Here is a 57,671-nt window from a genome sequence, read left to right as displayed (position 1 = left end):
CTTTCTTTGTGCCAGTGACGCGAACAGATCCAATGATACAAAAAACTGAACGTGAAAAACCGGTGCTTCAAAAGCCACCACTTGCTTCCAAAAAAGATTCTGCGCGCCCACCCGAGACTACAGCGAGTCCGGCAGCAATCGAGAAATTGCCTGCGCCAGTGGCAACAGTAAAATCAATTACCGATATAAGCACAGGCGTTGAAGTCGATGCACCCAGCAAAGCCACAATTAATCTTGCCCAACTTCGCTCACAGGGTGCATCACTAGCCCGGGAATTAGAACAAAGCGACGCCAGTGAATCTGGCAATACGGGTATTCTTGGTGATTATTACGGCAGTTATAACGGTGCCGATACAGGTACGTTTTATATCCATGTTGATCGCATCGGTAACATCTTTGGTTCTGCCGATTCAAGCACAGCCCATAGCAGTTTCACGATTACCGGTAAAGTATCGACCGATGGTGTCGTACAAATGACAGGAAAGGGTTTGGCCGGTTCAGCCAGTTTCGATGGAAAAATCAATCTCAAGACTGGTGCCGTGTCCGGTCACTGGAATTTGACGGGTTTTGGAAGAGGACAATTTGGCGGTCAGCGCGCCAAAGCTTTCGGTGCCAAGGGGTATTGATGCAATAGTACGGAGATGTCTCCACTATTTAAACAGTTCGCCTGATACAGGACGGACAATCGATAAAAAGCGGAACAGCGCAACCATTCTCGACACTAGCGGATCAATGCAGGTCTTCCACTTGCTGTGCCGGTGCATGCTGGCGTCATTACACAATAGCGCTCATAGCCAATAACAATAACTCAGATTGGCATAATCAATTTCGCAGTTGGGGCAAGCCATGCTTTAATGGCTTGCCTGGTTGCTATAGGTTAGTATTAAAGGCAATAACCATGCACCCCAAGGCAGCTTACAGAAAAAAGAAGGGCTACCAGGAATGTCTTGGAGGCTGTGACCTGAACTATGACCATCGCAGAGACAACATCATGAAATTACAATTCAAAAAACCTCATGCACTTCGTGTCAGCTACCTGGCAGCATTGCTATTAACTCTGCCTTGCCTGACCTATTCCGCAAGTAACAAAAAGCCCGTAGCTGTCGTCAACACACCAGACTCCACCATCTGTAGCACCAGTGCGATAGAACGCACGCTGCCTTTTCCGGTGGGGGACAAGGCACTGTATTTCCTCAATCTGCGCGACGGTGACAAAGTGCATTCACCATTCAGGGCTGTGTTTTCCGTCTCTGGCATGGGGGTAGCGCCGGTGGAGGCTGGCAAGATCGAGGGTACTGGCCATCACCACATTCTGATCGACCTTGACCTACCGCAAGACATCAAAAAAGCCATCCCTTTTGACCGTGCGGATGAATACCAGCACCAGCATTACAAGCACTTTGGCAATGGTGAAACCGAAACTGTCCTCAACCTGCCACCCGGTAAACACAAGCTGCGCCTGATGTTCGCCAACCACCAGCACGTTCCTTACTACATCGCCAGCAAGGAAATCACGATCGAAGTCTTGCCGAGCAAGGGGTAGAGGCTAATTGAAATGTGCGTGTCGCCCCTTAGGGGGCGCCGCGCGCACCGTTGAACGGAAAAATACTACGCCGTACCTACTCACCAAACCCCTGCCGCACATCCATCACGACTCCAACACCCCAGTCCGGCAAAAGCATCCCCTTTTCCACATAGCGATGAAATGTCGAATACGGCCAATCACCCGCACGGGTGACCAAGCCATGTTTGACCGGATTCCAATGGATGTAATCGACATGCCTTGCAAAGTCTTCATCATCACGGATTTGATGCTCCCAAAACCGACGCTGCCATAGTCCTGCTTCCCTTCTTGCAATGCCAGAGGTAGAAGTAATTTGCATCCCCAGTTCAGTCGAACAGGCCTGCGACACCAGACGTTTGATCATGGACCAGCGCAAAGAAAAATTCGCGTCATCGGGTGGCAATGTCCAGATGCAATGCAAATGATCTGGTAACAATACCCAGGCGTCAATGTCAAAGGGGTGTGAAATTCGGGTTTGCTGTATCGCTACCCGCAGTGCTTGTCGTAATGCAGCTTGCGTCAATATTGGCCGACGTCGAAAACTGGTGACAGTAAAAAAATAGCTGCCACCGCTGATGCGTGAACGTCGATAATTGGGCATGATGAAATCGCCTGCTATCTTGTGGTGCACCATGTGCACTGCGGGTTAAGGTAAAGACAGCTAGATGATAAAGCGGTGATACGGTTCAATACAATTATCAATGTACCGTATACGCAAGCGGCTGTTTCATGCAAGCCTTCACAGATAAACCATATGATATGTAGGGTGCGCCGCGCGCACCGTCGTCAAACATTTCACACCCTTTTACGGAGACGGTGCGCATGGCGCACCCTACTAAAATGCGAATATCGGTCTTATGACCAGGATTTGCTTGACGGGAGAAAACCCAGACGCTGTGCTTTATCGACGGTTTCTTTGACGGCTTGCTGCACGACTTTGGTCAGGGTTTCAGTATCGCGCAACTTTTCCGCAATAGGGTCATGCTCCTGCGTCAGATCGACAGTATTTTGTTCCATGATGTTTCCTCAAAAACAGCGGTATGATTTTTATTTGTGCCGGCAGCGATCAAGTTTGTTGATGGCGTTGATATAAAAAATAGAACAGCAAAAGCAGTACTATTTTTTATTCAATTATTTTCCCCAACTATCCTTCAACGTCGTCACCCGGTTAAACACCGGTTTCCCAACTGCTGAATCCACACGATCAGTCACAAAATAACCATGGCGTTCAAACTGCAAGCGTGTATCTGGCGTAATGGTCGCCAGGCCGGGTTCTACGTAGGCGCGTACTACTTCCAGTGCATTTGGGTTCAGCAAGGCCATGAAGTCTTTGCCGCCGGCGTCTGGGTTAGCGTCGGTGAACAGGCGGTCGTACAGGCGGACTTCGGCTTCCAGCGCGTCGGCGGCGTTGACCCAGTGCAGGTTGCCTTTGACTTTGTAGTTGGCGCTGCCTTCGGTGCCGGATTTGCTGTCGGCGAAGTAGTTGCAATGTACAGCGATGACGTTGCCGTTTTCATCTTTGTCGCAGCCTGTGCATTCGACCACATAGCCATAACGCAGGCGTACTTTATTGCCGGGGAATAGGCGGAAGTAACCTTTGACGGGTACTTCCATGAAGTCTTCCTGTTCTATCCACAGTTCTTTGCCGATGGTGAATTCGCGGTTGCCTTGTTCCGGGTGGTGCGGGTGTATCGGTGCCGTGCAGGCGATGTTCTCGCCTTCGGGGAAGTTGTCGATGACCAGTTTCAGCGGTCGCAGTACGGCGGTAGCGCGGGGTGCTTTGGGGTCGAGGTCTTCGCGCAAACAGCCTTCCAGCGTGCTGTAATCGATCCACCCGTCAGAACGGGTTACGCCTATGCGCTCGCAAAACAGTTGCACTGACTCTGGCGTATAGCCACGACGGCGTATGCCGACGATGGTAGGCATGCGCGGGTCGTCCCAGCCGTTGACGATGTTTTGTTCTACCAGTTGGCGCAGCTTGCGTTTGCTGGTGACGACGTAGGTCAGGTTCAGGCGGGCGAATTCATATTGTTGTGGTACTGGTTTTTTGAAGAATCCACCTTCGGCAGCGCGTTCTATGATCCAGTCATAGAAAGGGCGGTGATCCTGGAATTCCAGCGTGCAGATCGAATGCGTGATGTTTTCTATCGCGTCAGACAGCGGATGCGTGTAGTCATACATAGGGTAAATGCACCAGTTGTCACCCGTGCGGTGGTGGTGGGCATGGCGTATGCGGTAGATGGCCGGGTCACGCAAATTCATGTTGGGTGACGCCATGTCTATCTTGGCGCGCAGGATGTGTTCACCGTCCTTGAATTCGCCCGCCTTCATGCGGCGCAGCAGGTCCAGTGATTCGGTTGCAGCACGGTCACGGAAAGGTGAATTCACGCCTGGCCTGGAAAAATCGCCACGGTTGGCGGCCATGTCGGCAGCGCTTTGGCTATCGACATAGGCCAGGCCAGCGCCGATCAGGTATTCAGCGATTTCGTACAGGCGGTCAAAATAATCGCTGGCATAGTGCAGGTGTTCTACGCCCTGGTTGTTCCAGTCAAAGCCCAGCCATTTGACGCTGTCCATGATGGTGTCGACATATTCCTGGTCTTCTTTTTCAGGGTTGGTGTCATCAAAGCGCAGGTGGCAGCGGCCAGCATAATCACGCGCCAGACCAAAGTTCAGGCAGATGGATTTGGCGTGGCCTATGTGCAGGTAGCCATTGGGTTCTGGCGGGAAACGGGTGATGACGGTTGGCATGCCATCGCGTGCGTATTTGCCTGCTGCCTGGTCATTGTCGATGATGGCGCGCAGAAAATTGGAAACCGGTGCTGGCGAGCTTGCGTTGGTGTTTGTGTTGGCGTTATTTTTAGTATCGTTGCTCATAGTAGTGAGGTAGTGACCATGTATATTTTTTGATTTGCGCAATATCAATTCGTGGGCATGGCATCTTGCCGGAAGATGATTGCACAAACCTGATTTTTGTTATTTGCACCCCATACTAATCGTTAATCAATAATTAAGTAAGGTGGTGTAAATTTAGGGCTGACAAGTATTTTACCGTAGCGCAGCATTGCGGGCGTGAATGTTTGCTTGTCAGCAGAGGCCGCTCAGTGGAAACGGGCGGTTTTTGGCGAGAAATTGCTTGAAAGCAGGGCAAAACAGGCCTAAAACAGCCCAGCCTGTTTAAATCCCGCTCGATTCCACCCGGTTGCGCCCGCATTTCTTGGCATGGTAGAGGGCATTGTCGGCCTTGCTCATGGTTTCGTGGATGCTGTCCGGATGGTGGTAGGCAGCTACGCCAAAGCTGGCGGTTTTTTTACCGACGATCTTGAACTCATGATTGGCGATGGCGCAGCGCAGTTTTTCTGCCGTGGCCACGGCGGCATGGATGCTGGTTTCACGGAAAATTACCAAGAATTCTTCACCACCCCAGCGACCAACGGCATCCATGCTGCGCACATGTTCTTTGAGCAGGTTGGCAATGCCGACCAGGACCTGGTCACCGATCTGGTGCCCATAACAGTCGTTGACTTGCTTGAACAAGTCAATATCAACAATGGCGATTGAAAAGAAGGTGCCATAACGCAGGCTGCGCTGATGTTCTTCATCCAGGATTTTTTCCAGCTTCAGGCGGTTATGCAAGCCGGTAAGGCGGTCGGTGCTGGACAATAATTCCAGGTCGCGGTTGCGCATTTCCAGTTCATGGGTGCGGGCGGCGACCAGGCTTTCCAGATTGCTGTTCACTTCCATCAAGGATTTATGGCCACTCTCCAGTTTTTCTGCCATCTGGTTGAAGCCGGCTTCCAGTTCTTGCAGTTCACCACCAGAACTGGCTTTGATACGGGTGCTCAGTGCGCCCTGTTCCATCTGGTGTACGCCTTCCAGCAGGCGTGACAAGGGCTTGGTAATGTCACGGCTCATGCGCAATGCCAGTACCGATGCACAGGCAGTACCTATCAGGCCTATCAGTATGCTGACCGCGACAAAGGCATTTTTGCTCTGGCGGCTGGCATGGGTACTCAGTTCCAGATAAACCCGGCCCAGCAGTTTGGGTTTGTTATTGGTTTTATCGCTGGCTTTGTCGCTGGTGCTGCGGTCGAACAGGTCAAAGGCATCGCTGTCGGCCTTGCCCTGGTAAATGGGGGCGGCAAATATCAGCGAGCCTTGTTCGCCCTTGATCACTTTGCCGGTGTCGGCAGCATTGGTATGTTCCGGCCCCATTTTGCTGGGCTTGCCACTGACGGCCAGTACCTTGTTGTTGGCATCGGTGATGATGACGGCTTTGGCGTCGTCTTCTTTCATGACAGACTGGGTCAGGGCTTGCAAGACATCGCGGTTGCCGGAAAACGCACCATATTCGCTGGCAGGTGCCAACTGGCGGGTGATGACGGCACCGCGTGCTTTCAGGGCACCGTCAATTTCGGTAATACCGACGATGACGGCCAATAGCACCAGCAAGACAGAAATCACCCACACTGGCGCCAGTGCCAGGAAGAGTATGCGATGGGCGAGCGGCCAGTTTTTCATTGGGCACGCTCCGGTATGGCTTTCAATTTGCGCATCAATATGCTTTCATCATCCACTTCCAGGCTCAGCGAACGGCTGACCTGGGAATTGACACTGACCGTGAAGTAACGTGGGTATTGCGGCAGTGGTAAAGAAGCATGGGCAGGCAAGCCCTGAATGATTTCTGCCACCTGCTGGCTGATCTGTGCCGGTGAGCTGAAGACGGCAGCCAGGGCACCGGCCTTGACATAAGACGCTGAAAAACCGAACAGCGGTATTTTCTGACGATAGCTGGTCAGCAAAATGCTGGGAATATTATTGCGGTTATAGATGGTCGGGTCAGGCACGGCCAGCAAGGCGTCACTGTTGGCCAGCAGCCTGCGCAGGGCTGGTAACAGGTCTGAATCATCACTTGCAGTTTCCATATTCAACTGGAAATCAGTTTCTTTCGCCGCAGCCTGCATGCCTGTCAACATGTCGGCAGAATCCTTGCCCAGCAACACGCCGATGCGGCTGCTGCCGGGCAGGGCGGCACGTATCAATGCCAACTGGCGGTTCCACGACTGGTCTACATACACGGCTGAAAAACGATGCGGGTCCTGGTGGCGACCGTACTGTCTGGCTATCTTGTGAAAGGTGCTGCGCGGCACCAGCACATTCAGCACAGACATGGCTGGTGGCTTTTGTGCCATTGCCGTCATCGCCGGCGTGCCAACGGCAATCAGCAACTGGTTATTGGCATTGCGTGGCAGTTCGTCGGTTTTCAGGGTCGGCAGGTACAGGGTTTTGACCGTGGTTCTGGCGCTGCTGCCTTGTGCCAGTTGGCTGGTCAAGCTGCTGGCAAATTCGGTATAGGCAGCGCCATCTTCGCTCAGCAGTATGGTGACATTATCTATGGCCAGACAGGGTAGTGGCGTCAGCAGATTCAAGATCACACTTAGCAAACCAAGCAGACCCCTGCCGACACAGGATGGCAAGTGGTGAAGCAACTGCTGGACATGCCGGTACCGCATGGTTCACATATCCAATCTGAAATTCAGCCTGACGCGGCGCCCTGGCAATTCGTTGTCGTGCCGGTATTCAAAATAGCGTGCATCGGCAAGGTTTTGGGCAATCAACGAACATTCTGCCTGTTTGCCTGCCATTTTGAACTGATAGCTAAGCTTGCCATCCAGACGCCGGTTTGCGTCGATGTAATACCCCCGGTGTTCATTCGGATTATAGTCGGTGGCATTGAACTTGGTTGCAGCGACCTGATACATCACCAGACTACCATTCCACTGTTCATTGAAGCGATGGCTCAGCATCAGGCTTTGGCTGTACTTCGGCAGGGAATCACTGTAGACAACGCCGTTCACATTATCGCTTTTGACACTGCCACCCGACAAACCGTAAATCAGTTTGGTCTTGTCACCAAGCTGGGTTTTCAGTTGCAGCTCGTACCCGCGCATGATGGCGGTGCCGGCGTTCAGGTTGCCGTTGGCCGCCGACCGCTTGTTGCGGACATCAATCAACTGGCTGTAGTCATCATAAAACAGGCGAAAGTCGATATCCAGACCGGCGTATTTGCCCATGTAACCGATGTCGGTGGATTTTACGCGTTCTGTCTGCATTTCTGGCAAACCTGGGTAAAACCCGGCACTGCGCCAGTAGCTGTCATACACTTTTTCATACACCGACGGTGAGCGCGTGGCGCGTGAATGGCTGAAGCGCAAAGTATGCCCTGGCAGCATGTGCCAGTTGACGGCGACGCGCGGTGTGGTATCGGTGCCGGTATAGGTATTGTTTTCTATCATGCCACCGACATTGAAGATCAGGTCGGGTCTGGCGCGCCATTCCAGGTTGCCGAAAAAACGTCGCAAATGATAAGGGAAATCGCCGAACAGATACTGGTTGTCACCCACCCCCAGGTAATACGGTGCATAGGTCTGGTCATAGCGCACGCTGCCACCCCAGACCAGCCTGGCATCCTTGAAAGGGGAAAAGGTATGCTGCACTTCGATATCGTAACGGCGCAAGATGGCATCGCCATCGCTGACCCCATCTGAATCTTTCAAGCTGGCATAGACCCGTTCTACGGTGTGGAAAATTTGCACTGACAGCTCACCACCAGCTTCCAGAGCACGTCGCCAATGCAGCATTTCAAAATGGTTTTCTGCCCTGCGGCTGATGGCAGATACATTACCGTATTCACCCACTTCACGCGGACCGCCGTTGTAGCCAAACTGAAATTCCAGCGCATCCGCAGCAGTGAGCTGGTAATCGGCACGCAGGTTCAGGTTTTGTATGGTCTTGTTGTCGTACTTGTTCAGATTCCAGAAGGTGAACTGTGAAGTTGGGTTCTTGATGCGGCTGTCTTCACCAATATCGTCACGCAGGCTGCCAGTTATCCGGTAGCTGAGATCACCACTCTTGCCGCCATAACGGAATATGGCTTCCTTGCGACCAGTGCCGCTTGTCAGTGACAGCATCTGCCCCTGGGTTTCGGCCGGGTGACGGGTGATGATATTGATGACACCAGAATACGAATTGGCTCCATAACTGGCAGAATCTGGCCCGCGTATGACCTCTATGCGTTCTATGTCTTCCAGGACGATCGGCAGATCACTCCAGTTGACGCCGCCAAACAGGGTGGAATACACCGACCTGCCATCAACCAGCACCTGCATGCGGTCTGAGGTGGTGGTAGTGACCATGCCGTGGTAGGCCACGGTACTGTCGGCAGAAAAATACGGGTCGGCGTGATAAGCCACATACATGCCGGGTACCAGGCGGAACACTTCAGATAAATCCCAGGCACCGGAATCCTTGATCATTTGCCGGTCTATGATAGTGACTGCCACCGGTGCTTCGTTGATGGGTTGTGACAGACGTGATGCAGACAGGATGACTGGCATGTCATCGAGGAAAATCGATTCTTCACCGCCACCTGCCAGTGCCCGGCCCTGGGCCAGTACACACAGCAACAGCATGCTGCCGGCCTTTTTGCCCGGACAGAGAATGGATAGAGCTAATCTGATTTTGTCAGCAGACAAGAGTGGCTCCAGCACCAGAAAATTTGTTGATTTAGAGTAACACAGCAAAGTCCTTGCTTATAGTTTAAATGCAAAGAAAATCAAGCGTGTGCCTTTTTGGAGATTTCCCCCGGTTTCTGTGCGTGAATTAACATTTGTACAAATATACTTATAACGTTGTATATTTATTATGCCACCCTGCGAATTGGCGCCCGGTCATTGAATGTGTTTCAAAAAATATCATTTATCCAAACCCGCGATAAGGCAAAGCTTCTGAACAAGGCGGGCAACGGGGTAGAATAGCGGGATGACTACAGAATTAATTATTTCCCCCGACGCCGGTACTGAAACGGCTGCTGCAAAGCTTTACGAACCTGCCTTCGTCCACCTGCGCATCCATTCCGAATATTCGATTGTGGATGGCCTGGTACGCATCGATGATGTCATCAAGGCAGCGGTCAAAGATAAACAGCCAGCAATGGCGATTACCGATCTGGCGAATCTGTTCGCCATGGTGAAGTTCTACAAAGCCGCACGCGGCAAGGGCATGAAACCGATAGCCGGCTGTGATGTCTGGATCAGCAATGATGCAGACCGTGACAAGCCTTCGCGGCTGCTGTTGCTGGTCAAGAATCGCCTGGGTTACCTGCAGTTATGCGAATTGCTGGCGCAAGCTTGGCTGACTAATCAGCATCGTGGACGTGCAGAAATCCGTTATGAATGGTTGCAAAAGCTGCATGAAGATGGACAGGGCGGCGGTCTTATCGCCATTTCTGGTGCGCATTTTGGTGACGTTGGTGTTGCCATCGACAATGGCAATCCTGATCTGGCAGAACAACTGGCCCTGCGCTGGTCGCGGATTTTCCCGCAGCATTTTTATATAGAAATCCAGCGCGCCGGCCAGCCGAATATGGAAAACCATGTGCGTGCTGCCGTGGCAATGGCCAGCAGGCTGCAGTTGCCGGTGGTGGCGACCCACCCGGTGCAATTCATCAGCAAGGATGACTATACGGCGCATGAAGCGCGGGTCTGTATCGCCGAAGGCGATATGCTGGCCAATGGCCGCCGTGTACGCCGCTTCAATGAACAGCAGTGTTTTAAAACCCAGGCAGAGATGGCAGAATTGTTTGCCGACATGCCCGGTGCCTTGCGCAATTCGGTGGAAATTGCCAAACGCTGCAACCTGACGCTGGAACTGGGCAAGCCCAAGTTGCCCGATTTCCCTACGCCGGATGGCATGACCATCAATGATTTCCTGGTGCATGAAGCCCAGCGTGGTTTGGAATTCCGTCTTCAGCATTTGTTCACGAACGAAGAAAAGCGCGAAAAAGAACGCGCCCGTTATGAAGCTCGCCTGAAGTTTGAAACCGACACCATCATCAAGATGGGTTTCCCCGGCTACTTCCTGATCGTGGCGGACTTTATCCAGTGGGCGAAAAACAATGGCGTACCAGTAGGGCCGGGCCGTGGTTCTGGTGCTGGTTCGCTGGTGGCGTATTCGCTGCTGATTACCGATCTCGACCCTTTGCAGTACAACTTGCTGTTTGAACGTTTTCTGAATCCAGAGCGGGTATCCATGCCCGACTTTGATATTGATTTTTGCCAGGAAGGCCGTGATCGCGTCATTCAATATGTGAAGGACCGGTATGGTAAAGACGCCGTGTCGCAGATTGCCACTTTCGGTACCATGGCGGCCAAGGGCGCGATTCGCGACGTCGGTCGGGTGCTGGATTTTGGCTATATGTTTTGCGACGGCGTGTCCAAACTGATCCCGTTCAAGCCGGGCAAGCAGGTGACGATTGCTGAAGCCATCGTCGAAGAACCACTGCTGGCCGAACGCCAGGAAAACGAAGAAGAAGTCAAAACCCTGCTCGACCTGGCACAACAGGTTGAAGGTATAACCCGTAACATCGGTATGCATGCCGGTGGTGTATTGATTGCACCGGGCAAGCTGACCGATTTTTGTCCGCTGTATACCCAGGGTGGTGATTCGGGCGTGGTGTCGCAGTATGATAAAGACGACGTCGAAGCCGTGGGCCTGGTCAAGTTCGACTTTTTGGGTTTGACCACGCTGACCATACTTGACCGGGCCGTGCGCTATATCAAGCAGATGGACCCGGCCATGGCAGATTTTGATCTGGCCAAACTGCCGCTGGATGACAGGGCATCGTATGAACTGCTGACCAAGGCGAAAACCGTCGCCGTGTTCCAGCTGGAAAGTCGCGGCATGCAGGGCATGCTGAAAGATGCGCGTCCTGACAGGTTTGAAGACATTATCGCGCTGGTGGCTTTGTACCGGCCTGGTCCTATGGACCTGATCCCGGATTTCTGCAAGCGCAAGCACGGTGAACGCTTCGATTATCCCGATCCACGTACTGAAGGTATTTTGTCTGAAACCTACGGCATCATGGTGTATCAGGAACAGGTTATGCAGATGGCGCAGGTGGTTGGCGGTTACTCGCTCGGCGGTGCGGATTTGCTGCGTCGGGCCATGGGTAAAAAGAAAGCCGAAGAGATGGCCGAACATCGCCAGATTTTCCGCGACGGTGCTGCCAAGGATGGCTTGCCGCAAGAAAAAGCCGACGAGATTTTCGATTTGATGGAAAAATTCGCCGGCTACGGTTTTAATAAATCCCATGCTGCCGCGTATGCCTTGCTGTCTTATCACACCGCGTATCTGAAGGCCCATCACCCCGCTGCGTTCATGGCTGCCAATATGTCGCTGGCCATGGATGACACCGACAAGGTCAAGATTCTGGTGGAAGATGCGATTGATGTCTGCAAGCTGAAAATGCTGCCGCCGGATATCAATCTGTCTGATTATCGTTTCATGCCGGTTGCTGAGCCAGGTAAAAAATCCAGTCAGATACGTTACGGCATGGGAGCCGTCAAGGGCTCGGGCCAGAATGCGATTGAAAGTATCATCACCGCCAGAAAAAATGGTGGCCCATTCACTGATCTGTTTGATTTCTGCAAGCGCGTTGACAAGCGTCAGGTCAATCGCCGTACCGTGGAATCGCTGATACGCGCCGGTGCCATGGATTGCCTGGGCAAAGACCGGGGCATCTTGCTGGCGACGGTTGATTTTGCGCTGGAAGCTGCCGAGCAGGCCGAAGCCGCAGCAAACCAGGTCAGCCTGTTTGGTGATGATGACGACCTGATACCGCCGCCGGATTATCTGGATGTGCCGGTTTGGTCGGACAAAAAACGCCTGACCGAAGAAAAAACCGCACTCGGCTTTTATTTGTCCGGGCATCTGTTTGATTCTTACGCGCCAGAAGTGCGACAGTTCATCAAGACTACGCTGGCCAAGCTGGAACCTTCGCGCGATTTGCGTTTGATCTGCGGCATCATCAGTGGTGTGCGCACCCAGATGACGCAACGTGGCAAGCTGCTGATTGTCAGCCTGGACGACGGCACTGCCGTGGTTGAGGTGACGGTCTACAGCGAAATCATGGAAGAGTTCAAATCCCTGTTCAAGGAAGATGAATTCCTGGCGGTGCTGGGCAAGGTGTCGGAAGACAGGTTCTCTGGTGGCTTGCGTATTTCTGCCGAAAAAGTCATGGACATAGGCCGTGCCCGTGTCCAGTTTTCGCAAGGCTTGCGTTTGACACTGACCGCCGGTGCAGATACCAAAAAATTGCAGGAACTGTTAAAACCACATTTGAATGCCGATGGTTGCCCGGTATTGATACGCTATCAAAACGGTAACGCCAGTGCCGAGCTCTATCTGTCGGATCAATGGCGGGTGAACCCGGATGACACCTTGCGGCAAAACCTGGGTGAATGGCTGTCCATGAAAAACGTAAAAATTGAATACGCCTGATTCCATGGATAATGCGCGCATGTCGTCGGCAGATGCTGCCGTGCCGCCCAGGGATGGCACGCAGGGCTGGCGCCAGGCTTTACCACAACAGATATTGCCGGTATTGCCGCTGACCCTGTTTTTCCCGGTGGGCGTCATGTATTTTGGCGTTTTGCTGTTTTATGTGGCGCTGCTGGTATCGGGCGGTTTCGTCCGCAAGATACAAAGACTGCGTCAGAGTCCCATGCTGCTGCCGATTTCTGCTCTCAGCCTGGTCAGTGTGGTGATTGCTGCCAGCCAGGGTATGCCGGACGACAATGCCAAGGAATTCTGGCCTGGCTTCTGGCATTACCAGACCTATCTGTTTCTCTTGCCATTTTTGACGGTGGCACCGGGTGCCTGGCAGCGTCGTGCCATGCATGTGTTTTTTACCGGGGCGCTATTGGCGGCAAGCCTGTTTGTGGCGAATGCCTTGCACCTGCTACCTGCCAATACCCTGTTTCGCAGTTATGTGGTGTATGAGGGGAATAAATCGATTTTGCTGGGTATCCTGATGGCAGTGGCCGCAGCCTGGATGTTGCATGAATTGCGTTTGCATCGCGATCATTTGCTGTGGCGTGTGCTGGCGATTGTGTATGTGGCAGCGAGCTTGATTCTGCTGGCCAAGACCCGTACTGCAAGCCTGCTGTTTGTCTTGCTGTGCGTGATTTTACTATTGCGTCAGATGGGCTGGTCCTGGCGTACCTTTGCCTTGCCGCTGGTGTTGCTGGCGGCTTTGTTTGGTGGCTGGAAATATGCACTGAGCCTGCCACCGCCACCCACCTGCGAGATACGCCTGGTACAGGCGGGTCCCTGGGAAATATTTAAATTACGCAGCATTTGCACTATCCAGCAATTGCGTGATTTTTCTCAGGGCCGCAAGGTCAATGAAGACGGCATGCGCCTGGAGATATACAGGATCACCGCCGACATCATTGCCGACGACCCCTGGGCAGGGCATGGCATTGCCAGCTGGATGCCGCTGTATCAGGAAAAAGCCAAGGGCCTGAGCAGTGCCACCATGACCACGCCGCACAATGATTATCTGCTGTACCTGACTGAACTGGGAGTATTCGGTTTGCTGGCCTTACTGGGTATTTGGGCAACACAGTTGTGGACGGTGCGCCGCATGTCCTTGCATGAACATACCAGGGTGTGGGAATTGTCCATGCCCCTGCTGATGCTGACCGTGGCGATGATGTTGGGTGGCATGTTCAATGCCATTTTGCGTGATGGCGTGTTTGGCATGGCATTCATGATATTGCTGGCGATCCCGCTGGCTGGCCTGCGCAGTGAGTAAGCCTGCTGCAGGACATCTTCAAGATAAATTTTTTGTACGGTGATGTGGCGGTATCGTAAATGTATCGTACGCGTATCGTACGTTATTGCGGTAGGAATGACCCGCATGTGCATCATAACAAATGAAAAAAATTGAAATCGGACTATGAGCTTGATCAATAAAGAAACTACGATGGTTTTCCGGCGTTTATGGGTATCCATTACGCCTTACCGCTCGCGTGTGTGGTGGGCCTTGCTAACCATGTTGGGTACCGCGTCGACGGAGGTCATGTTCCCCAAAGTGTTGGGTTATATCCTGGACCACGGTTTCAATGGCGATGCCAGCAAGCTGGCTTTGTGGAAAGTACCGGTGGCGATTATCGCCATCTTCCTGTTTCGCGGCATCTGTACTTTCACCACCAGCTACCTGATGACCTGGGTATCGAGCAAATTGCTCAATGAACTGCGGGCCAAGGTATTTGACCGCATACTGAATGTGCCCATCAGTTTTTATCAGGCTGAATCCAGTGGGCGCATCATCAATACCATCATGTTTGAAGCGCAGCAAATCGTTGAAATGCTGAAAGTGTCGATGACGACCCTGTTCCGTGATTCGCTGACAGTGGTGGTGTTGCTGGCAGCGCTACTATGGCGCAACTGGCAATTGACCATCGTCGCCCTGGTGTTGATGCCGGTCATGGCTCTGTTGGTGCGTGGGGTCAGCAAACGCCTGCGCAAACTCAACCAGAACCAGCTGAATGTGAATAACGAACTGACACAGGTGATAGAAGAAGCCACCCGCGCCAGCCAGGTCATCCGTATTTTTGGAGGACAAAAATATGAGCAGCAGCGCTTTGAAGCCAAGAACGAAAAGCTGCGTGGCTATGCCATGCGCACCACGGTCGCGGTTGCGTCCACCACGCCGCTGACACAACTGGCGGCGGCCTTTGCGGTGGCGGTGGTGATCATGTTTGCGGTATCGCAGGCGGCTGCAGATGCCACGACAGCCGGACATTTCGTCGAGTTTGTCAGCTTGATGATGTTGTTGTTGACGCCGCTGAAAAGACTGGCCGACTTGAATGGCCCATTGCAGCGCGGCATGGCAGCGGCAGAATCGGTATTTGCATTGATCGATACCGCACCAGAAAACAATAGTGGCAAAACCCTGACTGAACGGGCACAAGGCCGGCTGGAATTTGTTGGCACCAATTTTTCTTATCCGGGACAAGAGCAAGAAGCGCTCAAGGACATCAATCTGCGCATAGAACCGGGCGAAACCATTGCCCTGGTAGGTATGTCAGGTGGTGGTAAAACCTCACTGGTGAATCTGGTGCCACGTTTTTACACGCCTGATTCAGGAGATATTTTGCTCGACGGCAGTTCGCTGCAGGCGATTTCCCTCAGCAGCCTACGTGAACAGATTGCCATGGTCAGCCAGAATGTGGTGCTGTTTGATGACACGGTGGCTGCGAATATTTCTTATGGCGATGCACAGCCAGATGCTGCACGTATTGCTGCTGCGGTGCAGGCCGCCCACCTTGGCGACGTGGTACGTGACTTGCCAGATGGCTTGAGCACCATGATAGGCGACAACGGCATGCGCTTGTCTGGTGGTCAAAGACAGCGTCTGGCAATCGCCCGCGCCATCTATAAAAATGCACCCATCCTGATTTTGGATGAAGCCACGTCGGCACTGGATAGCGAATCTGAACGTGCCGTACAGGCAGCGCTGGATGAATTGATGCAGGGCAGAACCACGCTGGTGATTGCACACCGCTTGTCCACCATAGAACGCGCCAGCCGCATTGCTGTACTGGTGGATGGCAAGATAGTGGAAACGGGTACGCATGCCCAATTGCTGGATAATAATGGCGTGTATGCTAACCTGTATCGTTTGCAATTTGCGGCTTAGAACCTGCTTGCGATCTTAGTTTTGTACATAGTGAGAGGACGCATGATGACCACTGCCATTTCCCGTTTCCCAGTGCCGTCCCTGCAAGACCTGCCGCAGGACATACGCGAGAAAATCCTTGCAGTGCAAGAGAAGGCTGGTTTTGTACCCAACGTGTTTTTGACGCTGGCGCACAGGCCGGATGAATTCCGCGCCTTTTTTTCCTACCATGATGCACTGATGCTGAAGACGACAGGCAAGCTGAACAAGGCCGAACGCGAAATGATCGTCACCGCCACCAGCGCCAAAAATAATTGCCTGTACTGCGTGGTGGCGCATGGTGCCATCCTGCGCATTTATGCCAGGAATACCCTGGTGGCTGACCAGGTCGCCGTCAATCATTTGAAAACCGATATCACACCCCGCCAAAGCGCGATGCTGGATTTTGCCATCAAGGTATGCCTGGATTCGCAAAACGTCAACGATGCAGATTATGCCCTGCTGCATGGCCATGGTTTTGATGATGAAGATATCTGGGACATTGCTGCCATCACCGCTTTCTTCGGCCTGTCCAACCGCATGGCGAATGTCATTTCGATGCGGCCGAATGATGAATTTTTCCTGATGGGGCGTACGCCAAGATGATGTCGGGCATGGAAAAACCTGTATCCCCTATGTCAGTACCCCGTATCCTGGTGATTGCCCCTAACTGGATAGGCGATGCCGTCATGGCGCAACCACTGTTGCACTTGCTTAAACAGGATAATCCGCAAGCTGCGATTGATGTGCTGGCCCCGGCCTGGGTAGCGCCAGTGCTACGCGCCATGGCAGAAGTCGACACCGTGCTGGAAACCCCGTTCAGGCATGGTGCCTTGCAATTGCGCGAACGCTGGCGTTATGCACGCCAACTGCGCCAGCGTGGCTACGTGGCTGCCTATGTATTACCCAATACACTGAAATTTGCACTCCTGCCCTGGATGGCGGGCATCAGGAAACGTGTAGGCTACAAGGGCGAAAGTCGTTATGGCCTGATCAACCTGATGCATCATGACAACCGCCAGGCACCGCGTGCCATGGTGGCATTTTATGCCGCGCTGGCTTTTGCACCTGCCGATGAGGCACCACAAAATTTACCAAAACCAAAGCTGGAAGTCGATGCCGCCAACATTGCTGCGGCCATGCAGGACCTGGGCTTGTCCATGCAGCATACGCTGGTGTGTTTTGCACCAGGAGCCGAGTTTGGTCATGCCAAACGCTGGCCAGTCTCCCATTTTGCTGAACTGGCTCGTACCATCCTGGATGCAGAACCGACGACGCAAATCGTTTTGCTGGGGTCGCCCAAGGATATCGACGTCTGCGATCAGATTCAGGCTATCTGCCCACAAGTACATCAATTCGCTGGCAAAACTTCGCTGGACCAGGCCGTGGCATTGATTGCCCGGGCTGCGGCGGTGGTTTCCAATGATTCCGGCCTTTTGCATATTGCCTCGGCCCTGAATCGTCCGGTGATCGCGATCTATGGGCCAACCGACCCTGGCCACGCACCGCCGTTTTCTGATATTGCCCATTCATTGTCCCTGCACCTGGACTGCGCGCCTTGCCGCCAAAGGGAATGTCCGCTAGGCCATCATGACTGCATGCAAAAGTTGGGGGCAGACAGGGTCTGGCAACCGCTGCAAAAAATCTTGCTGTCAGCCGCCTGACCTGCACTGGAAACGATTCGACTGTAAATGATTGTTTCAGCCACGATTCTTTCTGGCAGGCTGCTGTACCATCAAAATCAAACACCACAAATACACTGTGAGCTTATTTTTTGCCTGCAGTAACCGGAATATGTTAATTTTGGCAATATTGAGCTAAGGCGTTGCAGTATTCTTAAATTGTAATAGGTATTACAAGGCATTCCAGGCAGTGAAGTGGCAGTGGATCTGCGCCTGTCTGGAGTGCATTTAATTATTGCAGCATTCTCTTTAGTTTTGTTAATGTGTATTCAGTCAGGAAGTGGATTGCTGTTTCCCATTCCATGAAAACGAAATTCTTCCGACATGTACTGCTTGGTTTTGTGTGCCTGTGCATGCAAATGCTACCCATGCTCACACTGCCTGCGCATGCCGTTGAAAAAGTGCGGCTGCAATTGAAATGGACCCACGCCTTCCAGTTTGCCGGCTATTACGCCGCCAAGGAACTCGGCTATTACCGCGAGGCAGGCCTGGATGTCGATATCCAGCAGGCACAGCCCGGCCTGGATGTCATTGATGAAGTGGTGAGTGGAAAAGCAGAATATGGCATAGGCACCAGCAGCCTGATGCTGTCGCGCAAGGAAGGCAAGCCGGTCGTCGTCATCGCAGTGATTTTCCAGCATTCCCCTTTGATACTGATTTCCAGAAAGGATGCAGAGCCACAGACTGTGCATGATCTGTCCGGAAAGCGCATCATGCTGGAATCACAATCCCAGGAATTGCTGGCCTACCTCAAGCGGGAAAACATCCCGTTTGATCAATTCAAGAAAATTGAACACAGCTTCAATGTGGACGATCTGGTGAATGGCAAGGTGGATGTCATGTCGGCCTATCTGACGAATGAACCTTTTCGGCTGGGGCAAGCCGGCATTGCTTACCACATCTATACGCCACGTTCTGTCGGCATTGATTTTTACGGGGACAATCTGTTCACCACCGACAAGGAAATCAAGGAGCACCCTGAACGTGTGAAAGCCTTCCGCGCGGCCAGCCTGCGGGGCTGGGAATATGCATTGCAACACCAGGAAGAAATTATCGACCTGATCCTGCAGCGTTATGTGGGCTTGAATAATCTGGCGTCGAATAAAGAGTTCTTTCATTATGAAGCAGCACAAACCAGCTACCTGTTGAGCCATGACCTGATCGCCATAGGCTATATGAACCCGGGGCGCTGGCGGCATATTGCCGATACCTATGCAGAACTGGGAATGTTGTCAGCCAATTTCTCTATGGATGATTTTTTGTACGAGCCAAATCCAGAGGTTAACTTGAGCTGGTTCTATGTATGGAGCCTGTTCGCACTGATTTTTGTTGGCATCGTTGGTAGTGTTGCACTGTATATTTTGCGCGTTAACCGCAGACTGGCCCATAGCCTGGACGAAATTCGCAAAAACGAACTCAGGCTGAGCTTTCTGTCTTCGGCAATAGAACACAGTCCGACATCGGTCATCATTACCGACGCCAATAGCCTGATTGAATACGTCAATCCGCATTTCACGATCGACACGGGTTATGCCGCAGAAGAAGTGATCGGTAAAAAGCCCAGTATTTTGCAGTCAGGCCAAGTCAAGCCGGAAATTTACCAGGCCATGTGGCAACAGTTGCTGCGCGGCGAAGAATGGACCGGTGAACTGATTAACCGCCGCAAGAATGGCGAATTGTATTGGGAAGAAGCACATATCGCACCTGTGAAAAATGCAGCAGGAAAAACCACGCATTATGTCGCCGTGAAGGTCGATGTCAGTGAGCGCAAGCTGGTCAACGATAAGCTGGCTTACCTGGCGCACCATGACAGCCTGACGAGCTTGCCCAACCGTATTTTATTTTTTGAGCGGCTGGCGCAAGGACTGGCGCTGGCAAAAAGAAACAAGACACGGCTGGCGCTGATGTATATAGACCTGGACCGTTTCAAACCCATCAATGATAGCTTTGGTCATGCCGTAGGCGATGTCTTGCTGCAGCAGGCCGCAGAGCGCATGAAACATTGCCTGCGCGATTCAGATACGGTGGGGCGCATAGGTGGTGATGAATTTGTGGCGCTGACCCTGAACGTCAGCGATGAACAAAGTGCCACAGTGCTGGCTGAAAAAATCCGTGTTGCGCTGACGGTACCGTTTGTGATTGCCGACCATACCCATTTCATTTCTGCCAGCATAGGCATAGCCATCTATCCCGACCATGGCATGACCGAGATAGAGCTGGCAAAAAAAGCCGACATGGCCATGTACGCCGCCAAGGCGAAAGGACGTGACCAGGTGATTTTGTATTCTCCTGGTATGGAGTAAGTAGTCAACAAAGGCCGCAATTATTTTTCAAAAACATACGTGCCAGGTGCAGCACCCAGTTGATTATCCACTATGGGTTGAGCCTTGATTTTATGTGCGCTGGAATGGCTAGCCAGCCAGACTTGCCAGTGGTTCCACCACGAACCTTCTTCCGTTGTCGCTGCATGCAGCCAGTCATCTGCCTGTTGATAGAACTCACCGCGTTTGTCTGACGCCAGATGCTGATACGTCCTGTGGGTATGGCCAGGCTCGGATACAATGCCGGCATTGTGCCCGCCAGAAGCAAGCACGAAGTCAATGGGCGCATCGCACAGTAAATGAATTTTGTAGACGGAACGCCATGGCGACACATGGTCACGTACCGTGCCGACTACATACATGGGTACACGGATATTGTTCAATGCAACTGCGTGACCGTGTACTTCATAACGGCCTTCTGCCAGATCATTATGCAGGAACAGGTGCTTCAGATATTCACTATGCATGCGATAGGGCATGCGGGTCGTATCGGCATTCCATGACATCAGGTCATTCGGCGAATTGCGGGTACCCAACTGGTATTCGCGCATGATTTTCGACCAGATCAGATCGCGTGAATTCAGCAACTGGAATGAACCTGTCATTTGTTCACCTGTCAGGTAACCTTGCTCCCACATTTGCGCGTCCAGCATGGCAATCTGGCTTTCGTCAATGAACAGGCCCAGTTCCCCCGGTTCGCTAAAGTCAGTTTGTGCTGCCAGCAGGCTGACGGTCTGTATTTTTGGCAAGTCTGATCTGAAATCTTCAGTATGTCCACTGGCCAGTGCCGCCCCGCCTATGGCGAGCAAGCTGCCGCCCAGGCAATAACCTACGGTATGGACGGGTTTGTGCTTTGCAAGCTGACCGACTTCTGCCAGAGCGTTGAACAAGCCGCTGTCGAGATAGTCTTGCATGCTGAGATCGCGGCCTTCCTTGCCAGGATTTTTCCACGAAATCATGAACACCGTATGACCCTGACTGACGAGGAAACGTACCATGGAATTATGTGGTGACAAATCAAGGATGTAATATTTCATGATCCATGAAGGCACGATCAGCACAGGTTCTGCAAATACTTTTGTGGTCTGCGGCGTGTACTGTATGAGTTCTATCAAATGATTGCGAAAGACCACCTTGCCTTCGGTAACCGCCACGTCACGGCCTGGTTGATACGCCAGTTGTTCATTGTCATGTTTGCCGGTATCAATGCCGGGTGGCTGGTATTCCATGCCCTTATCCTGCATCCAGTGCGTGGCGCCGCTAATCAGATTTTTCCCTGCAGAGGCTTTGGTTGCTGCAATCACTTCCGGATTGAGCCAGGGCATATTCGACGGTGACATCATATCCAGCAATTGACGCGACATGAAGTTGACCACGTTTTCGTGATGGGCAGTTACACCACGTATGCCGGTCGTTGCTTTTTGCCAGAACGCTTGTCTTTGCAGGAAATACTGGCTGAATGCATTGAAAGGCCAGTTTGACCAGCCAGCATCAGCGAAGCGGCTATCGGATGCTGGCGGATGAATTGCAGACCCAGCCCCGGTTGCAGCTGTTGTATCTGTGGTCTTGCCCAACAGTGCTGGTGCCAGCAGTTCGGGCCAACTGGCGATTTGTTTTTGCACGAGATTCAACAATTCCAATTGTTTGCCTGGTGAGACAGCGAGGTGTATCGCCCAGTCCATCACTGCCAGTGTGACACTGGCCGGTGAGATGCCGCCCGTCAGCTTGGCAATATGATTTTGCAGTGCCATATCCAGCGGGTGAATTTCTGCCTCATTGCCGCTGAGATAGCAAATCTGCTGAGCTTGTTGCGGCGCGTAGGATGCATGGCCAGCAGAGCCAGAAGTTTGCGCTGGAGCAGTCTGACTGTAATCGGATTTCATCTGTGCTTCCTCAAAAGGATGTACAGCCATTTTTGCAAACAAGACAGTCAACCGAGTTGATGCTGATCAACTGTATTGTGCAAATGCAGCAATATACTTAGCCTACTCTTCTTCGGTGAATTCATGATGATCCTGTTTAGCCCTTCTTCCCTATATGGACACGCACAAGCACGCACAAGTAATAGCAGGGCGATGGCTGAAAAATCCTGCCTACGGTGCAATAAAATCTGTCTTGTAGACTATAGGAATAAGGGTTCTGATCAAAAGTTTGATCTGCATCAATGTCGCGGCGATCAGCGATGCGCCTTCCGGTATGACGGGGCAGACTTTGTATGTAGACGCTGGCTATCATGTCGTTAATTAAGCTTACCTCAGGAATCACATGAATACGATACGTATAGATACGAACGAACAAGACATCATCTCAAACGTCGTCTACGAAGATTTGCAGATAGGTCAGACAGCCAGCCAGGTTCGTACTCTAACAAATACAGATATACAAGCCTTTGCCACCGTATCTGGCGACGTTAATCCGGCCCATCTGGATGCAGAGTATGCGGAACATACGCTATTCCACGGTGTCATTGCCCATGGTATGTGGGGTGGGGCATTGATTTCCACTATCCTGGGCACACGTCTGCCAGGGCCGGGCACGATTTATCTTGAACAAAACCTGCACTTCGTCAAACCTGCGCGCATCGGTGATACCCTCACTGTATCTGTTACGGTAGTGTCAAAAGAAGATGAAAAAAAACACGTCACCCTGGATTGCGAAATCCTGAATCAGAAAGGTGACAGGGTGGTCTACGGCAACGCGCTGGTCATCGCTCCGACGGAAAAAGTCAGTCGCCCGCGTGCGCACCTGCCCACCATGACCATGTTTGATTTGGGGGAACGGCAGCGTAGCTTGCTCGATAGCGTCAAAAACTTGCCCGCCATACGCTGTGCCGTGGTGCATCCCTGTGATGCCGATTCATTACAGGGGGCCGTGGATGCGGCAAAGCAGGGCCTGATCATTCCCATTTTGATTGCTCCGGCAGAAAAGCTCGCAGCAGTAGCAAGTGCTGCCCACATTGATATCAGTGGCTTTCAACTGATTGATGTCGCCCATAGCCATGCCGCAGCGGAGATGGCCGCGGGGATGGCTGCCAGCGGCCAGGTTGAAGCACTGATGAAAGGGAGCTTGCATACCGATGAACTCATGCATGCGGTCGTTGAATGTACCGCCTTGCGCACCAAACGCCGCCTGTCACATGTGTATCACCTGGATGTACCCATGTATCACAAGCTTTTGCTGCTAACCGATGCTGCCCTGAATATTTACCCCACATTGACAGATAAGGCCGACATATTGCAAAACGTCATCAATCTGGCACATGCACTGAATATCCCTGAACCCAAGGTGGCATTATTGTCTGCAGTAGAAACGGTTAACCCCAAGATCAATTCCACCATTGATGCCGCAGCTTTATGCAAGATGGTAGAAAGAAAGCAAATCACTGGGGCGATTGTTGATGGCCCCCTGGCTTTCGACAATGCCATATCTGCCCGTGCGGCGCAGATCAAAGGCATCGTTTCGGCCGTTTCTGGCGATGTCGACATCCTCATGGTGCCTGATCTGGAGTCTGGCAATATGCTGGGCAAGCAATTTGAATACCTGGCCGGTGCCGCCACCTGCGGCGTGGTGGTCGGTGCCAAGGTGCCGATTGCCCTCACCAGCCGTGCTGATGGCCCATCTTCGCGGGTAGCCTCGGCTGCCCTGATCAAATTGCTGGCGTATGCGTACCGGAAAACCGCACCATGAAAAGCCCTGTCATCCTGTCAGTAAATGCAGGCTCGTCGAGCATCAAATTTGCGTTGTATCCCTTTACTGATGAAGGTGTGACCAGGACCAAGCTGACGGGTGTCATCGAGGGCTTGCAACCAGGCGGCAAGCCCCTGATCAAATTCAGCGCAGGTACGGAAACCAAAGCGTTGGCGTTGGATGAGGCCGCAGTCCATACTGCGGGTGGTGATCAGTTCGCTGCTGCGCTGCAAGCCCTGCACAGTTTGTTGATGACGCATAGTGCGGACATACACATTAAAGCCGTTGCCCATCGCATTGTCCACGGTGGCGAACGGTTTTCTGCGTCTATCGTGATTGATGAGGATGCACTCAATTATTTGCATACGCTGGATACACTGGCACCTTTGCATCAACCTCATAATCTGGATGGCGTAGTTGCTTTTAGTCGTGCATATCCTGACATACCGCAGATAGCTTGCTTCGATACCGGCTTTCACGCCACTATGCCAGATTGTGAAACCACGCTGGCCTTACCGCAGGTTTTGCGCGCCGCAGGTATACGCCGTTACGGTTTTCATGGCCTGTCGTATCGTTATGTTGCCAGCCATCTTGCCCAGCAATCAGCGCGCGCTTTTGATCCCGCTGCCGGTCGCGTCATCATGCTGCACCTGGGCAATGGTGCCAGTGGCTGCGCAATGCGAAATGGCAAAAGTATCGCCAGTTCCATGGGTTTTTCTGCACTCGATGGCCTGATGATGGGCACCCGTTGTGGCGCACTCGACCCCGGTGTCTTGCTACACTTGATGCAACAGGGCTGGGATGAAAAACGACTGGAAACCACTTTGTACAAGGAATCTGGTTTGCTGGGTGTCTCCGGCATCTCTGCCGACATGCGCACCCTGCGTGGCAGCCCCGACGCGCAAGCCGGCTTTGCCATCGACTTGTTCACCTACCGCGTCATACGCGAATGCGGCGCATTAAGCGCCTGCCTGAACGGCCTGGATGTGCTGGTGTTTACCGGCGGCATCGGTGAGCATGACACCATACTCAGACAGCGGGTGGCAGAAGGTCTGGCTTACCTTGGTGTGCAGGTGGACGCGGCAAAGAACAATGCTGCCCGTGGTGACGACATTGCCTCCATTCATACCCCCAACAGCAGCACAGAAGTCTGGGTAGTACCCACCGATGAAGGACGCATCGCAGCCATGGATGCACAGCAGTTACTGCAAGCCATGCAGTGAGCTCAGTGATATAAGTGAAATACAGGGCTCAGTGAAATACAGGGCTGCAGCGACGAATCCCTCGCCGGTACTTCCTTGCACATTGGCTTAATGTAGTGCTGCGTTTTTTGCGGATATTTTTTTGATGTCTTCAATCTTGGACTTCAAAGACTTTAAATCATCCAGCGACTTGGATGCCTTGGGCGACAAAGTTTCTGTCTCCTTGACGATATCCAATAGCACATCAATGATCATACCCAATTGTGTCCCATAAGACGCAGCATTAAATACTTGTTCTTCTATTGCCGCATCCCCTGATACCGGGGGAATCATGGACGTGAACCAGGTCGTTCTCGGCTCAATCTTTTGCGCGACGCTGCCACTCCAGGGAAAATGAACCTGTGGTGACCACACCCATAGCCATGGATACATGATAGCTCCTTGTTTTAATGAAATATGCAGACAAGAAAAAGTGAAGCCAGATTGCAGTATTCTGTAACAGTACCGTGTGTAAATTTATTGATGATTTGGTGCAAGCTTTTGATTTGTTGTGCATGCATTGCTTAAAAATTATCATTTGTTGTGGGAATATGCAATCATTAACGCAAATGTTTTTTGCGGAGAGTGATTAAATTGGCAGGCGGCGCGTATTTTTCCGCTTATTGCTGTCCGGCTGGATATCTGCGTCAAGATAAGGAGGAAGCTGCATGATAAAAAATTTGATAGCGGCAATCTTGTTGATGATTACTGTTACAGCTCACGCTGCGGGGCAAGTCTTTAAAGTGCCGACTCGTCCAGGCATTAGTACCACTCTGTTTTGGGAAGCTGTGGACGGTGCAAAGGCTACGGTATTTATTTTTTCCGGTGGCGGCGGTGGATTTGGCAAGGTCATAGAGGGCCAGCCTGGCAGTAGTAACTTTCTGGTGCGTTCACTGTCATATTTTCTGAGTAAAGGCTTCAATGTGGCAATTTTCGGCCGTCCTGAGGATACCGAAGATCTGGATTATGCCGACCGCATTAGTGATAAGCATATGGCTGATGTTCGTGCCATGCTGGAATATGTACAAAGGCAGAGTCCTGCGCCAGTATGGATTATTGGCACCAGTAAAGGCACGGTTTCTGCCACCGCTGCAGCGATCAAGCTGCAAGATACTGCAATTGCTGGCCTGGTATTGACGTCAAGTGTTGTGAACTACAAAAAGCCAGGAGCTGTACCCAAACAAGATTTATCGGCCATCAAGATACCAACACTGGTACTTCATCATAGCAAGGACGCCTGCAGTCAATGCCAGCCATATGAGGTGCCGGCAATTTTGCGTGGATTGACTAATGCGCCGGTGAAAAAAATGATCCTGGCAGATGGCGGGTCCAATCCTGGTGGCGACGTATGTGGAGCGCTGCACTGGCACGGTTTTATCGGCATGGAAAAAGAGGCAGTTGACATGATCTCTGAATGGATCAAAAACCCTTTACCTTGATGTTTATTTGTCCGTAGTCGGTGTTGGTCCAACATGCCATTTCACATGAAAGCATGTTTTGTAGATGTCGGTAAATTGCTACTGCCGTATGCCAAGCCTCTATTTTGCGCCGGGCAGCTTGCGTAGCCAGGTATCGACCACGGCGGTAGCCGCAAAGTCGGTGCTGCCGAGTGATCTGTTGATATCCAGATGACCGCGCAAACCTTTGCCGGTAAAGCCATGGAGTTCCGCTGAAGTGCCGGCCTGTGTGAGGGCGGCAGCCAATACCTCGGATTGTGCCTTGCCGTCGGCGCGATCGATATGAATGATCAGGAATGCAGGCGCATTCGGTGCGGCAGCGTGGAACGTTGGAGACAAGGCTCGCTGGCGTGCGGGATCGTTTCCGAACGCTTCTACATAGGTTTTACCCATGAAGGCTCCGCCCTCGGCAATTTGGCGCGGCACGTCATAACAGGCGCCATCCAGCGCGATGATGCCGCGAACATCCGATAAGGACAGGCCGGCTGCCGCAAGGTACTTCGGGTCGGTACCGACCAAAGAGACCAAATGCGCCCCGGCACTATGGCCCATCAGAATGATGCGTGATGCATCGATCCCCAGTTTCCCGGCATTGCCCCGCAGCCAGGCGACGGCGGCGGACACATCAGCAGCCTGCTGTTCCACGCTTGCGGCTGGAACCAGACGATAATTGATTGAGGCAAAGGCATAGCCTTCTCCGATCAAATGATTGACTTTTTGCATGCCGGTTGCATTTTTTTTGTCCCCGCGTTTCCATCCTCCACCATGGACAAACAAGATGACTGGTGCAGGTTTGGCGACTGTCGCTTGCCAAAAATCCAGCTTCTGCAAGGGGGCCGGGCCATACGCATATTCTGCTTGCGCCATGCCTGGCACCATAGACGCAGGTGCCGTCATTGCAGCTGGTGGCCCTTCCTGTGATTGTGCTGCATAACTCGAGACAACAAATGAAGATAGCAGTGTCAGGAACAGACTGCATGCAAGCTGCTTTTGAATATACTCACGTATCATTTTTACCCCATGCCAGCTTCGTGTGTGAATGATGAACAAGGACTTCATGTCAAAAGAATATCGCATTGTAGTTGTCCGCCAATATTGGTAATTTAATTTGGTAGAATGCAAAAAAATAGCGTTGGCGTTTTTCTGTTCGTACCGGTGAGTCAATGATACTTTCAACAACAATTAAGCTGCAAAGGGATTTTGAGTCACTCTTTGCATCACATCGACCGATAAACGTGCGATTCGCCCATCTTGATGACGGACATATCCAGGCAACCTCAGGTTTTTATTCTACACGTTGGAATAAGGATTGAATAAATTGAAAGAGTTACATGAAGCAGTTGGCAATAGTTACCATCGTATCTAATAATTATCTGCATTACGCCCGCACATTGATGCAAAGCGTTGCATTGCATCATCCAGAGGCGAAACCTTATTGCGTCATTGTTGATGCCGATTTGTCTCCAAGTGCAGAATTGTCTCAAGAATTTGAAGCGATTCCTCTTTCGTCGCTTGACTTGCCATTTGGCGATGAATTTCTGTTTCAATATACGATTCTTGAACTCAATACCGCAGTAAAACCTTGGGCTCTGCAACATTTACTTGACCTTGGCCATAGCCAGGTTCTGTATATTGATCCCGATATTTATTTGTATAAACCGTTGCAGGAAGTGACGCAATTGTTGACTGATGGTGCCAGTGTCGTCCTCACCCCGCATTTGCTCGCTCCAACTACAGATACACACAACCCGACTGAACTTACTATTCGCATGGCTGGAACTTATAACTTGGGTTTTTGTGCCCTGAGTGAGCAACATGCTACGAGACAATTCTTGAAATGGTGGCAAGGCAAGCTTGAACGACATTGTGTAGTCGATTTTTCAAATGGCGTTTTCGTCGACCAAAGTTGGGTAGATTTGGTCCCTGGCCTGTTCGATCAGGTAAAGATATTACGTCATCCTGGATATAACGTGGCTTATTGGAATTTGGCGCAACGTATGTTCACCGGACAGGCTGATGAGCATAAAGTTAATCAGCAGGATTTGGTTTTTTTTCATTTCAGTGGAATCGATCCGCAACAACCGCAAAATTTATCCAAGCATCAAGATCGTTTTTCATTAGATACGGTCGAGCCTATAGTGAAAACGCTGGTGCTCCAGTATTGCAGTAATGTAGTTGCCAATGAGCCGGATAAGTTTCGTAATCTACCCTACGCTTATGCGCGTTTTGCAAATGGCTCCCCAATATCTGTTGAGGTGCGTAAGCAATATCGCCTTAGTCCAGGATTAAGAAAAATGATGGGAGATAAACCATTTGAATGGTCTAAAGAATTAAATGTGTCGTCTAATTCCACCGGAGCCAGGCGCCTTAGCGATATTTATTACTATTTTTTGAATCGTGCGCCAGATCCGTCTGCCTTGCAGCGATATATTAATTCTTGTGAGCGGTTATTTTCTTACTTGAAAATTGTCTTGGCAGTGGGGATTTCGCCGGAAAGTAGACGTATTCGTGGATGGAAACGGCGTCTCTTGCTTTGGCCATTTTGGTTAGTAGTGAAGCATAATATATCAGACGGCGTACCCGTTTATGCTCCCGCAATTCATCAAAATGAGAAACCACTTGAGAAAAAAATAAAATCAAAAATCACCTCGACAACATTGGGTATTAATTTGATTGGCTATATCAATGCCGAACTCGGGGTGGGCGAGGCAGCACGATCGTTGGCACGTGCCTGTCGTGCAGTTGGTGTTCCATATTCTGTGGTTGATGTTGGTTTTCAAACTTTTAATTTGAAACGCGATACAGATGCGTTGCTTCATGCCAGTGATAGTCGGTTTGCTATTGATATGGTGTACGTCAACGCAGATCAGACCGTCAATACCATCAAATATCTGAAAGATAATAATCTTGAAAGTGCATACAAGATCGGTTTTTGGCATTGGGAACAACCTCAAATTCCGCAATCTCACTTTGCATCCTTTGAGCATCTGGACGAAATCTGGGTGCCATCGACCTTCGTGTATGACGCTGTGGCCGCTGTGTCACCAGTGCCGGTAGTAATTATTCCGCATGCTTTACATGTCAGGGCAACACCTGGCGTTGATCGCAATGAATTTGGCCTGCCAGCGGATAAAGTGCTGGCGCTGATGATGTATGATTTCCATTCATATCAGTATCGTAAAAATCCCCAGGCCGCTATCGCCGCATTTCGTGAGGCCATCAAAGGGCGCAATGACGCTGTTCTGGTCGTCAAGACGATCAATAGCGAACATCATCCCGAAGCATCTGCCGAATTAAACGACTACCTCGCCGATTTGCCGGGAACTATCGTACTCGACCAGTTTCTGACTCGCCAGCAGACTTGGGATTTGCAGTCTTGTTGCGATATGCTTATTTCTCTTCATCGCGCTGAAGGTTTTGGTTTGGCGCCGGCGGAAATGATGGCGCTGGGAAAACCGGTCGTGGCAACCGGATGGTCTGCCAACATGGATTTTATGACACACGAGAATTCCATGCCGGTTAAATATACATTGCGAGCACTCGAAAAAACGATGGGCGCGTATCCAGCCGGCCCGCTTTGGGCGGAAGCAGATATCAACCATGCAGCATCATGCATCCGTCAACTGCTCGATCAACCAGAATTGCGTCTACGCTTAGGTCAACAGGCCATGCTTGATATTCAGAGACAGTTAAATCCGGAAACTGTAGGCAAACTCGTTAAGGATCGCCTGTCCATGATATCGCATTGGAATCCAGGCTTGCGGGGCAAGGACATGAGTGCTACCTAAAATTTGCTCTTCCACAGGTGCCGTAGTAAAGCTTACTTTGGAAGAGCTGTAAATAGAATGCTTCTTCATTAAATACGGTGTGAACTTTTGCTCAATGCGTGATGACTCGGTTTTTCAAAATGAGCGAAAGCGATATGAAGGGCATTGCAGATTATTCACTGCAATCGTGTAGTAACTTCTTAAGTCAGATCATTCCTTGTTGCGTAAGCTGGTACCGCAACCGTAGAACACAACTGCCAACGAAACGACACCACTAATCGATCCAGAACAGGAGCATTAATTGATGAATAGATTTATTCTCGCATTATTACTTTTAATCGCTATCAATCCCGTATTTGCAGGTGATTGGATTTCGGATCAAGATAACAATTGTAAAATCTGGAACGACAATCCGTTACCTGGCGAAACCATTCGATGGTCGGGTAAATGCTTGAACGGTAAAGCTGAAGGTAAAGGTATAGTCACGTGGTATGTATATGCAGTGCTTAGATCGGAACACGAAGGAATCTACCGTGAGGGCAAAACAAATGGGCAAGGTATTTCCACCTGGCCCGGCGGTCACCGCTATGTAGGTGCTTACCGCGACGGCAAAAGAAATGGCTTTGGCGAAATGACCACATCCAAAAGTGGGTACGTCGCCAATGAGCGTTCAAATTTGGGGAAATGGGTCGGCGATCAATTCGTAGAGCGGGGCATATTTAAAGATAATGACTTCGTACGTAGCTGTGCCAGCGAAGCAGACTGCAAGAAGGCAGAGCTCGAAGAATCCAGCAAACGGGAACGCACCGCACGGGAAGCTTGCGCTCAACTTTATACAGGAAAAGCCGTGGCCTTCGAAGGCGAGTATGCTACCAAGGCAATCAATACCGGTGTTCGCGGCTTCATTACTGGTATTGGCCGTGAAGTTGCATCTGCGCGTGTGACAGAGAGTATCTACGAAGAGATGATTGGTAGTGTCATTGAAAAGAGTTGCACAGATTTTTGGTGATTTTCTATAGGACATCTGCTGACTTGTAAAGACCGCGTAAATCGATGAAACCAGCACCCTCTTCACGCCAACGTGCCCTTACTAAGGATTCGAAACTGACCCCGCTAGACATGTTAAGGTGATCAGCATGATCGGTCACAATAATCTGAGGATTGATTCCTGTGGCAATTTTGGTTTCAGCACAAAACTTCACTAATTGATCGAATAAGTTTGTGACTGCAGTGATGTCCTCGTCGACTGCTCGACCATTTCTACTTGTGTCGCGGCTAGCCAATTCGATTGGTGAAAATTTTTTATCTCCATCAAGAATTGATGGAAAATAAACTTGGCTTGGTTGATCAAAAAATAGAATAGAAGGGATCGAAGCTTCCTCACCGATTTCGCAGAAATATCGTTGCAAACTAAGAAATAGTACTAGATGGCAGGAGAGCCAATTTGCTCCACTACCCATCGCGCGAAGGAAGACCTTTCGTTCCCCATCGTTGTGCCATAAGTCGAAAGTTTCCAAAGAAAATTGCAAATTGATTGGTTTATACGCTTTTTCGAAATCGAACCGGTCACTGTAGATTTTCATTAATGCACTGATTCTGGCTTCGGCTTTTTTGATTTTTTTCTCAATATCATAGTTTAGAGCAATCTCATCACGAATATCTTTTAACTCGATATCAATTGCTAGAATATCCGTGCCATCGTCTTTCTTTTTTGAATCTGCAAATTCCTGTAATACTGATTCAACTCGAATTTTTGCTTCCAAAGAAAGCTCGTATTGGTTTCGAGCGCTTTTGAGATCGTCGACCTGGTTACGGATTTTTTCAATTCGAGCCATACATGTCGCTAGCTCTGCACGAGCGTCTGCGACTTTTTTTTGCTTCTCTACGCGAATTTCATCAAGAGCGGCTTGTCTATAACTAGACCGCTTTAGTTCTGTATTCAGCCAGTTGATCGCTTCTGATAATTCATTCGCTCTTTGTTCAATCGCATCCGTCTCAGATTTGCAGAATGGACAGGCTGCGTGTGAAATTTCAGCGTTTTCCGGAATGCTAATTGTATTGCTGTAGTCAGCATATTTTTTTGCGAAACTTATTGAAGATTCGATCTCTGCAAGTTCAATTTGATTTTCTCGTAGTTTTCCAGTGAAAATACCCTTATTATTTAGCTCTTGTACCAATAGCTTGACATGCGCATCAGATAATGAAGAGAATTTTACAGGCGTGTTTTTTAATTTTGTTAATGCTATATCCGGCGAAAGGATTGCAGTGGCGACATCTAGCTCTAATTTTTTCCCGCTTATTGCCTCGAATGCGAATATTGTATCTTCAAGCCTTTTTTTGAACTGAATGTCACGATCTTTCTTCTTCGGTAGTTCGCGAATCAGTCTGCGTCGAGTTGCATCAAGTTCGTTCATCTGCTGTTTTAGAATAAAATATCTTTGATTCGCAAAACCCAGAAAAATTTTCAAATGGTCAATGGCCTGTTCGCGTTTTTCTTTTTGATCAAATCGATAGAAGATTGCATGCTTATTTGCAACTAAATTTTGATGTTGAAGAATAAAGGAAGAAAAACTTCTCACTGACGGTGTCGGTGCCCTTTGACCTCTACGGATTCGATCATCTAAATCTTCATCAATGTCGGTGACAGTAATATTGAAATATCGTTGAAGCTGCTTAAGAAATCGCGCTAATGGTGAGAAAGAATGAGATGGAAAGTAATTTGAATTAGCCCATTCTAAAGAAGAAAATTTTGCAAGATCGTGATCTTCTTTGACAAAAGCGTGAGTGTCATTTGGTCGTCGACCCAAAACTAAAACAGTGTTACGCACTTTTAATGCCACAAAAAATATTTTTGTGTTCTGTGTGATAACGCCAACTGGCACAGAAAAGTCTGAGCTTCCAAAGCAGTAGTCAAAAATTTCAATCAGTGCGCTTTTGCCAGTGGAAGATTTTCCAGTTACCACATTTACCCCGTCGGTAAATTTTACTGCATGCGGGTTATCGTCCGCATCGATAATTCCTATGTATATTACGCTGGATTTCATAAAGCAAGTACTCCTAACATTCTATATATCATTGGAATTTCATAGGCATTGAAGAAGATAGCAAGTCGCCGTGCTGCTTTTATCAATCCATCCGGTGAGGTTTTATCAAGTTTTTCAGACTGATTTAATATTGATATTTTGCTTCCATGAATCTTTATTGCTTGAGCTCCAATCAAATACTGAATTGTCAGATTGGTCAAATCTTTGTAATCCTCAACACGTTCAGCTAAGCCATGGACAAATTTTTTGCTCGCAATCATTGTGACCAAGCTGCTGCTATCTTTTGCGTTACAAAGTATCGCTCGACTTCTCCTATGAAGCACAAGGGGTAAAACTAAATAAGAAAGCAGAAGAGAATGTTCTTTTTCTCTCAGTTCTTCATAGAATGCCACCATAGCAGAAGAGAAAATGAACGGATTGTTGTGCAAGATGTTGAGATGAGAAATTGGATCGATTGAATTAAGTTCGCCTGTTGTTGTCGATTTTTGAGTCATTGCAACATCCATTGGAATTGATCGGGATGATTATTCATACGCAGATGCAATACACCGTTTCTAAACCATGACGGTGAATCTTCAAAGCCACGGAAATTTGGTGGTTGAGACAACATGACCTTAATGTAGAATATTTTTGAATTGTTAATTGTTGGTTCATATGACAAACACGCGGAGTCATATTCCAGATCAAATTTTTTCGCGACTTGCTTCTTGAATTCAAGTAGATCTTTTACGTAGATGGTATGATCTCCAAACAAGTCAGAAATTGTATTTATAGTTGTATGGTAATGGTGAATAGCATCAGCGACATGTTTGTGATGATCTATATCGAGAATCTTTTGCACGAAGTGATCATAAGACGGAGATGGAATTGTTGTTGGATCGAAATCGTCATAGTGAGCACTTGGAAATGTATGCGATTCTCTGCAAAAGAGGGTGTATAAATCCTGTAAGTAGACATCAAATTCCTCACCAGTGATTTCCCAGCGTTGAACCTTTGGGCGGCCTAATCGAGCGACATAACCTATCAATGTATCCACAAACTTTTGCTTATGTTTTTTGAGGATACCCTTTGAGCGAACATTCAAAAGTTTGGTGTAAAGATCAGATGGTGATGGTGAACTTGTTTCAATGAATATCTTACCTATTACTTCTAAAAATCTGGCTCTGTTCGTATCGCTTAAAAGGGCTCGTTGTTGTAAAAGTGTTTTGCTCGCAGTCGCAGCAGCATTATTTGAAAATTTTTTATTAAACTCATTTTCAAATTCTTTGTTGATAGCAACAAGGAGCTCGAGTCTGCGGTCGATGTCGCATGAATTCCAGTCTGCAATAGTGGCTTGAGCGCCGAATGGCTGGGTAGTGTATAGCACTAAAGATTTATACTTGGACTGATCGAAGCTTTTGTCCGACCAGTTAGTTACAGTATTCCAAAAATTGGGATGTCCGTCAGTTAGGGAGTCGGTATAGCATTTGACCTCAATTTGCGTCAGATTTTCAATTGTTACATCTCCTAGCTCTTCAATAACTAACGTTTGATCTGAGGCAAGTTCATAGCATTTATCAACAGCCACCCCAAGTTGGAAGACTACCGCGACGGTCGAGGCAGTTGCGTCGCTACGAGTTGTCGTTGTGGTCATGTCAATTAATGGTTGGAGATATTTGTTATGTTAACTTCATTCTATTATGGAAACGCTTGGAGGCGTTACTGTGAAAATATACATATGATTTGCGCGCTTTGTATCTATCGAATGTATGTTAAGTGAAATGGTGAAGGTGAGCGATTCACCAAAGATCATTAAAATGTCAATGCTTAGCTCAGGTGGAATGGAGATGAAAAAAAATGGCTACGAGCCAAAGGCATGCAACCAGATGATTTAAATTTTCGCCAGTAATTTGCGTAGGAAACTAATTATTGACGCAAGGACCTTTTGCTTTCTTATTCATGTGGATATTAGTGGCCAGTAAGTGCAAGTTTCACAAAATCATCGTCACATCAAAATAATATCGTACTGCTCCTGATGAAACACATTCTCCACCTGTAGTGAAATCGGCTTGCCGATGAAGTCGCCGAGCATGGCCAGGTGTTGGGATTCTTCTTCCAGGAACATGTCGACCACGACCTGTGAAGCCATGATGCGGAATTCACGCGGGTTGAATTGTTTGGCTTCACGCAGCAGCTCGCGCAGGATTTCGTAGCAAATGGTGCGGGCAGTCTTGACCTGGCCTTTGCCATTGCAGGCAGGGCAGGGTTCACACAGCACGTGGGCCAAGGATTCACGGGTGCGCTTGCGCGTGACTTCGACCAGGCCGAGGGCAGAAAAACCGGATACGGACAGCTTGGTGCGGTCGCGTGACAGGGCCTTGTTCAATTCAGTCAGTACGGCGGTCTTGTGTTCTTCATTCTCCATATCAATGATGTCGAGAATGATGATGCCACCCAGATTACGCAGGCGTAACTGGCGGGCGATGGCGTGGGCGGCTTCCAGATTGGTTTTGAAGATGGTGTCATCAAAATTGCGACCGGCGACAAAGCTGCCGGTGTTGACGTCAATGGTGGTCATGGCTTCAGTCTGATCAACGATCAGGTAACCACCAGATTTCAGATCCACGCGACGGCCCAGGGCTCTTTCGATTTCTTCTTCTACTCCATGCAGATCAAACAGCGGGCGCTCGCCGATGTAGTGCTGCAGCTTGCTCAAGACCGATGGCATGTAGCGCGTCGCAAATTCTTGCAGCATCAGGTAATTTTCGCGCGAATCGACTTGTATGCTGTCGGTTTCTTCGTTGACGAAATCACGCAATACGCGTTGTGCCAGGTTCAGGTCCTGATACAGCAGGGTAGTTGGCGGTTGGGTCTTGGCCAGTTGCAGTATGGTGGACCAGGTGCGGCGCAGGTAATCAACGTCGGCTTTCAGGTCTTCATCCGAGGCATCTTCTGCCATGGTACGGACGATGAAACCACCTTTCTCATCGTTTTGCTGCAGGCTTTGCACTTTTGCGCGCAAGGCTTCGCGCTCGGCTTCGTTTTCTATCTTTTGCGAGATACCAATATGCGAGTCTTGTGGCAGATACACCAGCATGCGGCCAGCAATCGAGATTTGCGTAGAAAGCCGGGCACCCTTGGTGCCTATCGGGTCTTTCACCACTTGCACGGTCACCGACTGGCCGTCGAACAATAATTTTTCTATCGGCGTCAGCGGCGAATTACTGCTGCCACTGCCATCTTGCGGACGGGCATCCCAGATGTCGGCCACATGCAAAAAGGCGGCACGTTCCAGGCCGATATCGATGAAGGCTGATTGCATGCCGGGTAGCACACGCACGACTTTGCCCAGGTAGATATTGCCGACCAGGCCGCGTGACAAGGTGCGTTCTATATGGAGTTCTTGTACTGCGCCCTGAAACATCAGGGCAACCCTGGTCTCTTGCGGAGTGATATTGATGAGGAGGTTTTCGCTCATGGACTTCTCAAAGACTTTATCTGTTAGGGAATAATGATACCTGTCTGACGCAACAACTGGCAGGTTTCAAACAAGGGTAATCCCATGATGCCAGAATAACTGCCTTTGATGTGCGAAATAAAGCGTGCAGCCGCTCCTTGGATGCCATAGCCTCCAGCTTTGTCATACGGTTCATTGCTGCGGCAGTAGGCCAGGATCTGCTGCTGATCCAGTTTGGCGAAACTGACTTCCGAGCATTGCGTGACGGCAGCGCTGCCCTGGGCTGAATGGACAGCGATACTGGTCAGTACCTGATGGGTTTGCCCGGACAGCATTTGCAGCATGCTGATGGCTTCTTCCAGATCGGCAGGTTTGCCCAGGATTTGCTGGCCCAACACGACAGTGGTGTCTGCCGCCAGCACCGGTCGTGCCAGCAGTTTGCGCTGGTGCATGGCTTCCCATGCCTTGTCGGCTTTTTCTTTGGTGACGCGGCTGACGTAGGCTTCCGGCGCTTCACCGGGCAGGACGATTTCAGTCACGTCGGGCCCGCGTGGCGGGGCATCGCGCAAGAGCAGCAGGTCAAATTCTATGCCGACCTGCTGTAGCAGTTCACGGCGTCTGGGGCTTTTGGAGGCGAGGTAGATTTTATTTTCGCGGAGCATATGTTTGTCCTGGCGTATGTTGATCACACCCTGTGGTAGGGGTGGTTTTGGGTAATCGACCAGGCGCGATAAAGCTGTTCGGCCAGCAGCACCCTGACCATGCCATGTGGCAGGGTCAGGCTGGAGATGCGTATCAGGGTATCGGCTTTAGCCTTGAATTCTGCATCCAGGCCATCGGCACCACCGATGACAAAGACGACATCGCGGCCATCCTGCTGCCATTGGGTCAGGTTTTGTGACAGTGCTACACTGGTCCAGTCCTTGCCGCGTTCATCGAGGGCGACAATGCGTGCATTCTTGGGGATGACGGCTTCGATTCTTGTGCGTTCCAATGCCATCACGGTTTCAGCGGTTTTACTGCCTGAGCGTTCTACCGGCTTGATTTCTTTGAGCAGCACACGGCATTCGGGCGGCATACGTTTGGCGTATTCCTGAAAGCCGGTTTCTATCCAGGCTGGCATTTTGTGGCCGACGGCGGCGATGATCAATTGCATGTTTTATAGTATCTTGAAACCAGATCTGCTTAAACAAATGGCTGCACCAGGCAGCCATTTGAAACGAGTTATTAACAGAATTATTCCTCTGTTTTTTTACGGGCTGGCGCACGTTTGGCTGGCGCCGCACCTGCTGCCGCACCGCGTTTTTCTGCAGCCTGTTTGGCTGAAGCCACGGCGGTTTTGGTAGAGGCTACCTTGACGCGGCCACCAGTCGGTATTTTGGCTGGCTTGGCTGGTTTGGCTGTACCATCGGCGGCTTTGCGCGCAACGGGTTTGCGTGCTGATTTAGCGTCTGCTTCACCGACAGTTTTGCTGATGCGTGGCTTGCGGGCTGGTTTCTTTTCATCATCCAGCGTGGTCTGGATCGCCATCATGTCATGCGTGACTTCCAGTGGAGCAGCCTTGCCAGCTGTTTTACGTGGAGCACGTTTAGGCTGGTCGCTTTCCTCTTCAGCATCCGCTTTTTTAACGGAAGTACGCTTGGCTGCGCCGAATTTCACAGGCTTGTCGCCCCACAGTTCTTCCAGGCGGTAGTAAGCACGGATGGCCGGTTGCATGATGTGCACGACGATATCGCCCAGATCGACCAGTACCCATTCGCCAGTCGCTTCACCTTCCATGCTGACGATAGTGCCGCCGTTTTCCTTGACTTTATCGCGTACGGAAGCTGCCAAAGCCTTGGTTTGGCGGTTGGATGTGCCTGATGCGATACAAACGCGGTCAAACAGGCTGGTCAGGTGGGTGGTTTCGTATAATTGTATGTCTTGGGCCTTGACATCTTCCAGAGCGTCAATGACCAAGCCTTGCAGTTTTTTAATATCCATATTTTATTGGTAGATAGTTTGTTGTTGTAAGTAGTCTAGCACCTTGTGCGGGACTAGCAATCTTGTTGTCGGGTTATGCTGTTTTAATTCTGTACGTAGTTGGGTTGCAGATACATCCTGTGCAAGGTTTCTTTCCAGATAAGTGCCACCTGCAGGCCGCGAGCGCATTTCCAGGGCGCTGATGGCATTTTTCTTCCAGATGTCAGCAATGTCGGGGCTGCTGATATCCAGGCTGAAGCCTGGGCGTGAAGCAGCGCAAAGATGCGCTACATCAAGCAAGGCTTGCCAATTGCGCCAGGTGTGCAAATTTTGCAACTGATCTGCACCCATGGCAAACACCAGTGATGCCTGCTCGCCAACTTCCGTACGTAACTGGTGCAAGGTATCGATGGTGTAATTATTTTTACCCTGTTCTGCCCGGATAATTTCTTGCTCATCTATCCTGACAGGGCAGAGTTGCCAATCTTCAAAAGCCAGCTCCAGCATGGCCAGCCTTTGTTTTGCCGTCGCTTGCAATTCATTCTTTTGCCACTGCTGGCCGACGGGAACGATGCGTAATTCATCCGGTTTCAATGCCGTTGCCAGGCTATGGGCAAGGGCGATATGTCCCAGATGGACAGGGTCAAAGCTGCCACCCAGTACCAGGATGCAGGGTTTTGCGGCAGTTTCTATACCCATTCCTTGTGTACCAGAAAGTCGGTGACCAGTTTTGCCTCTGGGCTGCCGGCTGCCGGCTGCCAGTCATAACGCCATTTGACGATGGGGGGCATGGACATCAGTATGGACTCTGTCCTGCCGCCGGATTGCAGACCGAAATGGGTGCCACGGTCAAATACCAGGTTGAATTCCACATAGCGACCACGACGATATGCCTGGAAATCACGCTCACGCTCGCCATATGCCTGGTCTTTACGTCGTTCCAGTATCGGACGATACGCAGGGACGAAGGCATCGCCCACATTGCGCATCATTGCAAAACTACTGGCAAAATCAATTTCATTGAAATCATCAAAGAAGATACCGCCTACGCCACGGGCTTCCTTGCGGTGTTTCAGGTAAAAATAGTCGTCACACCATTTCTTGAAGCGGGCATGCAAATCTGTACCAAAAGGCTGGACTGCATTTTTACAGGTTTGGTGAAAGTGGGTGGCATCTTCTGTAAAGCCATAATAAGGCGTCAAGTCCATACCGCCGCCAAACCACCAGACATCTTCCTGCCCTTCAGCATGGGTGGTGAAAAAGCGTACATTCATGTGTACGGTGGGGGCATAGGGGTTGCGCGGATGCAAGACCAGCGATACACCCATGGCTTCCCACTGACGGCCAGCCAGTTCAGGGCGGCTGGCAGCAGCAGATGGTGGCAGGTTTTTACCCATGACATGGGAAAAATTTACGCCGCCACGTTCAAATACCTTGCCTTCTTCTATCACGCGCGAGATACCGCCACCCCCTTCGGGGCGTTCCCAGCTATCGCTGATAAAAGCTTGGCCATCAACTTCTTCCAGAGCCGCGACTATACCAGCCTGCAGGCCCAAGAAGTAATTTTTAACCGCGAGTGTATCTGTCATTCTGCTATCTACTCTAAAAAACGCAAGGGGCTGGACCCTGCATCATGGTCCAACCCACTTTAAAAGATCGATGACGCACTATGTGGCATTCACAGCAAGTACGCCTGACCAGGATTAGTGTTTGCGGTTCAGCGCACGCCAGCCTATATCGTGGCGATACTGCATGCCATCGAAATGGATTTTTTCGACCGTTTCATAGGCGTGTTTCTGCGCCTGTTTGACGGTATCGCCCAGGCCAACCACGCATAACACCCGGCCACCATTCGTAGTCAACGTCTTTTCATCCAATGTGGTGCCGGCATGGAAGGTCACGGTTTCAACAGTTTCTGCGGGGATGCCACTAATCGTGTCGCCCTTGCGCGGGTTGTCCGGGTAATCTGCGGCGGCCATGACGATGCCCATGGCGGTACGCCTGTCCCAATCCAGTTCCACGGTATCGAGCGTGCCATTCACTGCGTGCTCCATGACATGCAGGAGATCAGTTTTCAGGCGCGTCATGATGGGCTGGGTTTCAGGATCGCCCATGCGGCAATTGAATTCCAGCGTCTTTGGATTGCCCTGGTCATCAATCATCAGGCCCGCATACAAAAAGCCGGTAAACACGATGCCGTCTTTGATCATGCCCTGTACCGTAGGCACAATGATTTCGCGCATCACGCGTGCATGCAATTTTGGTGTAACGATAGGGGCAGGGGAGTACGCACCCATGCCGCCCGTGTTTGGACCTTCGTCATTGTCCAGCAAACGTTTATGATCCTGGCTGGTGGCCAGTGGCAGAATATTCTTGCCATCCACCATGACGATGAAGCTGACTTCTTCTCCAGCCAAAAATTCTTCGATCACCACGCGGGCACCAGCATCGCCCAGCTTATTGTCAGACAACATCATGTCGACAGCAGCATGCGCTTCTTCCAGCGTCATGGCCACGACCACACCCTTGCCGGCAGCCAGGCCATCAGCCTTGATGACGATAGGTGCGCCCTTGGCATTGATATAGTCATGCGCTGGCACCAGGTCGGAAAAAGTCTGGTATTCAGCCGTTGGGATGGCGTGCCTGTGCATGAAAGCCTTGGCGAAATCCTTGGAGCTTTCCAGTTGTGCCGCTTCTTTGGTCGGGCCAAAAATTTTCAGGCCACGTTCGCGGAAAATATTCACGATACCGGCAGCCAGCGGTACTTCCGGGCCGACCACGGTAATACCGATATGTTCTTGCTCGGCAAAATCTGCCAGCGCAGCCGGATCGGTAATGTTGATGTTTTTCAGGCGTATGTCAGCAGCTGTGCCGCCATTGCCAGGGGCCACAAAAATGGTTTGTACACGGTCAGATTGCGCGAGTTTCCAGGCGAGTGCATGTTCACGGCCACCAGAGCCGACTACGAGTAATTTCATCTTAATCTTCTATGATGGCGTTGGTGAATACTTCTTGTACGTCGTCGAGGTTTTCCAATGCATCCAGCAATTTTTGCATTTTGATGCCTTCATCACCGGCAAACACCGTTTCTGTACTTGGTTTCATGACCACTTCAGCGACTTCGGCCTTGAAACCGGCTTTTTCCAGGCTGATCCGCAGATCAGACAGGCTGAACGGCGTGCAAATGACTTCGATTCCGCCTTCGTCATCGGTGACCACATCGTCAGCACCGGCTTCGAGTGCAGCTTCCATCAGCGCATCTTCATTCGTGCCAGGCGCAAAAAACATCTGGCCGCAATGTTTGAACAAAAAGGCAACAGAGCCTTCAGTCCCCATATTGCCACCGAATTTATTGAAAGCATGGCGCACTTCAGCCACGGTACGGACGCGGTTGTCGGTCATGCAGTCAACCACGATGGCGGCACCGCCTATGCCATAACCTTCATAGCGTACTTCTTCATAATTTGCGCCTTCCAGCGTGCCAGCACCGCGTTGTATCGCGCGCGTGACGTTTTCCTTGGGCATATTGGCATCTGCTGCCTTGTCTACTGCCAGGCGCAGGCGCGGATTGGAATTCACATCCTCACCGCCCATGCGTGATGCAACCGTGATTTCCTTGATCAGACGCGTCCAGATCTTGCCGCGTTTGGCATCTGTGGCTGCTTTTTTATGCTTGATATTGGCCCATTTACTATGTCCTGCCATGATCGCTCTTTCCTGAATTGACAATAGCTCACCCTGAGGGCGGCAATTTTGCCTGGCTTGGTTTTATAATGAAGACCAGTATTTTACCATAGTGGTACAGACCGAATTCCCCAAATCACCTTCCAAAAATATGTCAAAACCATTGTTGATCGCTAAAAGTTCCGAAATCGACCTGAATTTACTGTCCGACTGGGCTAACCGGCATGGCTGCATCACCGGCGCAACCGGTACCGGCAAGACCGTCACGCTACAGGCCATGGCACAGGCATTTTCAGATATCGGGGTGCCAGTATTCATGGCCGATGTCAAAGGTGATTTGTCCGGTATGGCCAAGGCCGGCAACGCCAGCAGCAAGATGCAGCAAAGGCTGCAAGCCCTGCAAATGGATGAACCCGTGTGGCAGGCTTGCCCGGTCACTTTCTGGGACGTGTTTGGCAAGCAAGGCCATCCGGTGCGTGCCACGGTATCTGACCTGGGTCCTTTGTTGCTGGGCCGTATGCTGAACCTGAACGATACCCAGGAAGGTGTCCTGCAACTTGCCTTCAAGATCGCGGACGATCACGGCTTGTTGCTGCTTGATACCAAGGATTTGCGCGCGATGCTGCAATACCTGGCCGAGAATGCCTCCGTATTCCAGACCGAATACGGCAATATTTCTGCCGCCAGTGTCGGTGCAATACAGCGTTCCTTGCTGACCATCTCCGAGCAGGGAGGCGAGCAATTCTTTGGCGAACCCATGCTGAACCTGGATGACATGATGCAGACCGACGGCAATGGCCGCGGTTTCGTGAATATCCTGGCGGCCGATCAATTGCTGCAATCACCGCGCCTGTATTCGACTTTCCTGCTGTGGATGTTGTCCGAACTGTATGAGCATTTGCCTGAGGTTGGCGATGTTGATCAACCCAAGATGGTGTTCTTTTTTGATGAAGCCCATTTACTGTTTGATGAAGCGCCCAAGGTCTTGCTGCAAAAAATTGAACAGGTGGTGCGCCTGATCCGTTCCAAGGGCGTCGGTGTGTATTTTGTGACGCAGAATCCGCTGGATATACCGGACACTGTTCTGGGGCAGCTTGGCAATCGCGTACAACATGCCTTGCGTGCGTATACCCCACGTGACCAGAAAGCTGTGCAGGCTGCCGCAGAAACCTTCCGCCCCAATCCAGCACTGGATACAGCGGCAGTGATTGCCGAATTGGGTGTGGGTGAAGCCCTGGTGTCCTTCCTGGATGAAAAAGGTCGTCCGAATATCGTGCAACGTGCCTTGATCGTGCCACCAATTTCGCAGATAGGTGCAATTACTGCCGACGAACGTCAACAGCTTATGCAGACCTCCATCGTCGCCGGTGTCTATGAAAAACATATAGACCGCGAATCTGCATATGAAAAACTGACAGGTCGTGTGGCTACCCGTGCAGCGACGGCTGCGACTGACAGGGATGAAAATCTGCAAGCTGGCAGCAGGGATGAACCAGCAGCGGCAGATACCAATGGGTGGGGTAATGCACCATCGGCACCGTCAGCACCATCGGCACCAGCCAGGCCCACAGGCGGGTTCGGGCGCGTAGCTCAGCCCGCACAGCAGGAAGGTGGTGGTGTTGGCGATACGCTGAAAAGCGTATTCGGTAATTTGCTTGGGGGCGGGGGCTTGCGACGCAAGGACAATGTGGTGGAGACCATGATCAAGTCTACAGTCAGAACCATGGGGTCTCAGGTTGGACGTGAAATCATCCGTGGTGTGCTGGGGTCCATCCTGAAGAAATAAACACAAACCGGAAGGGCTTTGTCCCTTCCTGGCACTGATGGATTTCAGTCGTGCTGACCTGAATTGGCCAGGCGTTTGAAAATACTGCTCAAATCGGAAGCCTGCTGTTTCAGAGCTACAGGTTTTTGACGTAACTGTGGCGTTTCAGTTTGCGCGCGTTTCGGGCGAAGTACCGGTTGATCGGCATATTGCAATCTGGGTGTGTACATGTGGTGCTCCTGAGCAGTGCTGTTATCCATAAATCAAGTGTAATGAAATTTGCATCTTTTAATGGTTACACAAAGTCAAATTGACCACTAAATCAGGGATACGGTGTAAAAGATTGTGAGTTATTTCCCAGGAGGAAATTAAAATGCCTGGATCAGGGACGGAATGAGAGAATAAAGCGGGTCGGCAAGGTTTTTTTGCCAGCATCGACGTATCGGAAGGTTTTAAACAAATTATTTTATGCAGCCCAACAACCCAGTTTTACTTGCTAGACGTTCTTACCTGACTGGTCTTGCAATTGCCCTGATTGGTGCCATCCTCTTTTCCACCAAAGCTATCGTCGCCAAGCTGATTTACCGTTATAACGTGGATGCGGTTACCCTGATTTTTTTTCGCATGGCATTTTCATTGCCGATTTTTGCCGGCATAGCCCTGTGGCAGATGCATAAGGGTGGCAGTCTGAGCCGGAAAGACCGCCTCAGCCTGATAGGTCTGGGGCTGATTGGTTATTACCTGTCATCCTTCCTTGATTTCCTGGGTTTGCAATACATTACCGCCGGTCTGGAGCGGCTGATCCTGTTTCTGACACCTTCTTTTGTGTTGCTGATATCTGCTTTCTTCTTGAAACGTGCCGTCAGCCGGCTGGAATGGCTGGCCCTGATGGTTTCCTACATGGGCATCGTGCTGGTGTTTTTCCATGACCTGAAGTTTGGCGGCAGCAATGTTTTGCTGGGTTCGTTACTCGTACTGGGGGCGGCGGTGTCCTATGCCCTGTATTTGATACAGTCTGGTCAGCTGGTACAGCGATTGGGTTCCTTGCGTCTGGTGTCTTATGCGATGTGTGTGTCCAGTGCCGCCTGCATAGGCCAGTTTTTTGTTCTGCGCCCGGCATCCATGCTGGTGCAGCCGCTTGCTGTATATTCTTTGTCAGTGGTGAACGCCATCCTGTGTACGGTACTGCCGGTATTCATGACCATGATTGCTGTAAAGAAGATTGGTGCGGCAACGGCGTCGCAGGCTGGCATGATAGGGCCGGTATCGACCTTGTTTTTAGGGGCGTATTTTCTCAATGAACCCATCACAGCCTGGCAAATGGCAGGTACAGTGCTGGTCATGGGAGGCATGTACTTGCTGTCGGCAAAGAAAACTTCAGCTTAGACCATGAGGCAGGTGCAGCATGGAAGCGGATTGAACCATCAGGAGCCAAAAATGGTAATGGTAAAAGCAGTCAGGATGCAGCAAACCGGCGGTCCGGAAGTCATGGAATATGTCGATGTTGAACTGGGACAACCCGGTGCCGGTGAAGTACTGGTGCGTCACAAGGCTTGCGGCCTGAATTTCATCGATGTGTATTTTCGTACCGGGCTCTACGCGCAGCCCCTGCCTGGCGGGTTGGGCATGGAAGGCGCAGGCATCGTCGAAGCCGTGGGGCCAGGCGTCACCTATGTGCACGTTGGCGACCGCGTTGCCTATGCTGGCAGGCCAAGTGGTGCCTATGCAGAAGCGCGCATCATGCCGGCAGACAATCTGGTGCGCCTGCCTGACAGCATTGGCTTTGAAACTGCCGCAGCAATGATGTTGCAGGGTTTGACGGTGCAATATTTATTTCATCGCACCTTTTCTTTACAGGGTGGTGAAACCATACTCTTTCATGCCGCCGCCGGTGGGGTAGGCCTGATTGCCAGCCAGTGGGCAAGAGCCATAGGGGTGACCATGATAGGTACCGTGGGCTCTGACGAAAAGGCCGAACTGGCAAAAGCCCATGGCTGTACCCATGTCATCAACTACAACAAAGAAAATTTTGTTCAGCGTGTTCGTGAAATTACGGATGGAAAAGGGGTGCCTGTCGTTTATGATTCCATCGGCAAGGATACCTTCATCAATTCGCTTGATTGCCTGGCACCGCTGGGCATGATGGTCAGTTTTGGGAATGCGTCGGGTCCGGTACCGTCTTTCAGCCTGAATGAGCTGGCCGCACGTGGTTCCCTGTTTATTACCCGCCCCAGTTTGATGAGCTATACCGCGAAGCGCGATGATCTTGAACAAATGGCGGCACAATTGTTTTCCATGGTGGAAAGCGGCAAAATCAAAATAGATATCCGTCAGCGCTATGCCCTGAGCGAGGTCGCCCAGGCACATCGTGACCTGGAAGCACGAAAAACAACAGGTTCTACCATATTAATTCCATGATGCAAGATAATATGACACAAGTGACACCACCAAAAAAGCCGGATGGGCAGCAAAATGATGGCCCCAAATTCGGACGCCTGCTTGTCGTCCTTATTTTTGCCGTCATGCTGATAGTTGTTATTACCCTTGCTTCAGAGGCTTACTATACTAATTAATGAAGCTTGAAGATTAAAAGAAATGCAAGGAACTATCCTTGCTTTTAATTGATATTGGTATTCTTTTTTGTCGTTTTTTGCCTGTACAGACAATTCAGGCCGTGAGCAGTGTACATTTGGTGGTGCGTGGCGCACCTGTTTTGCGCGCCATGTTGCTGCAGTTTTATCAACCATTCTGATTACAATAAAAACTAGCAATGGACACCCTTCCACTGAATACCGCTAAAACCAGCGAATTTTCGAGCTCCAGTCGTTTGCTGATATTACAAAGTTTGGTGCCGATAGCGACCAATCTGGTGTCCTCACAACTGGAAGCATTTGCTGGTCGCCTGACCGAAGCCTTGTTCAAGTTGTCGGATCAGACCGTCAGGCCTGAAGAAGTAGCAATCAGTTTCCAGGCGTATCAGCAACTGAAACGCAATGGCACCACCTTTTACCGCCTGGTGGCAGGACAGATCAATGCCGCCCTGGCCAAGGAAGTCAGTGTGGTGAACACGCGCAAGCGTGCCAGAACCGATGAAGGAAAGCAGGATTTCTCGCTCGTCAGTTTCGAGGAGATGGAAAGCAAGGTACTCAGCCGTAATCTTAGCCAGTCACTGGAAGTGAGTAATGCCGAGCAACTGGTGGCGCTGAACACGCGTATAGGCCATGTCTTGCGCAGAACACCGATCAGCGTGTCGCAAAACCCGTTTCGCCCTGAACTGTTTGTCAAGGCGGTACATCAGGCCTGGATGGAACTGGAACCCGATCCGGCAACCCATCATCTGATTTTGCGCTTGTTGCGACCAGAACTGTTTTTGCAATTGGGAGCGATTTATCGGGAATTGAACCAGGCATTGATAGAGCGTGGCATTCTCCCCAATATTAATGACGGGTATAAGAACAAGCAAAAGAAAAACATGCTGTCGTCGTCAGAAGATATCAGCGACCGCGATCCCTATCTGGAAAATAAGTTAAGGAATATGTTCTCTGGCGCATCCACGCCTGCTTCTTTCAGCAACACTGTTAGTGGCGGTGGCGGTGGCGGTGGCGGTGGCGGTGGCGGCGGTGGTGGCGCGGACGGCGTGCCATATGTCGGTGGCCAGCAGGGGGGCGGTGGCGGTGGCTTTGCCGGTAACGGCAATGTCGGTGGTGGTGGTGGACATGCGCCCGACATGGTTACCATTGATCGTCAGTTTTTTGACTACCTGACTAGCGTACAAAGGACGATCTCGGGCAATCCCATGCCCATGGATACGGCGCATTTGCGGCAACTGTCACAGCAGCCGAATGCCGAAAGCCTGACACACATCGATCAAAGCACCATCGAGCTGCTGGCGCGGATTTTTGATTATGTATTCAACGATGCCAGCATCCCGGCAGATATCAAGGGCCTTATCGGTCAGTTACAGATACCCACGCTCAAAGTGGCATTGCTGGATAAAGATTTCTTTTTCAAGGAAGACCATCCAGCCAGGGTATTGATTGATACGCTGGCAAAATCCAGCGTCTTGCTCAACAGCGATACCACGACAGAAGATCCGCTCTATCAGATGATAGAAGGCATCGTCGAACGGGTGCAGCAGGATTTTGATCAGCAGATAGAATTGTTTTCTGACGTTGTCGCCGATCTTGAAGCCTTCCTGAAAGAAGAGGAGCAGCAAACCGAAGTAGCCATCAGCGAGCCGGTGGCAGTCGCCCTGAAGCAGGAGAAAATGCGGCTGGCGCGTGAGTTTGCCGAAAATGACGTCGCCATCCGGGTAGAAACCGGTGAAGTTGCCGGCTTTCTGGAAGTGTTTTTGAAAGAGCAGTGGATACGTATCCTGACCATTGCCCATAACGTCAAGGAAGAAAAGCCCAACGCCCTGGAAAACGCCCTGCGGACGATGGATGATCTGATCTGGAGCCTGAAACCGAAAAACAGTGCGGAAGAACGCAAGGAACTGGTCAGCAAATTGCCGGCCATGCTGTCGCTGTTGAATGCCTGGCTGAATGCGATCAAATGGGATGAACCTGAACGCGTCATATTCTTTTCCAAACTGGCAGAACGGCATGCTGCCATTGCCCGCGCACCGCTGGAATTGTCACCGCGCCGCCAACTGGAAATTGCCGTCAATATTGCGCAAAGAGCCAGTGAAAGACGTTTGAACCGCCATGTGCAGGATCAGATAGAGCAACCAGTGGATAACTGGGCGCGCGTCATCGAAACCATGGAACGCGGTATCTGGGTTGACTTCACCCGGCAAAGTGGCGTGACCACCCGTTTCAAATTGGCCTGGGTCAGCCCCAAACGCACCCGGTATATCTTCACCAACCGTCAGGGGCATGATGCATTCTCTGTGTCGAGTGAAGAATTGGTTACCCAGTTCCGTGAAGGCAGTGCGATACAGATCGTTGCCGAATCGGTGGTGGACCGCGCCCTGGTGGAAGCACTGAGAGATCCGCCAGCCTGACGATAGGCTGATCGGTCCTTGGTGCTAAAAAAACAGAAAAACCCTATATAAAAATGCCCCTGGATGCTATGCACATCCAGGGGCATTTTTTTTGCTTACGGACGGTGCCGTTATTATTTATCCATCTTTATTTCGACTTCAATGGTGCTGCCATTTTTACCTGGGAAGCCATGCAGGGCACTGTCCATCATCCAGGGCATGAAGGTCGATATTTCCAGTTCGGTCTGCTCTGAGCTGACCTTGATATCCGCAAGTTTTTTGGCTGGACTGATGCCGTCTATATGGATTTCCAACTGATGCAGATAGGTGGCACGTAGGCTGAAATCTGTCCAGTAGCGTGGATAACCGCCCCAGCCCCAGTAGGGGTAAGGATAGCCTAAGCGATAACGATATATCCCCCGGCTAAAATGCATGTTCCAGAATGGATCATAAATCGCTGGATGCCATAACGGTGAATACTGGATTTCCCTTAGTGTGGTCCCGTATTTCATTCCTACCTTCATGGCAGGTGTGGCACCGGCGCTGATTTCGGTGAAACCCAGAACCTGCAGGCGGTTACGCAGCATGTCTTCATATAATTTATGCTCAGGATTATTTTCCTGTCCCGGCGCACGTTCAAAGATATACGATTTATCGGTTGCGGCTGCAGGCCATTCATGAAATACGCTGACCTGGCTGCTGAAGGTCGTTGCACAGCCACTCAGTAAAACACTACAGGCCACAGCAAATAGCATGGCAATTTTTTTCATGGTGCGACTCCTTGATATTTCAGTTCTTGTTCTATCACTTCATGATATGCATCATCGCGCAAACATGTTGTGATTTCTGTAACGTGTTGTAACGACTTTGTGACCGTCGGTAAAAAGCCATGATATTCCAGGTTTTTTATAAAATTTTTAGCGGGTCTCTGCAAAAAATCCACAATCGGACCAAATTTTCTGCGTTATTGCAAAGTAATTATGACTGCTTTTGTGCCTGCTCACACACAGCTTGGTAAAATGGCAGTCTTCGCAGGGTTCACAAGACTTTGCCATTCCATTTATTTTCGCGAGATATTCAATCCATGCGCAACGATACTGCCAGCAAACCACAGACTATTTTCCGTAAAGACTACGTTGCCCCAGGCTTTTGGGTGGACACGGTAGAGATGGGTTTCGACCTTGATCTGCAAGCGACACACGTGGCAACCCGCATGACCATGCGCCGCAATCATGACAGCAAAGAGAAAGACCTGGTACTGTTCGGTGAATCCCTGAAGTTGCTGCAACTGCGCATGAACGGCATCAGCTTGAAGAAAAGCGCTTACAAGATAGAAGGCGAAACCCTGCGCATAGCCAATGCCCCGGACGAAGTGACGCTGGAAATTGAAACCCTGATCAATCCGCAAAAAAATACCTCGCTGTCTGGCCTGTATGCATCGAATGGCAACTTCATTACCCAGTGTGAGGCAGAAGGTTTCCGTAAAATCACCTGGTTCCCCGACCGTCCCGATGTCATGGCAAAATATACTGTCATGCTGCGTGCCGACAAGAAAAAATTCCCTGTCCTGTTGAGTAACGGTAACCTGATTGCAGAAGGCGATCTGGGCGATGGCCGCCATTTCGCCAAATGGGAAGACCCGTTCAAAAAACCTTCCTACCTGTTCGCTCTGGTGGCCGGCAAGCTGGTGTGCCAGGAAGAAAAATATAAACTCAAATCCGGTCGCAAAGCCCTGCTGCAAGTCTGGGTGGAAGAAGGCAATCTGGACAAGACCCAGCATGCCATGGATTCCCTGAAAAACAGCATACGCTGGGACGAACAGCGCTTTGGACTGGAACTGGACCTGGATCGCTTCATGATCGTCGCCACCGGCGACTTCAATATGGGGGCGATGGAAAACAAGGGCTTGAATATTTTCAATACCAAGTTTGTGCTGGCCAATCCATCCATCGCGACGGACGTCGATTATGCCGGCATAGAATCCGTGGTGGGTCATGAATACTTCCATAACTGGACTGGTAACCGCGTCACCTGCCGCGACTGGTTCCAGTTGTCGTTGAAAGAAGGCCTGACGGTTTTCCGTGACCAGGAGTTTTCTGCTGATCTGGTTGGCACAGCCACCGGTCGCGCCGTTAAACGTATCGACGATGTACGCCTGCTGCGTCAGGTGCAATTTTCGGAAGATGCGGGCCCTATGGCCCATCCGGTACGTCCTGATTCTTTTGTGGAAATCAATAATTTCTACACCGTCACGATTTACGAAAAAGGTTCGGAAGTCGTGCGCATGTATTACACCCTGCTGGGCCACGATGGCTTCCGCAAGGGCATGGATTTGTATTTTGAACGGCATGATGGTCAGGCCGTGGCATGTGATGATTTCCGTGCTGCCATGGCCGATTCCAGTGGTCGTGACCTGACCCAGTTTGAGCGCTGGTATAGCCAGGCCGGTACCCCACGCGTCAAGGTGGCAACCACCTATGATGCAGAAGCGCAAACGTATGAAATCAAACTCAGCCAGTCTTGCCCGGCCACCCCAGGACAAGTTAAAAAACTGCCTTTCCATATCCCGGTTGCCATGGGTTTGCTGGGCGCTGATGGCAAGGACATGGCGCTGCATTGCGTCGATTATGAAGCGCAGGCAGGTGCAAACAGTCTGGTGCTGGAACTGACAGAAGAAAGCCAGACCTTCCGCTTCAGCAAAGTCAGTAGCAAGCCTGTGCCTTCGCTGCTGCGCAATTTCTCTGCACCGGTGGTGCTGGAAATTGATTATAGCGATGAAGAACTGGGCCTCTTGCTGGCCAATGACAGCGACCCGTTCAACCGCTGGGAAGCTAGCCAGCGCCTGGCCACACGCCGCCTGGTAAAACTGACCACTGCCGTACAACAAGGCGAAGAACTGACACTGGACAGCATGTTCATCGACGCCCTGCGCGCCACCCTGAATGATGCCAGCCTGGACCCGGCTTTCCGTGAACTGGTGCTGACCCTGCCTTCCGAAGCCATGATTGCAGAAGAATTCAAGGTGGTGGACCCGCAGGCCATTCATGCTGCACGCAAGTTCGCCCGCGCCACCCTGACCGAACATCTGCGTGCCGATTTATTGAGTGCCTATGAAGGCCATCTGACACCTGGCAAATACAGCCCGGATGCACAATCCATGGCCAGACGCGGTTTGAAAAACCTGGCCCTGTCGTATTTGCTTGAATGGTCGGATGATTCCACTTTTGATCTGGCGAAAACCCAGTTTGATGAAGCTGAAAACATGACAGATCGCCTGGCAGCACTGACCGCCCTGACTAATTTCAGCGGCAAGGACAAACATGCCAAAGCCGCCGCCAGGGCTCTGAACCAGTTCTTCAAAGACTTCAAGAAAGAAGCTCTGGTCATCGATAAATGGTTTATGTTGCAGGCCACTGCACGTACTACCGATGTCGCCAAAGTGCGTGAGCTGATGAAGCATCCAGCCTTCACACTGAACAACCCCAACCGTGCACGCAGTCTGACTTTTGCCTTCTGTAACGCCAATCCGGCGCGCTTTCATGCAGTTGACGGCAGTGGTTATGCCTTGTGGGCAGAATTGGTGATTGCATTGAACAAGCTCAACCCACAGGTGGCAGCCCGTTTGGCACGCAGCATGGATCGTTGGAAGAAGTATCCAAAGAATTTGCAAACCCATATGAAGGCAGCCCTGCAAAAAGTAGCTGACACCAAGAAGTTGTCGAAAGATGTGCTGGAAGTAGTCAGCAAGGCCCTGGCATCCTGAAAACCTGTTTTCGATCTTACTGCGCGAGCGTGATTGGGGCTCATGCGCTGCTCAAAATGCTCATGTACTACAGTACATTCCGCTTTTTGCGCGGCTCTTCACCCCGCTGACGCACGCTCGCTACAGATCGTAAACAGGTTTTGAACGACTTATTGAACAAACTATTGACAAGAATTACTGAAAAAATCGAGAGAACAACATGAAACGTGTAAGCCTGACTCAGTACCTGGTCGAAGAGCAGCGCCTGAATAATTCAATACCGGCTGAACTGCGCCTGCTGATCGAAGTGGTGGCGCGTGCCTGCAAGACCATCAGCCATGCGGTAGGCAAGGGCGCATTAGGCGAAGTGCTGGGTACCGCCGGCAGTGAAAACGTCCAGGGCGAAGTGCAAAAGAAACTCGACATCCTGTCGAATGAAATTTTGCTGGAAGCGAATGAATGGGGTGGTCACCTGGCAGCCATGGCATCGGAAGAAATGGAAAGCATCCATCCTATCCCTAACCGCTATCCACAAGGCGAATACATGCTGCTGTTTGATCCACTCGATGGTTCCAGCAATATTGATGTCAATGTCTCCATCGGTACCATCTTCTCGGTATTAAAGGCGCCGGAAGGTATGGGCAAGCCCTCCGAGCAAGACTTCCTGCAACCAGGCAGCAAGCAGGTCGCCGCTGGTTATGCCGTGTATGGTCCACAGACTGTGTTGGTATTGACCACCGGCAATGGCGTGAACTGCTTCACCCTCGACCGCGAAATGGGTTCCTGGGTACTGACACAACGCAATATGCAAATCCCGGAAGATACCAAGGAATTTGCCATCAATTCTTCCAACACCCGCCACTGGTATCCACCAGTCACACGCTATGTGGATGAAATGCTGGCCGGCAGCACTGGCCCCCGCGGCAAAGAATTCAACATGCGCTGGATCGCCTCCATGGTGGCTGACGTACACCGTATCCTCAACCGCGGCGGCGTCTTCATGTACCCTGCAGACAAACGTGAACCAGACAAGGCAGGCAAACTGCGTCTGATGTACGAAGCCAACCCCATGTCCTTCATCGTCGAACAGGCTGGCGGCGCGTCCACCGACGGCAAGCAACGCATGCTGGACATTCAGCCAGAAAAACTGCATCAGCGTGTTGCGGTGTTTTTGGGATCTAAAAATGAAGTCGAGAGAGTGACGCAGTACCATCAGGAATGATGAGCCTGAATGTAGCAAATCAAAACGCGAAGTTTGATGCTTCGCGTTTTTTTTATGGTTACTCGTGTTTTTAATAAAGACCTCTCAACACAGAGGCACGGAGACACAGAGAAAAACAGAGAAAACTTGAATACCTTTTAAATGTTTTGATTTTCTCTGTGACTCCTCTGTGTCTCGGTGCCTCTGTGGTGAGCTTTTTGGTCTTGAAAAACTAATTAATATTTTATTCGACCTAATTATCAGTAAATTCAATATTTGACATATCACTCCACGCAAGGCAATCTCTCATATACTATTTTTATCGTGCAACCCCTGGAGTCCCATCATGCCCGTTTACCGTTCCCGTACCACCACCCATGGCCGCAATATGGCGGGTGCCCGCGCTCTGTGGCGTGCGACTGGCATGAAAGATGGTGATTTTGATAAACCTATCGTCGCGGTTGTCAATTCCTTCACCCAGTTTGTGCCTGGTCACGTGCATTTGAAAGACCTGGGCCAGATGGTGGCGCGCGAGATTGAAGCGGCTGGCGGCGTCGCCAAAGAATTCAATACCATTGCCGTGGATGACGGGATCGCCATGGGTCATGGCGGCATGTTGTATTCGCTGCCTTCACGCGAACTGATTGCTGATTCGGTGGAATACATGGTCAATGCCCACTGTGCCGATGCCATGGTGTGTATTTCCAACTGCGACAAGATTACCCCCGGCATGCTGATGGCTGCCATGCGTTTGAATATCCCGGTGGTGTTTGTATCCGGTGGCCCGATGGAAGCTGGCAAGGTGCTGGAGACTTTGCATCCCAAGCAGACTGGCGAGCAAAGGATCATGAAGATCGATCTGGTTGATGCCATGATCAAGGCTGGCGACAGCAAGGTGTCGGATGAAGAAATTGGACGTATCGAACGTTCTGCCTGTCCGACCTGTGGTTCCTGCTCCGGCATGTTCACGGCAAATTCCATGAACTGCCTGACCGAAGCATTGGGTCTGTCTTTGCCAGGTAATGGCACGATTTTGGCGACCCATGCCGACCGTAAGGAATTATTCCTGCGTGCCGGTCGCTTGGTGGTGGAACTGGCCAAGCGCCATTATGAACAAGATGATTATTCCGTCCTGCCACGCTCGATAGCCAACAAGGCGACCTTTGAAAATGCCATGGCGCTGGATGTGTCCATGGGTGGTTCTACCAATACTGTTTTGCATTTGCTGGCAGCGGCGCATGAAGCTGGTGTGGATTTCAAGATGGCAGATATCGACCGTATCTCCCGCAAAGTACCCTGCCTGTGCAAGGTCGCGCCGATGACCGATAAATACCATATCGAAGATGTGCATCGTGCCGGTGGCATTATCTCTATCCTTGGTGAACTGGCACGCGCCGGTTTGCTCGATACCACACGCCCCACCGTACATAGCCCAACCATGGCAGACGCGATTGCGCAAAACGATATCGCCGTGACTGACAATGCTGCGATACGCAAATTATTCAGCGCTGCACCAGGTGGCGTGTCTACCCAGACTGCATTCTCGCAAGACAAGCGCTTTGACAGCCTGGATACTGACCGCCAGGCTGGCTGCATACGCGACAAGGCGCATGCCTATTCGCAAGATGGCGGCTTGGCTGTACTGTATGGCAACCTGGCAGAAAAAGGCTGTATCGTCAAAACTGCTGGCGTTGATGAAAGCATTTTGAAATTTACCGGCAAGGCACGTGTATTTGAAAGCCAGGACTCGGCAGTCGAAGCCATCCTTGGTGATACCGTGCATGAAGGCGACGTTGTCATCATCCGTTATGAAGGCCCTAAAGGTGGCCCTGGCATGCAGGAAATGCTTTATCCAACCTCGTATATCAAATCCAAGGGCCTGGGCAAAGCTTGCGCGCTGTTCACGGATGGTCGTTTCTCGGGTGGTTCTTCCGGTCTGGTGATTGGTCATGCTTCACCTGAAGCAGCAGAAGGCGGAGCTATAGGCCTGGTGGAAGAGGGCGATATCATAGAAATCGATATTCCGGCCCGTACCATCAACCTGAAGGTCAGCGATAGCGATCTGGCGCAGCGCAGGGCAGCAATGGAAGCACGCGGCCCGCAAGCCTGGCAGCCGGTAGGCCGGGAACGTTATGTCTCACAAGCCTTGCAGGCGTATGCAGCCCTGGCAACATCGGCTGACCGTGGCGCGGTCAGGGATATCACCCAGTTACAGCGTAAATAAAAGCGTCGTCCCAGCGAAATAATCCGCTGCTTGACATCGCAGGGCATTGGTATAAACCGATGCCCTTTTTTTATTGCAGAAATCCTCTAATCTGTTCGGTACTTGCTTTCTGGCACGCCGACCATACATAGTGATCAGGGCTTGAAAATAAAACGATCGTTCACCGCAGAAGTAGGAAATGCACGCCTCGTTTATACTCTGGTCTGGGCCGTCAGGTTTTTAATGATGGTCATAGCAGAATACCAAGCAATATTTATAAAAAGAATCCGTGAGAATTGTATGTTAAGCAATGACCAGCCTGTCGATCTGAAGGAACAGGCACTGGAATACGTTACCTCCTGTAATTTGCCCATGAGCTGGGCGACTTTCCGCATGCATGCCTTTGTTGAAACGGCAACAGGCAAGGAGCATATCGCCCTGACTCTGGGGGATGTGGCCGATGGCCAGCCGGTGTTGGCACGCATCCATTCCGAATGCCTGACGGGTGACGCCCTGTTCAGCCAGCGCTGCGATTGCGGCCCGCAACTGGAACTGGCCCTGCAAAAAATTGCCCATGAAGGACGCGGTGTCTTGTTATATCTGCGTCAGGAAGGTCGCGGCATCGGTCTGGTCAACAAAGTCCGTGCATATCGCCTGCAAGATGAGGGTGCGGATACGGTAGAAGCCAATCAAAGGCTGGGTTTTGCGGCGGACTTGCGGGATTACAGCCTGTGCGACCCCATGCTCAAGCACCTGGGTATCGGCTCAGTCAAACTGATGACGAATAACCCGCGCAAGATCGCTGCGATGGAAGGCATGAAGATCACGGTGAAAGAACACATTCCCCTGATTATCAAACGCAATCCATTTAACGAGCGTTACTTGGCCACCAAGGCTACCAAGCTCGGGCATCTGATACAGCCAGAGCTGTAAGAACGTGTTTACGATCTTACTGCGCTGGCGTGATCGGGGCTCATGCGCTGCTCAAAATGCTCATGGTCTTAGAAGCTATTCGAGATCTTATTGTAAACAAAAAGAATATTGCGTAAACTTGGGTGATGAGAAAAACCTACCCAAGCGATATCAGTCGAGAACAGTTTGCGAAGATAGAAGATCTTCTGCTGAGCGCACGCAAGAAAACCAAGCCGCGCAAAGTGGATTTATATGATGTGTTTTGCGCGGTATTGTACGTGTTAAAAAGCGGCTGCCAGTGGGACATGATACCGAGCGACTTTCCTCCCAAAAGTACGGTGTACACGTACTTCAAGCAATGGAAAGAGAAGCCGTTGGGAAGTGAGTTAAGCCTGCTGGAGCAGGCATTAAAAAAATCAGGTTGGCGCGGCCCGTATCAAACATGGTCGGAGC

45 protein-coding genes and 1 pseudogene are annotated in these 57,671 nt (G+C 50.8%); 24 read left to right on the top strand and 22 right to left on the bottom strand.

What is annotated here, in order from left to right; all coding sequences use genetic code 11:
* Positions 1-32 precede the first annotated feature (32 nt).
* Both ACO0LM_RS25840 and ACO0LM_RS25835 read left to right on the top strand, forming a co-directional pair.
* Complete coding sequence (locus ACO0LM_RS25840) at positions 33-626, top strand: hypothetical protein (RefSeq protein WP_423041348.1); 594 nt, start codon at positions 33-35, stop codon at positions 624-626.
* Between the two features lie 365 nt (positions 627-991).
* Positions 992-1,543 carry a DUF4399 domain-containing protein gene (locus ACO0LM_RS25835; RefSeq protein ID WP_422987278.1) on the top strand — a complete coding sequence of 184 codons (552 nt, stop codon included), beginning with the start codon at positions 992-994 and terminating at the stop codon, positions 1,541-1,543.
* Positions 1,544-1,619: 76 nt separating this feature from the next.
* On the opposite strand, the gene ACO0LM_RS25830 is transcribed toward ACO0LM_RS25835, so the two are convergent.
* The 6 genes from ACO0LM_RS25830 to ACO0LM_RS25805 form a co-directional block, all read right to left on the bottom strand.
* Positions 1,620-2,165, bottom strand: a complete 546-nt coding sequence (locus tag ACO0LM_RS25830; RefSeq protein ID WP_423041346.1) for an REP-associated tyrosine transposase — start codon at positions 2,163-2,165, stop codon at positions 1,620-1,622.
* A gap of 254 nt (positions 2,166-2,419) precedes the next feature.
* The gene (locus ACO0LM_RS25825) at positions 2,420-2,581 is read right to left on the bottom strand and encodes a hypothetical protein (RefSeq protein WP_423041344.1); all 162 of its coding nucleotides are present in this window, start codon (positions 2,579-2,581) and stop codon (positions 2,420-2,422) included.
* 114 nt (positions 2,582-2,695) lie between these two features.
* The gene (locus ACO0LM_RS25820; RefSeq protein WP_423041342.1) at positions 2,696-4,441 is read right to left on the bottom strand and encodes a glutamine--tRNA ligase/YqeY domain fusion protein; all 1,746 of its coding nucleotides are present in this window, start codon (positions 4,439-4,441) and stop codon (positions 2,696-2,698) included.
* A 300-nt stretch (positions 4,442-4,741) separates the two neighbouring features.
* On the bottom strand, positions 4,742-6,085 hold the full coding sequence (locus ACO0LM_RS25815; protein WP_423041340.1) for a diguanylate cyclase: 1,344 nt from the start codon (positions 6,083-6,085) through the stop codon (positions 4,742-4,744).
* On the bottom strand, positions 6,082-6,999 hold the full coding sequence (locus ACO0LM_RS25810) for an ABC transporter substrate-binding protein (RefSeq protein WP_423041338.1): 918 nt from the start codon (positions 6,997-6,999) through the stop codon (positions 6,082-6,084). The genes ACO0LM_RS25815 and ACO0LM_RS25810 overlap by 4 nt, the downstream gene beginning before the upstream one ends.
* Positions 7,000-7,080: 81 nt before the next feature.
* Positions 7,081-9,099: a TonB-dependent receptor plug domain-containing protein gene (locus ACO0LM_RS25805; protein ID WP_423041335.1), complete on the bottom strand. Its 2,019-nt coding sequence runs from the start codon at positions 9,097-9,099 to the stop codon at positions 7,081-7,083.
* 286 nt (positions 9,100-9,385) lie between these two features.
* On the opposite strand from ACO0LM_RS25805, the gene dnaE reads away from it, so the two are divergent.
* The 6 genes from dnaE to ACO0LM_RS25775 all read left to right on the top strand — a co-directional run bounded on the left by dnaE (position 9,386) and on the right by ACO0LM_RS25775 (position 20,115).
* Entirely contained in the window at positions 9,386-12,904 is a 3,519-nt protein-coding gene (gene dnaE, locus ACO0LM_RS25800; protein WP_423041333.1) for a DNA polymerase III subunit alpha, read from the top strand.
* Complete coding sequence (locus tag ACO0LM_RS25795) at positions 12,891-14,222, top strand: O-antigen ligase family protein (RefSeq protein WP_423041331.1); 1,332 nt, start codon at positions 12,891-12,893, stop codon at positions 14,220-14,222. Before dnaE ends, ACO0LM_RS25795 begins: the two co-directional genes overlap by 14 nt.
* A 144-nt stretch (positions 14,223-14,366) precedes the next feature.
* A complete protein-coding gene (msbA, locus tag ACO0LM_RS25790; RefSeq protein ID WP_423041329.1) occupies positions 14,367-16,112 on the top strand; it encodes a lipid A export permease/ATP-binding protein MsbA in 1,746 nt (581 codons plus the stop codon).
* A gap of 42 nt (positions 16,113-16,154) precedes the next feature.
* Entirely contained in the window at positions 16,155-16,736 is a 582-nt protein-coding gene (locus ACO0LM_RS25785; RefSeq protein WP_423041327.1) for a peroxidase-related enzyme, read from the top strand.
* Positions 16,737-16,765: 29 nt separating this feature from the next.
* Positions 16,766-17,794: a lipopolysaccharide heptosyltransferase II gene (gene waaF / locus ACO0LM_RS25780; protein WP_423041325.1), complete on the top strand. Its 1,029-nt coding sequence runs from the start codon at positions 16,766-16,768 to the stop codon at positions 17,792-17,794.
* Positions 17,795-18,180: 386 nt separating this feature from the next.
* Positions 18,181-20,115: an ABC transporter substrate-binding protein gene (locus ACO0LM_RS25775; protein ID WP_423041323.1), complete on the top strand. Its 1,935-nt coding sequence runs from the start codon at positions 18,181-18,183 to the stop codon at positions 20,113-20,115.
* A gap of 20 nt (positions 20,116-20,135) precedes the next feature.
* Here the strand turns inward: ACO0LM_RS25775 and ACO0LM_RS25770 are convergent, their stop codons facing one another.
* Entirely contained in the window at positions 20,136-22,016 is a 1,881-nt protein-coding gene (locus ACO0LM_RS25770; RefSeq protein ID WP_423041321.1) for a PHA/PHB synthase family protein, read from the bottom strand.
* A gap of 382 nt (positions 22,017-22,398) precedes the next feature.
* Between ACO0LM_RS25770 and ACO0LM_RS25765 the strand changes: the two genes are divergently transcribed.
* Together ACO0LM_RS25765 and ACO0LM_RS25760 are read left to right on the top strand one after the other, a co-directional pair.
* Positions 22,399-23,820, top strand: coding sequence for a bifunctional enoyl-CoA hydratase/phosphate acetyltransferase (locus tag ACO0LM_RS25765; protein ID WP_423041319.1), 1,422 nt, complete (start codon positions 22,399-22,401; stop codon positions 23,818-23,820).
* Positions 23,817-25,043 (top strand): acetate/propionate family kinase, encoded by a 1,227-nt coding sequence (locus ACO0LM_RS25760; protein ID WP_423041317.1) that lies wholly within the window; start codon positions 23,817-23,819, stop codon positions 25,041-25,043. Before ACO0LM_RS25765 ends, ACO0LM_RS25760 begins: the two co-directional genes overlap by 4 nt.
* An 87-nt stretch (positions 25,044-25,130) precedes the next feature.
* Here the strand turns inward: ACO0LM_RS25760 and ACO0LM_RS25755 are convergent, their stop codons facing one another.
* Positions 25,131-25,454: a hypothetical protein gene (locus tag ACO0LM_RS25755; protein ID WP_423041302.1), complete on the bottom strand. Its 324-nt coding sequence runs from the start codon at positions 25,452-25,454 to the stop codon at positions 25,131-25,133.
* Between the two features lie 308 nt (positions 25,455-25,762).
* Between ACO0LM_RS25755 and ACO0LM_RS25750 the strand changes: the two genes are divergently transcribed.
* Positions 25,763-26,500, top strand: coding sequence for an alpha/beta hydrolase (locus ACO0LM_RS25750; protein ID WP_423041378.1), 738 nt, complete (start codon positions 25,763-25,765; stop codon positions 26,498-26,500).
* Between the two features lie 99 nt (positions 26,501-26,599).
* On the opposite strand, the gene ACO0LM_RS25745 is transcribed toward ACO0LM_RS25750, so the two are convergent.
* On the bottom strand, positions 26,600-27,415 hold the full coding sequence (locus ACO0LM_RS25745) for an alpha/beta fold hydrolase (RefSeq protein WP_423041299.1): 816 nt from the start codon (positions 27,413-27,415) through the stop codon (positions 26,600-26,602).
* Between the two features lie 434 nt (positions 27,416-27,849).
* Between ACO0LM_RS25745 and ACO0LM_RS25740 the strand changes: the two genes are divergently transcribed.
* Together ACO0LM_RS25740 and ACO0LM_RS25735 are read left to right on the top strand one after the other, a co-directional pair.
* Complete coding sequence (locus ACO0LM_RS25740) at positions 27,850-30,306, top strand: glycosyltransferase family 4 protein (RefSeq protein ID WP_423041297.1); 2,457 nt, start codon at positions 27,850-27,852, stop codon at positions 30,304-30,306.
* A 283-nt stretch (positions 30,307-30,589) separates the two neighbouring features.
* Positions 30,590-31,294 (top strand): hypothetical protein, encoded by a 705-nt coding sequence (locus ACO0LM_RS25735; protein ID WP_423041295.1) that lies wholly within the window; start codon positions 30,590-30,592, stop codon positions 31,292-31,294.
* Between the two features lie 4 nt (positions 31,295-31,298).
* On the opposite strand, the gene ACO0LM_RS25730 is transcribed toward ACO0LM_RS25735, so the two are convergent.
* The 11 genes from ACO0LM_RS25730 to ACO0LM_RS25680 form a co-directional block, all read right to left on the bottom strand.
* Positions 31,299-33,329: a DUF3732 domain-containing protein gene (locus tag ACO0LM_RS25730; protein WP_423041293.1), complete on the bottom strand. Its 2,031-nt coding sequence runs from the start codon at positions 33,327-33,329 to the stop codon at positions 31,299-31,301.
* A complete protein-coding gene (locus ACO0LM_RS25725; RefSeq protein WP_423041291.1) occupies positions 33,326-33,823 on the bottom strand; it encodes a three component ABC system middle component in 498 nt (165 codons plus the stop codon). The genes ACO0LM_RS25730 and ACO0LM_RS25725 overlap by 4 nt, the downstream gene beginning before the upstream one ends.
* Positions 33,820-34,962: a hypothetical protein gene (locus tag ACO0LM_RS25720; protein ID WP_423041289.1), complete on the bottom strand. Its 1,143-nt coding sequence runs from the start codon at positions 34,960-34,962 to the stop codon at positions 33,820-33,822. Before ACO0LM_RS25720 ends, ACO0LM_RS25725 begins: the two co-directional genes overlap by 4 nt.
* 351 nt (positions 34,963-35,313) lie before the next feature.
* The gene (gene rng / locus ACO0LM_RS25715; RefSeq protein WP_423041287.1) at positions 35,314-36,786 is read right to left on the bottom strand and encodes a ribonuclease G; all 1,473 of its coding nucleotides are present in this window, start codon (positions 36,784-36,786) and stop codon (positions 35,314-35,316) included.
* A 23-nt stretch (positions 36,787-36,809) separates the two neighbouring features.
* Complete coding sequence (locus ACO0LM_RS25710) at positions 36,810-37,427, bottom strand: Maf family protein (protein ID WP_423041285.1); 618 nt, start codon at positions 37,425-37,427, stop codon at positions 36,810-36,812.
* Positions 37,428-37,450: 23 nt separating this feature from the next.
* Complete coding sequence (gene rlmH, locus ACO0LM_RS25705; RefSeq protein WP_422987909.1) at positions 37,451-37,921, bottom strand: 23S rRNA (pseudouridine(1915)-N(3))-methyltransferase RlmH; 471 nt, start codon at positions 37,919-37,921, stop codon at positions 37,451-37,453.
* 80 nt (positions 37,922-38,001) lie between these two features.
* Entirely contained in the window at positions 38,002-38,748 is a 747-nt protein-coding gene (gene rsfS / locus ACO0LM_RS25700) for a ribosome silencing factor (RefSeq protein ID WP_423041283.1), read from the bottom strand.
* Positions 38,749-38,751: 3 nt separating this feature from the next.
* On the bottom strand, positions 38,752-39,426 hold the full coding sequence (nadD, locus tag ACO0LM_RS25695; RefSeq protein ID WP_423041281.1) for a nicotinate (nicotinamide) nucleotide adenylyltransferase: 675 nt from the start codon (positions 39,424-39,426) through the stop codon (positions 38,752-38,754).
* Positions 39,417-40,316, bottom strand: a complete 900-nt coding sequence (hemF, locus tag ACO0LM_RS25690) for an oxygen-dependent coproporphyrinogen oxidase (protein WP_423041279.1) — start codon at positions 40,314-40,316, stop codon at positions 39,417-39,419. Before hemF ends, nadD begins: the two co-directional genes overlap by 10 nt.
* A gap of 114 nt (positions 40,317-40,430) precedes the next feature.
* A complete protein-coding gene (gene purD / locus ACO0LM_RS25685) occupies positions 40,431-41,705 on the bottom strand; it encodes a phosphoribosylamine--glycine ligase (RefSeq protein ID WP_423041277.1) in 1,275 nt (424 codons plus the stop codon).
* A gap of 1 nt (position 41,706) precedes the next feature.
* The gene (locus ACO0LM_RS25680) at positions 41,707-42,432 is read right to left on the bottom strand and encodes a YebC/PmpR family DNA-binding transcriptional regulator (RefSeq protein WP_423041275.1); all 726 of its coding nucleotides are present in this window, start codon (positions 42,430-42,432) and stop codon (positions 41,707-41,709) included.
* Positions 42,433-42,562: 130 nt separating this feature from the next.
* Here ACO0LM_RS25680 and ACO0LM_RS25675 point away from each other — a divergent pair, with 130 nt between their 5' ends.
* The gene (locus ACO0LM_RS25675; protein WP_423041273.1) at positions 42,563-44,197 is read left to right on the top strand and encodes a helicase HerA-like C-terminal domain-containing protein; all 1,635 of its coding nucleotides are present in this window, start codon (positions 42,563-42,565) and stop codon (positions 44,195-44,197) included.
* A gap of 44 nt (positions 44,198-44,241) precedes the next feature.
* Here the strand turns inward: ACO0LM_RS25675 and ACO0LM_RS25670 are convergent, their stop codons facing one another.
* A complete protein-coding gene (locus tag ACO0LM_RS25670) occupies positions 44,242-44,406 on the bottom strand; it encodes a hypothetical protein (protein ID WP_423041271.1) in 165 nt (54 codons plus the stop codon).
* A 238-nt stretch (positions 44,407-44,644) separates the two neighbouring features.
* On the opposite strand from ACO0LM_RS25670, the gene ACO0LM_RS25665 reads away from it, so the two are divergent.
* From ACO0LM_RS25665 to ACO0LM_RS25645, 5 genes are read left to right on the top strand one after another with little or no spacing between them, the layout of a single operon-like run.
* Positions 44,645-45,562, top strand: coding sequence for a DMT family transporter (locus ACO0LM_RS25665; protein WP_423041269.1), 918 nt, complete (start codon positions 44,645-44,647; stop codon positions 45,560-45,562).
* 57 nt (positions 45,563-45,619) lie between these two features.
* Entirely contained in the window at positions 45,620-46,594 is a 975-nt protein-coding gene (locus tag ACO0LM_RS25660) for a quinone oxidoreductase family protein (protein WP_423041376.1), read from the top strand.
* 11 nt (positions 46,595-46,605) lie between these two features.
* Positions 46,606-46,749 (top strand): hypothetical protein, encoded by a 144-nt coding sequence (locus ACO0LM_RS25655; protein ID WP_423041267.1) that lies wholly within the window; start codon positions 46,606-46,608, stop codon positions 46,747-46,749.
* A 38-nt stretch (positions 46,750-46,787) separates the two neighbouring features.
* Positions 46,788-46,928, top strand: coding sequence for a hypothetical protein (locus ACO0LM_RS25650; protein ID WP_423041265.1), 141 nt, complete (start codon positions 46,788-46,790; stop codon positions 46,926-46,928).
* 18 nt (positions 46,929-46,946) lie between these two features.
* Positions 46,947-49,181, top strand: coding sequence for a DUF1631 family protein (locus ACO0LM_RS25645; RefSeq protein WP_423041263.1), 2,235 nt, complete (start codon positions 46,947-46,949; stop codon positions 49,179-49,181).
* Positions 49,182-49,294: 113 nt separating this feature from the next.
* On the opposite strand, the gene ACO0LM_RS25640 is transcribed toward ACO0LM_RS25645, so the two are convergent.
* Complete coding sequence (locus ACO0LM_RS25640; protein WP_423041262.1) at positions 49,295-49,930, bottom strand: hypothetical protein; 636 nt, start codon at positions 49,928-49,930, stop codon at positions 49,295-49,297.
* Between the two features lie 314 nt (positions 49,931-50,244).
* Between ACO0LM_RS25640 and pepN the strand changes: the two genes are divergently transcribed.
* The 5 genes and pseudogenes from pepN to ACO0LM_RS25615 form a co-directional block, all read left to right on the top strand.
* Entirely contained in the window at positions 50,245-52,923 is a 2,679-nt protein-coding gene (pepN, locus tag ACO0LM_RS25635) for an aminopeptidase N (RefSeq protein WP_423041260.1), read from the top strand.
* Positions 52,924-53,122: 199 nt separating this feature from the next.
* Entirely contained in the window at positions 53,123-54,124 is a 1,002-nt protein-coding gene (locus ACO0LM_RS25630; protein ID WP_423041258.1) for a class 1 fructose-bisphosphatase, read from the top strand.
* A 325-nt stretch (positions 54,125-54,449) separates the two neighbouring features.
* The gene (ilvD, locus tag ACO0LM_RS25625; RefSeq protein ID WP_423041256.1) at positions 54,450-56,327 is read left to right on the top strand and encodes a dihydroxy-acid dehydratase; all 1,878 of its coding nucleotides are present in this window, start codon (positions 54,450-54,452) and stop codon (positions 56,325-56,327) included.
* A 279-nt stretch (positions 56,328-56,606) separates the two neighbouring features.
* Positions 56,607-57,239: a GTP cyclohydrolase II gene (gene ribA, locus ACO0LM_RS25620; protein WP_423041254.1), complete on the top strand. Its 633-nt coding sequence runs from the start codon at positions 56,607-56,609 to the stop codon at positions 57,237-57,239.
* Between the two features lie 125 nt (positions 57,240-57,364).
* Positions 57,365-57,671, top strand: a pseudogene (locus ACO0LM_RS25615) (transposase); the annotation flags it as partial.

The sequence above is a fragment of the Undibacterium sp. Di26W genome, from assembly GCF_049340265.1.
Classification (GTDB): Bacteria; Pseudomonadota; Gammaproteobacteria; order Burkholderiales; family Burkholderiaceae_D; genus Undibacterium.
The sequence above is the reverse complement of the archived record's forward strand: the minus strand, read 5'-3'. Positions and strand labels throughout refer to the sequence as shown.

Coding starts and splice junctions, on each gene's coding strand:
- ACO0LM_RS25840 (WP_423041348.1), top strand. CDS start 33: ATGATACAAAAAACTGAACGTGAAAAACCGGTGCTTCAAAAGCCACCA.
- ACO0LM_RS25835 (WP_422987278.1), top strand. CDS start 992: ATGAAATTACAATTCAAAAAACCTCATGCACTTCGTGTCAGCTACCTG.
- ACO0LM_RS25830 (WP_423041346.1), bottom strand. CDS start 2,165: ATGCCCAATTATCGACGTTCACGCATCAGCGGTGGCAGCTATTTTTTT.
- ACO0LM_RS25825 (WP_423041344.1), bottom strand. CDS start 2,581: ATGGAACAAAATACTGTCGATCTGACGCAGGAGCATGACCCTATTGCG.
- ACO0LM_RS25820 (WP_423041342.1), bottom strand. CDS start 4,441: ATGAGCAACGATACTAAAAATAACGCCAACACAAACACCAACGCAAGC.
- ACO0LM_RS25815 (WP_423041340.1), bottom strand. CDS start 6,085: ATGAAAAACTGGCCGCTCGCCCATCGCATACTCTTCCTGGCACTGGCG.
- dnaE (WP_423041333.1), top strand. CDS start 9,386: ATGACTACAGAATTAATTATTTCCCCCGACGCCGGTACTGAAACGGCT.
- msbA (WP_423041329.1), top strand. CDS start 14,367: ATGAGCTTGATCAATAAAGAAACTACGATGGTTTTCCGGCGTTTATGG.
- ACO0LM_RS25785 (WP_423041327.1), top strand. CDS start 16,155: ATGATGACCACTGCCATTTCCCGTTTCCCAGTGCCGTCCCTGCAAGAC.
- waaF (WP_423041325.1), top strand. CDS start 16,766: ATGTCAGTACCCCGTATCCTGGTGATTGCCCCTAACTGGATAGGCGAT.
- ACO0LM_RS25775 (WP_423041323.1), top strand. CDS start 18,181: ATGCTCACACTGCCTGCGCATGCCGTTGAAAAAGTGCGGCTGCAATTG.
- ACO0LM_RS25770 (WP_423041321.1), bottom strand. CDS start 22,016: ATGAAATCCGATTACAGTCAGACTGCTCCAGCGCAAACTTCTGGCTCT.
- ACO0LM_RS25765 (WP_423041319.1), top strand. CDS start 22,399: ATGAATACGATACGTATAGATACGAACGAACAAGACATCATCTCAAAC.
- ACO0LM_RS25760 (WP_423041317.1), top strand. CDS start 23,817: ATGAAAAGCCCTGTCATCCTGTCAGTAAATGCAGGCTCGTCGAGCATC.
- ACO0LM_RS25755 (WP_423041302.1), bottom strand. CDS start 25,454: ATGTATCCATGGCTATGGGTGTGGTCACCACAGGTTCATTTTCCCTGG.
- ACO0LM_RS25750 (WP_423041378.1), top strand. CDS start 25,763: ATGATTACTGTTACAGCTCACGCTGCGGGGCAAGTCTTTAAAGTGCCG.
- ACO0LM_RS25745 (WP_423041299.1), bottom strand. CDS start 27,415: ATGACGGCACCTGCGTCTATGGTGCCAGGCATGGCGCAAGCAGAATAT.
- ACO0LM_RS25740 (WP_423041297.1), top strand. CDS start 27,850: ATGAAGCAGTTGGCAATAGTTACCATCGTATCTAATAATTATCTGCAT.
- ACO0LM_RS25735 (WP_423041295.1), top strand. CDS start 30,590: ATGAATAGATTTATTCTCGCATTATTACTTTTAATCGCTATCAATCCC.
- ACO0LM_RS25730 (WP_423041293.1), bottom strand. CDS start 33,329: ATGAAATCCAGCGTAATATACATAGGAATTATCGATGCGGACGATAAC.
- ACO0LM_RS25725 (WP_423041291.1), bottom strand. CDS start 33,823: ATGACTCAAAAATCGACAACAACAGGCGAACTTAATTCAATCGATCCA.
- ACO0LM_RS25720 (WP_423041289.1), bottom strand. CDS start 34,962: ATGACCACAACGACAACTCGTAGCGACGCAACTGCCTCGACCGTCGCG.
- rng (WP_423041287.1), bottom strand. CDS start 36,786: ATGAGCGAAAACCTCCTCATCAATATCACTCCGCAAGAGACCAGGGTT.
- ACO0LM_RS25710 (WP_423041285.1), bottom strand. CDS start 37,427: ATGCTCCGCGAAAATAAAATCTACCTCGCCTCCAAAAGCCCCAGACGC.
- rlmH (WP_422987909.1), bottom strand. CDS start 37,921: ATGCAATTGATCATCGCCGCCGTCGGCCACAAAATGCCAGCCTGGATA.
- rsfS (WP_423041283.1), bottom strand. CDS start 38,748: ATGGATATTAAAAAACTGCAAGGCTTGGTCATTGACGCTCTGGAAGAT.
- nadD (WP_423041281.1), bottom strand. CDS start 39,426: ATGGGTATAGAAACTGCCGCAAAACCCTGCATCCTGGTACTGGGTGGC.
- hemF (WP_423041279.1), bottom strand. CDS start 40,316: ATGACAGATACACTCGCGGTTAAAAATTACTTCTTGGGCCTGCAGGCT.
- purD (WP_423041277.1), bottom strand. CDS start 41,705: ATGAAATTACTCGTAGTCGGCTCTGGTGGCCGTGAACATGCACTCGCC.
- ACO0LM_RS25680 (WP_423041275.1), bottom strand. CDS start 42,432: ATGGCAGGACATAGTAAATGGGCCAATATCAAGCATAAAAAAGCAGCC.
- ACO0LM_RS25675 (WP_423041273.1), top strand. CDS start 42,563: ATGTCAAAACCATTGTTGATCGCTAAAAGTTCCGAAATCGACCTGAAT.
- ACO0LM_RS25670 (WP_423041271.1), bottom strand. CDS start 44,406: ATGTACACACCCAGATTGCAATATGCCGATCAACCGGTACTTCGCCCG.
- ACO0LM_RS25665 (WP_423041269.1), top strand. CDS start 44,645: ATGCAGCCCAACAACCCAGTTTTACTTGCTAGACGTTCTTACCTGACT.
- ACO0LM_RS25660 (WP_423041376.1), top strand. CDS start 45,620: ATGGTAAAAGCAGTCAGGATGCAGCAAACCGGCGGTCCGGAAGTCATG.
- ACO0LM_RS25655 (WP_423041267.1), top strand. CDS start 46,606: ATGACACAAGTGACACCACCAAAAAAGCCGGATGGGCAGCAAAATGAT.
- ACO0LM_RS25645 (WP_423041263.1), top strand. CDS start 46,947: ATGGACACCCTTCCACTGAATACCGCTAAAACCAGCGAATTTTCGAGC.
- ACO0LM_RS25640 (WP_423041262.1), bottom strand. CDS start 49,930: ATGAAAAAAATTGCCATGCTATTTGCTGTGGCCTGTAGTGTTTTACTG.
- pepN (WP_423041260.1), top strand. CDS start 50,245: ATGCGCAACGATACTGCCAGCAAACCACAGACTATTTTCCGTAAAGAC.
- ACO0LM_RS25630 (WP_423041258.1), top strand. CDS start 53,123: ATGAAACGTGTAAGCCTGACTCAGTACCTGGTCGAAGAGCAGCGCCTG.
- ilvD (WP_423041256.1), top strand. CDS start 54,450: ATGCCCGTTTACCGTTCCCGTACCACCACCCATGGCCGCAATATGGCG.
- ribA (WP_423041254.1), top strand. CDS start 56,607: ATGTTAAGCAATGACCAGCCTGTCGATCTGAAGGAACAGGCACTGGAA.